At 34.2% G+C, this 57,671-nt stretch carries 52 protein-coding genes (2 of these 52 cut by a window edge); 23 read left to right on the forward strand and 29 right to left on the reverse strand.

The window, feature by feature from the left end; translation table 11 throughout:
• The 6 genes from hppD to FLAPXU55_RS00385 all read left to right on the forward strand — a co-directional run.
• On the forward strand, positions 1–841 hold the 3' portion of the coding sequence (gene hppD / locus FLAPXU55_RS00360; protein WP_142451496.1) for a 4-hydroxyphenylpyruvate dioxygenase. 320 nt of this gene lie to the left of the window's left edge; 841 of the gene's 1,161 nt are visible here — the last part of the coding sequence; its start codon lies beyond the left edge, outside the window; its stop codon occupies positions 839–841.
• Between the two features lie 298 nt (positions 842–1,139).
• Positions 1,140–1,910, forward strand: coding sequence for a DUF3108 domain-containing protein (locus tag FLAPXU55_RS00365; RefSeq protein ID WP_053473383.1), 771 nt, complete (start codon positions 1,140–1,142; stop codon positions 1,908–1,910).
• Positions 1,910–2,851 carry a tryptophan 2,3-dioxygenase family protein gene (locus tag FLAPXU55_RS00370; RefSeq protein WP_053473384.1) on the forward strand — a complete coding sequence of 314 codons (942 nt, stop codon included), beginning with the start codon at positions 1,910–1,912 and terminating at the stop codon, positions 2,849–2,851. Before FLAPXU55_RS00365 ends, FLAPXU55_RS00370 begins: the two co-directional genes overlap by 1 nt.
• A 24-nt stretch (positions 2,852–2,875) precedes the next feature.
• Complete coding sequence (locus FLAPXU55_RS00375) at positions 2,876–4,096, forward strand: M23 family metallopeptidase (protein ID WP_053473385.1); 1,221 nt, start codon at positions 2,876–2,878, stop codon at positions 4,094–4,096.
• Positions 4,097–4,117: 21 nt separating this feature from the next.
• On the forward strand, positions 4,118–4,738 hold the full coding sequence (locus FLAPXU55_RS00380) for a hypothetical protein (protein WP_180855930.1): 621 nt from the start codon (positions 4,118–4,120) through the stop codon (positions 4,736–4,738).
• Positions 4,739–4,785: 47 nt separating this feature from the next.
• Positions 4,786–5,232, forward strand: a complete 447-nt coding sequence (locus tag FLAPXU55_RS00385) for a hypothetical protein (RefSeq protein ID WP_180855932.1) — start codon at positions 4,786–4,788, stop codon at positions 5,230–5,232.
• A gap of 13 nt (positions 5,233–5,245) precedes the next feature.
• Here the strand turns inward: FLAPXU55_RS00385 and FLAPXU55_RS00390 are convergent, their stop codons facing one another.
• On the reverse strand, positions 5,246–6,091 hold the full coding sequence (locus tag FLAPXU55_RS00390) for an AraC family transcriptional regulator (RefSeq protein WP_180855934.1): 846 nt from the start codon (positions 6,089–6,091) through the stop codon (positions 5,246–5,248).
• A gap of 95 nt (positions 6,092–6,186) precedes the next feature.
• Between FLAPXU55_RS00390 and FLAPXU55_RS00395 the strand changes: the two genes are divergently transcribed.
• The 6 genes from FLAPXU55_RS00395 to FLAPXU55_RS00420 all read left to right on the forward strand — a co-directional run bounded on the left by FLAPXU55_RS00395 (position 6,187) and on the right by FLAPXU55_RS00420 (position 13,185).
• Positions 6,187–6,747: a short chain dehydrogenase gene (locus FLAPXU55_RS00395; protein ID WP_180855936.1), complete on the forward strand. Its 561-nt coding sequence runs from the start codon at positions 6,187–6,189 to the stop codon at positions 6,745–6,747.
• Between the two features lie 10 nt (positions 6,748–6,757).
• Positions 6,758–7,246 (forward strand): lipocalin-like domain-containing protein, encoded by a 489-nt coding sequence (locus FLAPXU55_RS00400; protein WP_180855938.1) that lies wholly within the window; start codon positions 6,758–6,760, stop codon positions 7,244–7,246.
• Between the two features lie 119 nt (positions 7,247–7,365).
• Entirely contained in the window at positions 7,366–9,009 is a 1,644-nt protein-coding gene (gene pgi / locus FLAPXU55_RS00405; RefSeq protein ID WP_180855939.1) for a glucose-6-phosphate isomerase, read from the forward strand.
• 322 nt (positions 9,010–9,331) lie between these two features.
• Positions 9,332–12,076 carry a TonB-dependent receptor gene (locus FLAPXU55_RS00410; protein WP_180855941.1) on the forward strand — a complete coding sequence of 915 codons (2,745 nt, stop codon included), beginning with the start codon at positions 9,332–9,334 and terminating at the stop codon, positions 12,074–12,076.
• A gap of 107 nt (positions 12,077–12,183) precedes the next feature.
• Positions 12,184–12,606: a hypothetical protein gene (locus FLAPXU55_RS00415; RefSeq protein WP_053473393.1), complete on the forward strand. Its 423-nt coding sequence runs from the start codon at positions 12,184–12,186 to the stop codon at positions 12,604–12,606.
• A gap of 90 nt (positions 12,607–12,696) precedes the next feature.
• A complete protein-coding gene (locus FLAPXU55_RS00420) occupies positions 12,697–13,185 on the forward strand; it encodes a septal ring lytic transglycosylase RlpA family protein (protein WP_180855942.1) in 489 nt (162 codons plus the stop codon).
• Positions 13,186–13,225: 40 nt separating this feature from the next.
• On the opposite strand, the gene FLAPXU55_RS00425 is transcribed toward FLAPXU55_RS00420, so the two are convergent.
• Positions 13,226–13,681 (reverse strand): DinB family protein, encoded by a 456-nt coding sequence (locus FLAPXU55_RS00425; RefSeq protein WP_180855944.1) that lies wholly within the window; start codon positions 13,679–13,681, stop codon positions 13,226–13,228.
• A 79-nt stretch (positions 13,682–13,760) separates the two neighbouring features.
• Between FLAPXU55_RS00425 and FLAPXU55_RS00430 the strand changes: the two genes are divergently transcribed.
• From FLAPXU55_RS00430 to nadD, 5 genes are all read left to right on the forward strand, one after another.
• Entirely contained in the window at positions 13,761–14,108 is a 348-nt protein-coding gene (locus FLAPXU55_RS00430) for an arsenate reductase family protein (RefSeq protein ID WP_180855946.1), read from the forward strand.
• A 201-nt stretch (positions 14,109–14,309) separates the two neighbouring features.
• Entirely contained in the window at positions 14,310–15,170 is an 861-nt protein-coding gene (locus FLAPXU55_RS00435; protein ID WP_180855948.1) for a YicC/YloC family endoribonuclease, read from the forward strand.
• Between the two features lie 55 nt (positions 15,171–15,225).
• Positions 15,226–15,609, forward strand: coding sequence for a hypothetical protein (locus FLAPXU55_RS00440; protein ID WP_180855949.1), 384 nt, complete (start codon positions 15,226–15,228; stop codon positions 15,607–15,609).
• A 76-nt stretch (positions 15,610–15,685) separates the two neighbouring features.
• Positions 15,686–16,258 (forward strand): guanylate kinase, encoded by a 573-nt coding sequence (gene gmk, locus FLAPXU55_RS00445; RefSeq protein WP_053473399.1) that lies wholly within the window; start codon positions 15,686–15,688, stop codon positions 16,256–16,258.
• Positions 16,259–16,368: 110 nt separating this feature from the next.
• Positions 16,369–16,950 (forward strand): nicotinate (nicotinamide) nucleotide adenylyltransferase, encoded by a 582-nt coding sequence (gene nadD, locus FLAPXU55_RS00450; RefSeq protein ID WP_180855951.1) that lies wholly within the window; start codon positions 16,369–16,371, stop codon positions 16,948–16,950.
• A 262-nt stretch (positions 16,951–17,212) separates the two neighbouring features.
• On the opposite strand, the gene FLAPXU55_RS00455 is transcribed toward nadD, so the two are convergent.
• The 13 genes from FLAPXU55_RS00455 to FLAPXU55_RS00515 all read right to left on the reverse strand — a co-directional run bounded on the left by FLAPXU55_RS00455 (position 17,213) and on the right by FLAPXU55_RS00515 (position 25,958).
• Positions 17,213–18,682 (reverse strand): nicotinate phosphoribosyltransferase, encoded by a 1,470-nt coding sequence (locus tag FLAPXU55_RS00455; RefSeq protein ID WP_180855953.1) that lies wholly within the window; start codon positions 18,680–18,682, stop codon positions 17,213–17,215.
• A complete protein-coding gene (locus FLAPXU55_RS00460; protein WP_053473402.1) occupies positions 18,679–19,140 on the reverse strand; it encodes a nucleoside 2-deoxyribosyltransferase domain-containing protein in 462 nt (153 codons plus the stop codon). The genes FLAPXU55_RS00455 and FLAPXU55_RS00460 overlap by 4 nt, the downstream gene beginning before the upstream one ends.
• Before the next feature lie 2 nt (positions 19,141–19,142).
• Positions 19,143–19,877, reverse strand: a complete 735-nt coding sequence (locus tag FLAPXU55_RS00465) for a metallophosphoesterase family protein (RefSeq protein ID WP_180855955.1) — start codon at positions 19,875–19,877, stop codon at positions 19,143–19,145.
• On the reverse strand, positions 19,874–20,422 hold the full coding sequence (locus FLAPXU55_RS00470; RefSeq protein WP_180855957.1) for an RNA 2'-phosphotransferase: 549 nt from the start codon (positions 20,420–20,422) through the stop codon (positions 19,874–19,876). Before FLAPXU55_RS00470 ends, FLAPXU55_RS00465 begins: the two co-directional genes overlap by 4 nt.
• Before the next feature lie 14 nt (positions 20,423–20,436).
• Entirely contained in the window at positions 20,437–20,907 is a 471-nt protein-coding gene (locus FLAPXU55_RS00475) for a macro domain-containing protein (RefSeq protein WP_180855958.1), read from the reverse strand.
• A gap of 132 nt (positions 20,908–21,039) precedes the next feature.
• Positions 21,040–21,504 carry an O-acetyl-ADP-ribose deacetylase gene (locus FLAPXU55_RS00480; RefSeq protein ID WP_180855960.1) on the reverse strand — a complete coding sequence of 155 codons (465 nt, stop codon included), beginning with the start codon at positions 21,502–21,504 and terminating at the stop codon, positions 21,040–21,042.
• 43 nt (positions 21,505–21,547) lie between these two features.
• A complete protein-coding gene (locus FLAPXU55_RS00485; RefSeq protein ID WP_180855962.1) occupies positions 21,548–21,913 on the reverse strand; it encodes an ADP-ribosylation/crystallin J1 in 366 nt (121 codons plus the stop codon).
• A gap of 3 nt (positions 21,914–21,916) precedes the next feature.
• The gene (locus FLAPXU55_RS00490; RefSeq protein ID WP_180855964.1) at positions 21,917–22,444 is read right to left on the reverse strand and encodes an NADAR family protein; all 528 of its coding nucleotides are present in this window, start codon (positions 22,442–22,444) and stop codon (positions 21,917–21,919) included.
• A complete protein-coding gene (gene prs / locus FLAPXU55_RS00495) occupies positions 22,441–23,274 on the reverse strand; it encodes a ribose-phosphate diphosphokinase (RefSeq protein WP_180855966.1) in 834 nt (277 codons plus the stop codon). The genes FLAPXU55_RS00490 and prs overlap by 4 nt, the downstream gene beginning before the upstream one ends.
• Before the next feature lie 74 nt (positions 23,275–23,348).
• Positions 23,349–24,041, reverse strand: coding sequence for an NUDIX hydrolase (locus FLAPXU55_RS00500; RefSeq protein ID WP_180855968.1), 693 nt, complete (start codon positions 24,039–24,041; stop codon positions 23,349–23,351).
• A gap of 121 nt (positions 24,042–24,162) precedes the next feature.
• Positions 24,163–24,519, reverse strand: a complete 357-nt coding sequence (locus FLAPXU55_RS00505) for a PKD domain-containing protein (RefSeq protein ID WP_180855970.1) — start codon at positions 24,517–24,519, stop codon at positions 24,163–24,165.
• Between the two features lie 130 nt (positions 24,520–24,649).
• On the reverse strand, positions 24,650–25,009 hold the full coding sequence (locus tag FLAPXU55_RS00510; protein ID WP_180855972.1) for a PKD domain-containing protein: 360 nt from the start codon (positions 25,007–25,009) through the stop codon (positions 24,650–24,652).
• Between the two features lie 43 nt (positions 25,010–25,052).
• A complete protein-coding gene (locus FLAPXU55_RS00515) occupies positions 25,053–25,958 on the reverse strand; it encodes a LysR family transcriptional regulator (protein ID WP_180855974.1) in 906 nt (301 codons plus the stop codon).
• 86 nt (positions 25,959–26,044) lie between these two features.
• Here FLAPXU55_RS00515 and FLAPXU55_RS00520 point away from each other — a divergent pair, with 86 nt between their 5' ends.
• From FLAPXU55_RS00520 to FLAPXU55_RS00530, 3 genes are all read left to right on the forward strand, one after another.
• Positions 26,045–26,806, forward strand: coding sequence for a type 1 glutamine amidotransferase domain-containing protein (locus tag FLAPXU55_RS00520; protein ID WP_180855976.1), 762 nt, complete (start codon positions 26,045–26,047; stop codon positions 26,804–26,806).
• Positions 26,807–26,959: 153 nt separating this feature from the next.
• Positions 26,960–28,114 (forward strand): iron-containing alcohol dehydrogenase, encoded by a 1,155-nt coding sequence (locus FLAPXU55_RS00525; protein ID WP_180855978.1) that lies wholly within the window; start codon positions 26,960–26,962, stop codon positions 28,112–28,114.
• Positions 28,115–28,533: 419 nt separating this feature from the next.
• Positions 28,534–29,529: an NAD(P)H-dependent glycerol-3-phosphate dehydrogenase gene (locus FLAPXU55_RS00530; RefSeq protein WP_180855980.1), complete on the forward strand. Its 996-nt coding sequence runs from the start codon at positions 28,534–28,536 to the stop codon at positions 29,527–29,529.
• Between the two features lie 196 nt (positions 29,530–29,725).
• Here FLAPXU55_RS00530 and FLAPXU55_RS00535 read toward each other — a convergent pair whose 3' ends face one another.
• The 3 genes from FLAPXU55_RS00535 to FLAPXU55_RS00545 all read right to left on the reverse strand — a co-directional run bounded on the left by FLAPXU55_RS00535 (position 29,726) and on the right by FLAPXU55_RS00545 (position 31,755).
• Positions 29,726–30,133 carry a hypothetical protein gene (locus FLAPXU55_RS00535; protein ID WP_053473414.1) on the reverse strand — a complete coding sequence of 136 codons (408 nt, stop codon included), beginning with the start codon at positions 30,131–30,133 and terminating at the stop codon, positions 29,726–29,728.
• A 123-nt stretch (positions 30,134–30,256) separates the two neighbouring features.
• Positions 30,257–31,276, reverse strand: a complete 1,020-nt coding sequence (gene pheS, locus FLAPXU55_RS00540) for a phenylalanine--tRNA ligase subunit alpha (protein ID WP_180855982.1) — start codon at positions 31,274–31,276, stop codon at positions 30,257–30,259.
• Positions 31,277–31,398: 122 nt separating this feature from the next.
• Complete coding sequence (locus FLAPXU55_RS00545) at positions 31,399–31,755, reverse strand: hypothetical protein (protein WP_053473416.1); 357 nt, start codon at positions 31,753–31,755, stop codon at positions 31,399–31,401.
• 267 nt (positions 31,756–32,022) lie between these two features.
• Between FLAPXU55_RS00545 and FLAPXU55_RS00550 the strand changes: the two genes are divergently transcribed.
• The gene (locus FLAPXU55_RS00550) at positions 32,023–32,571 is read left to right on the forward strand and encodes a CvpA family protein (RefSeq protein WP_180855983.1); all 549 of its coding nucleotides are present in this window, start codon (positions 32,023–32,025) and stop codon (positions 32,569–32,571) included.
• A 145-nt stretch (positions 32,572–32,716) separates the two neighbouring features.
• On the opposite strand, the gene FLAPXU55_RS00555 is transcribed toward FLAPXU55_RS00550, so the two are convergent.
• The 11 genes from FLAPXU55_RS00555 to FLAPXU55_RS00605 all read right to left on the reverse strand — a co-directional run bounded on the left by FLAPXU55_RS00555 (position 32,717) and on the right by FLAPXU55_RS00605 (position 55,973).
• Positions 32,717–35,122 (reverse strand): glycoside hydrolase family 95 protein, encoded by a 2,406-nt coding sequence (locus tag FLAPXU55_RS00555; protein WP_180855985.1) that lies wholly within the window; start codon positions 35,120–35,122, stop codon positions 32,717–32,719.
• A 213-nt stretch (positions 35,123–35,335) separates the two neighbouring features.
• Positions 35,336–37,285 carry a sialate O-acetylesterase gene (locus tag FLAPXU55_RS00560; RefSeq protein ID WP_180855987.1) on the reverse strand — a complete coding sequence of 650 codons (1,950 nt, stop codon included), beginning with the start codon at positions 37,283–37,285 and terminating at the stop codon, positions 35,336–35,338.
• A 113-nt stretch (positions 37,286–37,398) separates the two neighbouring features.
• A complete protein-coding gene (locus tag FLAPXU55_RS00565; protein ID WP_180855989.1) occupies positions 37,399–38,904 on the reverse strand; it encodes a cellulase family glycosylhydrolase in 1,506 nt (501 codons plus the stop codon).
• A 1-nt stretch (position 38,905) separates the two neighbouring features.
• Positions 38,906–41,140, reverse strand: coding sequence for a glycoside hydrolase family 3 C-terminal domain-containing protein (locus tag FLAPXU55_RS00570; RefSeq protein WP_180855991.1), 2,235 nt, complete (start codon positions 41,138–41,140; stop codon positions 38,906–38,908).
• A gap of 38 nt (positions 41,141–41,178) precedes the next feature.
• Entirely contained in the window at positions 41,179–42,750 is a 1,572-nt protein-coding gene (locus FLAPXU55_RS00575) for a GH39 family glycosyl hydrolase (RefSeq protein WP_180855993.1), read from the reverse strand.
• Between the two features lie 138 nt (positions 42,751–42,888).
• Positions 42,889–44,895 carry a glycoside hydrolase family 97 protein gene (locus FLAPXU55_RS00580; protein ID WP_180855994.1) on the reverse strand — a complete coding sequence of 669 codons (2,007 nt, stop codon included), beginning with the start codon at positions 44,893–44,895 and terminating at the stop codon, positions 42,889–42,891.
• 299 nt (positions 44,896–45,194) lie between these two features.
• Entirely contained in the window at positions 45,195–47,594 is a 2,400-nt protein-coding gene (locus FLAPXU55_RS00585) for a glycoside hydrolase family 31 protein (RefSeq protein WP_180855996.1), read from the reverse strand.
• 196 nt (positions 47,595–47,790) lie between these two features.
• On the reverse strand, positions 47,791–50,277 hold the full coding sequence (locus FLAPXU55_RS00590) for a glycoside hydrolase family 2 TIM barrel-domain containing protein (RefSeq protein WP_180855998.1): 2,487 nt from the start codon (positions 50,275–50,277) through the stop codon (positions 47,791–47,793).
• Positions 50,278–50,361: 84 nt separating this feature from the next.
• On the reverse strand, positions 50,362–51,225 hold the full coding sequence (locus tag FLAPXU55_RS00595) for a hypothetical protein (RefSeq protein WP_180856000.1): 864 nt from the start codon (positions 51,223–51,225) through the stop codon (positions 50,362–50,364).
• A 20-nt stretch (positions 51,226–51,245) separates the two neighbouring features.
• Positions 51,246–52,847 carry a RagB/SusD family nutrient uptake outer membrane protein gene (locus FLAPXU55_RS00600; protein ID WP_180856001.1) on the reverse strand — a complete coding sequence of 534 codons (1,602 nt, stop codon included), beginning with the start codon at positions 52,845–52,847 and terminating at the stop codon, positions 51,246–51,248.
• Between the two features lie 12 nt (positions 52,848–52,859).
• Positions 52,860–55,973 carry a SusC/RagA family TonB-linked outer membrane protein gene (locus tag FLAPXU55_RS00605; protein WP_180856003.1) on the reverse strand — a complete coding sequence of 1,038 codons (3,114 nt, stop codon included), beginning with the start codon at positions 55,971–55,973 and terminating at the stop codon, positions 52,860–52,862.
• Between the two features lie 463 nt (positions 55,974–56,436).
• On the opposite strand from FLAPXU55_RS00605, the gene FLAPXU55_RS00610 reads away from it, so the two are divergent.
• Both FLAPXU55_RS00610 and FLAPXU55_RS00615 read left to right on the forward strand, forming a co-directional pair.
• A complete protein-coding gene (locus FLAPXU55_RS00610; RefSeq protein ID WP_053473427.1) occupies positions 56,437–57,153 on the forward strand; it encodes an NUDIX hydrolase in 717 nt (238 codons plus the stop codon).
• 20 nt (positions 57,154–57,173) lie between these two features.
• On the forward strand, positions 57,174–57,671 hold the 5' portion of the coding sequence (locus tag FLAPXU55_RS00615; protein ID WP_053473428.1) for an NUDIX hydrolase. The gene runs 237 nt beyond the window's last position; only the first 498 of its 735 coding nucleotides appear in the window; the start codon lies at positions 57,174–57,176; its stop codon lies beyond the right edge, outside the window.

A 57,671-nucleotide genomic window follows, 5' to 3' on the forward strand; every position in this document is an offset into this window, starting at 1 on the left:
GGTTGAAGATGCTACAAAATCTTACGAAGAAACAATGAAACGCGGTGCACGTTCTTTCATGGAACCAACTGTTGAAGAAGATGAATTTGGACAAGTTATTCGTTCAGGAATTTACACTTACGGAGAAACGGTTCACATTTTTGTAGAAAGAAAAAACTACAACGGTGTTTTCTTACCAGGTTACAAAGAATGGAAATCTGACTATAATCCAGAACCAACGGGATTAAAATATATTGATCATATGGTTGGAAACGTGGGTTGGAATGAAATGAATACCTGGGTAAAATTTTACGAAGACGTAATGGGATTTGTAAATTTCCTTTCTTTTGATGACAAACAGATTACCACAGAATATTCTGCATTGATGAGTAAAGTAATGTCAAACGGAAACGGAAGAATTAAATTCCCTATCAACGAACCAGCCGAAGGAAAGAAAAAATCACAAATTGAAGAATATTTAGATTTCTATGGCGGGCCGGGAATTCAGCATATCGCTATTGCTACAGATGATATTATTAAAACAGTATCACAATTAAGAGCACGCGGTGTTGAATTTTTATCAGCTCCTCCTCATACCTATTACCAAGCGATTCCTGAAAGATTAGGCGTTCATATGGATATGATGAAAGAAGATATTAATGAAATTGAAAAGCTTGCGATCATGGTCGATGCTGATGAAGATGGCTACCTTTTACAAATTTTTACGAAGCCGGTTCAGGACCGTCCTACCCTTTTCTTCGAAATTATTCAAAGAATGGGTGCAAAAGGATTTGGTGCAGGTAATTTTAAAGCTCTTTTTGAGTCAATTGAAAGAGAACAGGAATTGAGAGGAACTCTATAAAAACGCATTATTTTTGCATTATGCAGAAAAATTCTCGGTAAAACGTTGATTTTTATGCAAATGTTATGTTAAACTTGACTTTTGCTATTTATTTTTTGAACTTTCTATCTATCTTTGCACTCGCAAATCAAGAAGGGGTGGTTTCCTTCTGAATTGATATAAATTTCATAATTTATAGTTTTTTGGTTAGTTAATAGCATAAAAACTCAGTCATCCTTGACTGAGTTTTTTTGTTTTGGTACATTTGGAATAGAATTTGCATTTATTTACCTTTATAATGAAATGTAAAAATTGTACTATGAAAAAGTTCATTCTCGCTATATTAATTCTCTCTACTCTGGCATTCGACACTCAAAAAGAAAATGCTTTTGATACCGGGGAGTATTTCAAATTTAGAATTCATTACGGAATCGTAAATGCCGGCTATGCAACTCTTGAAATTAAAGATGCCACAATAAACAATAAAAAAGTTCACCACGCTGTGGGTAAAGGATATACTACCGGAATGTCAAAATTTTTCTTCAAAGTTGAAGATTTATACGAAAGTTATTTTGACAAGGAAAATGGAGACCCTTACCGCTTTGTGAGAAAAATTGACGAAGGCGGCTACACTAAAAATCAGGAAGGTTTTTTTGACCAGAGCGGCAATAAAGTTTTAGTAAAAGATTACAAACGAAAGACTGAAAAAACGATTGTAATTACTAATAATGTGCAAGATATTGTATCTGCTTTTTACTACTTAAGAAACCATCCGAATATTGATAAATTAAAATCGGGCGAATCGATTACTATTGATATGTTTTTTGATGATGAAATCACAAAATTTAAGTTAAAATATGTAGGCCGTCAAGATATTACAACTAAATTTGGGACGGTTTCTACGATGGTTTTTAAACCACTTGTACAAACAGGAAGAGTTTTTAAAGAAAAAGAAAGTTTAACGCTCTGGATTACAGATGATGACAACAAAGTTCCGATTAGAATTAAAGCGGATTTGGCTGTTGGATCTCTAAAAGCAGATCTCGATGAATATAAAGGATTGAAAAATCCGTTTAAAGTTAAAAAATAATGAACCCTACTGATCATTCAGAATCAATTTTAAAAGAAATTGACCTTAAATTTCAAGCAATAAACCAAAAAACTGATGTTCAGTTAGAAGGATTACTTTGGTCAAAACCAATTACATATTGGGATTACATTCAAACAGACGCTCTTTTAAATTTACAAATACAACGCACAACACTTCCTGATGAAATGGTATTTATCATGTACCATCAGGTTAATGAACTGATTTTTAAAATGATTTTGTGGGAAATCGATCAAATTGCAGACACGCAAAATATTCAGGTTGATTTTTTCAGCGAAAGACTTTCCAGAATTACCCGCTATTTTGATATGCTGACAAATTCGTTCAGCATTATGGAAAACGGAATGGAAGTCGATCAATATATGAAATTTAGAAATACACTTACTCCTGCAAGTGGATTTCAAAGTGCACAATACAGACTAATTGAATTTGCTTCGACAGATGTTATCAATTTAACAGACCGCAGATACAAAGCAAACTTTGACGAAAATACAGATTTAGAAACTACTTTTGAACACCTTTACTGGCAGGCAGCCGGAAAAGATTATCATACGGGCGAAAAATCATATTTACTTCAGGAATTCGAAAACAAATATAAAGTTCAGTTTTTGAGACAAATGTCTACGTTTAAAACTAAAAACATTTGGCAGAAATTCACGCAATTACCTATTGAAGACCAGCAAAATCAAGAATTAATTCACGCAATGCGTCATTACGACAAAACGGTAAACATTACCTGGGTTATGCAGCACCTTAATACTGCAAGAAAATACATCTTAGAAAGCGGAAAAGGCAACGGCGAAGCAACCGGCGGAAGTGACTGGCAAAAATATATGCATCCAAAATACCAAAGACGCATCTTTTTTCCTAAATTGTGGACCGAAGAAGAATTGTCCAATTGGGGAAATGAAGACCTACTTTAATTTCCTGCAAAAAAAATTAAGAGTTTGAAAAAAGCATTCGTAATTATAATAGTATTATTTTCAATATTTTCGTGTACTAAAACAGAGGAAAAAGTTGAAATTAAAATTACAAAACCAAAAACCAAAAAAGTAGAGTTTGGTTTTAATTACGCTGATTTTAATGTTGTTAATGATACTATTTCCAAAGGAGATTCTTTTGGGTCTATTTTGCAGAGTCAAAATATTGGCGACAAAAAAGTATACGACATTGTTGAACAGGTTAAAGACACTTTTGATGTAAGAACTATTCGTTACAACAAACCTTTTACATTACTTCGTTCAAAAAATAAAACAAATAATCTTCAGGTTTTTATTTATCAGCCAGATGCTTTAACTTATTATGTAATCGATTTACGAGACAGCATTGCAAAAGCCTATAAAAAAATAAAACCGGTTACTTTAAAAAGAAAAATTATTGGCGGTGTTTTAAAAACTTCATTGTCTGAAACTTTAGGAGATGAAGATGTAGAAACTGCACTTGCCAGCAGAATTACAAAAGTGTTTTCCTGGTCAATTGACTTCTTCAAACTTAAAAAAGGTGATCGTTACGGTTTAATTTTTACAGAACGTTTTATAAACGGAAAAACATATGACGGAGTTGAAGATCTTGAAGCTGCTTTTTTTGAATATAAAGGAAAAATCGTTTATGCTTTTCCTTTCGAAAAAGATACTCTTTCGGGAAAAATTGAATATTATGATGATGAAGGAAAAACACTAAAAAACTTCTTCTTAAAAACTCCAATTAAATTCAGCCGAATCACTTCCAGATTTACTATGAACAGGTTTCACCCGGTTCAGCATACCTGGAAAGCACACAAAGGAACAGATTATGCGGCTCCAACCGGAACGCCAATTTCAACAACGGCATCTGGAGTGGTTGAAGCAACCGGATATACGGCAGGAAACGGAAACTTTGTAAAAGTAAAACACAACGGAACTTATTCAACTCAATATTTACACATGTCCAGAATTTTAGTGCGCCGCGGACAACGCGTTACGCAAGGACAAACAATTGGTTTAGTTGGAAGTACAGGTTTAGCTTCTGGCCCTCACGTTTGTTACCGTTTCTGGAAAAATGGTGTTCAGGTAGATGCGCTTCGATTGAATTTGCCAACCGGAGAATCTTTAACCGGAAATGATAAAACCCGTTTCTTTAAACAAATCGAACCTTTGAAAAGAGAGTTAGATAGTATTGGGAATTTGTAAATATCTGTAATCAAAAGCCGAATGAAAAATTCACGTCTAAAATCAATTTACAACGATACTTTTTCAGGCTTAAAATTATATTACAGAGATACTGATCTGCCTGATAATTTAATTTCAAATTATAAAATTGGGCAAATAATTCAGGAAAAAGGTTTTACCGATATGACTTCTATTGGCGGCGGACTTTCTGGCAATTTCAGGTACTTAATTGCAAGTGCTCATGCCAAAGATTTATCGAAATTCAATCCTGACTCGGCAAAAATTGGTCATTTTCTTTTAGACACGATTGCTTATTTTAAAGTATTGGATATTCAGAAAATTGGTAACCAAACACAAGTTTTTCTTTTAAACATTCCAGACAATTCAATTTTACTTTTAAAAAATTCATCATCAAATCTGGAAGATGAGATTATAGAAAAAGCAAGGAGAAAATTTGAATCTAAAATTCACTTAGCTTTAGTTCCGGAATTACAAACGGAAAGCTGGAAAGAAAGAACAAAATCTCCTCTCGGAATGAGTGATAACGGAGAATTCTTTTTTGACGATTCGAAGATTAAAGTTGAATCACCAAAAAGAATCGAAATCAATATCGAGAAAAAAACTATTGAAGTTAATAAAAAGCCTTGGTGGAAGATTTGGTAATCAAAATCAATAGAATCTCGTTAAATATAAAACCTCAAATATTCTAAATGGTTTCAATAAAAGATATACTAATCGAATTATGTATTGTATTCCTTTGGTTTTTTGGCAGTATTACAATTGGTGCTTTATTTGAACTTCCTTTTTTACTTCTTCCTTTTTTTATAGCTTTTGTAAGTTTAAAATTATTCTTAAAAAGAAGAAAAAAAATACTTGATTTTGTAAAAGATGATTTTCAAAAAATAGGCTATCAATTAAACTCGGAAAGACCTATCTCTTTTAATGAATATTTTAAAAAGACTGAATTAGAAGTTCTACCTGTCATTTTAGTAAATGATGTTCCTCTAAAAAGATTTAGATACGTGAGAGGTTTTAGAAGAATTTTTACTGCCAGATCTAAAAATGGAAAATTACATGAGTTAAATACTTTCGTAATGCACAAATGGAATGGCGAGAATAAAATTGAAATTATCAATATCAAAAACCTTCCAAATTAATTTTTACAAAAAATCACTTGCAAAACTTCTTCCTAAACTCAGACGGATTCATTCCTTTATGTTTTCTAAAAACTTTATTTAAATGACTTTCGTCGGAAAAATTTAATTCGTCTGCAATTTCGTTAATGCGCATATCGCTGTTTAAAAGTCTGGCTTCAATCAATCTTAATTTATAGTTTGCAATATATTCCTGCAGCGTTTCGCCAGTTTGTTTCTTAAAATATTTCCCTAAATAATTAAGAGAAATATTAAAATGCTCACTTACTCTTTCTGCTTTTAATTGTTTTGGATTGTAGATGTTTTCCTGAATATAATGTAGTATTTCCAAAACCATTTCTCCCGTTGTTTCTTTAATATTCTTCGGAAGTTTTAAGGCAATATTTCTCGCAACAATTGTAATTATAGTATTTACAATTTGCTCAATAATTTTTTGGTGATAAATCTGCTGATTGTTTAGTTCCTGAATTATACTTTCAATCAGCGAAGCAATTAAAGGTTTGTCAATTGTGTTTTTTAGAATACAGCCGGGACGATGGCTTGCATTTTGAAGAATATATTCCATTCGCAAAATAGTTTCACTTTGTCCATTTTGAGAATTTTCTTTGATATAATATTCATTAAACCGAAGAAAAAAGAATTTTGTTGGCGTTGTAATTTCATACGAATGAACATCTTGCGGCGTTACCAGAAATAGATTTCCTTTTCGATATTGAAATGTATTATCATTAATAACCTGAATTCCCGTTCCGTCAACCACATAAATCAATTCAAAGAAATTGTTCTTCCGAATTGTTTTCGGGAACTGTTCTAATTCTTTAAAATCAACTTCAAAAGGAAGATATAAATTCTTGTTTGTCATTAGGCTAAAATACAATTTTAGTACCAATTAGTACAATTTTCTGCGGAAGCTAACCTCTTAATTTTGTTTCAGATAACAAACTAAAATCTACAAAAATGAGAATACTTTTAATTGGAGCTAATGGAGAAATTGGCAAAATACTAAATCCGGCTCTGTCAAAAAATCATGAAATTATTTCGGCAGGAAGAAACAGCGGTGATTTTAAAATCGATTTATCAGATTCAAATTCGATAGAAAAATTATTCGAAGAAGTCAAAAATATTGATTCCTGTATTTGTGTTGCGGGCGATTGTTATACAGGAGATTTACATTCGCTTGACGAAGAAAAATTAAATATTGGTATCAAAAACAAATTATTGGGTCAGGTAAATCTGGTTTTAATTGGACAAAAATATTTAAACGATAACGGATCATTTATATTGACTTCGGGAAAGATGGGCGATAAACCTGTGAAGAATAATATTAGTAAAGCAATTGTAAATGGCGGAATTAACAGTTTTGTGCTTTCGGCTTCGCTGGAATTAGAAAGAGGAATTAGGATAAATGCCATTAGTCCGGCAAAGATTTCAGACATTCCGGCGGAAGATCTAATAAATGCTTATGCAAAAGGTATTGAAGAAAATATAAATGGAGAAATTATTAAAGTAAACTATTAAAATTTTAAAGATGAAAAACACAACTTTGCTATTATTACTATTCGTTTTAAATTCGGCAATTGCACAAAAAACGAAATCTGATTTTTTAGGCTCATGGACTTTGGTTTCGGTTGAAAACAAAAACTCTGACGGAACAAAAACCCTTCCGTACGATATAAATCCAAAGGGCACTTTATTTTTTGATGAAAAAGGAAATTATGCCATTCAGATATATAAAAATGAAAGGTCTAAAATAATTTCGGGCGATAAAAACAAATGCACTCCCGAAGAAAATGCGGCAATTGTGCAAGGAAGTAATTCGCATTTTGGCGAATTTGAAATTGACGAAGCAAATAAGATTATTACTTTTAAAATAAAAACGGCTTCATTTCCAAACTGGGAAGGAACAATTCAAAAGCGATCTTATACTTTGATAAATAACGAACTTAAATATGTTGTAACCAATACAACGCAAGGAGGAAAATCAGTCACGGCAGAAGTTGTCTGGAAAAAATTGTGATGCAGATCAAAAAACGTTTTCGCAACTTATTGTTATATAATCATGAAGCGTTACCCTTTTAAAAGTTATTTCAGTATTTTTGTGTTTCTAAAAAAAACAATCTCAATAATAAAATAAAAATGGCTTTAAACACAACAAACCCAACCGGGACTGAAGCGTGGAAAAATCTGCAAAACCACTATAACGCAATTCACGGAACTACGATACAAGAATTATTTCAGCAGGATAATGCGCGTGCTGAAAAATTCAACTTACAATGGAATGATTTTTTAGTTGATTATTCTAAAAACAATATTACACCAGAAACGCTTTCTCTTTTATTAGAATTAGCAAATTCAATTGGATTAAAAGATGCGATTGCTCAATATTTTGGAGGAGAATTAATCAATCAAACTGAAAACAGAGCCGTTTTACATACCGCTTTACGTGCTCCGGAATCAGCAATTATTAATGTTGATGGAGAAAACGTAATTCCAGAAGTTTATGAAGTAAAAAACAAAATCAAAAACTTCACTCACGAAGTTATTTCTGGAGAAAGAAAAGGTTTTACAGGAAAAGCTTTTACTGACATTGTAAATATTGGAATTGGAGGTTCTGATCTTGGTCCGGTTATGGCGGTTGAAGCTTTACAATTTTACAAAAATCACCTGAACACACATTTCGTTTCGAATGTTGATGGTGACCACGTAAACGAGATTATTAAAAAACTGAATCCTGAAACAACATTATTTTTAATTGTTTCTAAAACTTTTACAACACAGGAAACTTTATCAAATTCTGAAACTATCAGAGAATGGTTCTTGAAATCAGCTTCTCAGGAAGATGTTGCAAAACATTTTGTGGCGGTTTCAACTAATATCCAAAAAGTAACAGAATTCGGAATTAATCCGAACAACGTTTTCCCGATGTGGGACTGGGTTGGAGGAAGATTTTCTCTTTGGAGCGCTGTTGGTTTAAGCATAGCTTTGGCAATTGGTTTTGATAATTATAACCAATTATTAGTTGGAGCAAATGAAACTGACGAACATTTTAAATCGGCTGAATTTGACCAAAACATTCCGGTAATTTTAGCATTGTTAAGCGTTTGGTATAATAATTTCTTTGGTGCCGAAAGTGAAGCTTTGATTCCGTACACACAATATTTATCAAAATTAGCTCCGTATTTGCAGCAGGCAACTATGGAAAGTAACGGAAAAAGTGTTGGCCGCGACGGAAAACCTGTTAATTACCAAACCGGAACCATTATTTGGGGAGAGCCGGGAACAAATTCGCAACATGCATTCTTCCAATTAATTCATCAGGGAACAAAAATAATCCCAACAGATTTTATTGGATTTGTAAAACCTCTTTACGGAAACGAAGATCATCATAACAAATTGATGTCAAACTTTTTTGCTCAGACAGAAGCTTTATTAAACGGAAAAACTGAAGCACAAGTTCAGGCTGAATTTGACAAACAAGGTTTATCTGCAGACAAAGCTTCTTATTTACGACCATTTAAAGTTTTCACTGGAAACAAACCAACCAATACAATTTTGATTCAAAAATTGACTCCTAAATCTTTAGGTTCATTAATTGCTTTATATGAACATAAGATTTTTGTTCAGGGTGTTATCTGGAACATTTTTAGTTTTGACCAATGGGGAGTTGAATTAGGAAAACAATTGGCAAATTCAATTTTAGATGAGATCAATTCTAAAACAGTAAAAAGTCACGATAGTTCAACTTCATTTTTGTTAAACCACTTTTTGAAGAATAAATAAGAATAAATAGAAACATTTTTCTTAACAATCTGAAAACGCCTTGATTTATAAAAATTAAGGCGTTTTTTCGTATAAATTAGCCACATATGATCTTTTTTTTACGAATAATTGCAAGTATAGCGCTACAACACCCATTGAAATATTATTATTTTAACAAAATACGAATACTTAAATTCAATAAATCGTTATTTTGTTTAAAGAAAACAGAAATATTCATTTTAATGTGCAGCACAAACCGTAAAACTTATTTTTCTTAACATTTTGATAACATTATCTGATTTAATTGTTATAATTTTGCCAAAAACAATAAACTCAAGAACAAATGAAGAAAATGAAAAATTGGTTACTTACTGGACTATTTTTTATGATAGTTTCAACCGTATTTTCTCAAGGAAAAGTGACTGGTACTATTACAGATGGTACAGGTTCATTACCAGGCGCTAACGTTGTGATCAAAGGATCTAGCGCAGCGACTTCAACAGATTTTGATGGTAAATTCACTATCGAATCTGCAACAAGTACGGGAGAAATCGTTATCTCTTACTTAGGTTATCAAAGCCAAACTGTGAAATTCACAGTAAATGGTTCTACAAACTTAGGAACAATCGTTTTAGCTTCTAATTCAAACGAATTAAGTGAAATCGTTGTAAAAAGTACTACTGTAGATATTGCGAAAGACAGAAAAACACCTGTGGCAGTTTCTACAATTAAAGCAGCTGAAATTCAGGCAAAATTAGGAAATCAAGAGATTCCTGAAATGTTAAAAAGCACTCCATCTGTTTACGTAACTAAATCTGGTGGTGGTTTTGGAGATTCAAGAATTACAGTTCGTGGATTTAGCCAAAATAACGTTGCCGTAATGGTAAACGGTATGCCGGTTAACGATATGGAAAACGGAGCTGTATACTGGAGTAACTGGGCAGGTTTATCTGACGTTACTTCTTTCATCCAAGTACAAAGAGGTTTAGGATCTTCAAAATTAGCTATTGCTTCTGTTGGGGGTACTATGAACTACGTAACCAAAGCTTCAGATTTGAAACAAGGCGGTACTGTTGGTACTTCTTTTGGTAACGATAATTTCTTCAAATCTAACGTTTCTTACAATACAGGAAAATTAGACAGCGGATTCTCTGCTTCAGTTTTATATAGCCATACACAAGGTGATGGATACGTTGATGGAACTAAATTTAACGGAGATAACTACTATATAGCTCTTGGTTATACTACAAAAAATAACAAGCACGATTTCCAATTTACAGTTACTGGTGCTCCACAATGGCACGATCAAAGATCTACATTTATTACTATAGCTCAATACCAAAAATATGGTACAGAGTCTGATCCAAACATTAAATATAACTCTGATTGGGGTTATAAAAATGGAGAATCATTTAATATGGTAAGAAACTACTACCACAAGCCAGTTGTTTCATTAAATTATGATTGGAACATTAACGAAACTTCAAAATTATCTACTGTAGCTTACGTTTCTTTCGGACGTGGAGGAGGTTCTAGAGGAGCTGGTGGTATTAGAGGTTTTAACTATGCTAATAACGCATTCAGAACTGCGGACGGTTTAGTTGATTTTGACAAAATTGTTGCTTACAACTCAGGACAAACAGTAAACATTAATGGTACTAATTACACTCGTACAACTAACGGTACAAGCGGACAATTCCAAAACAGTTCTGCTACTGGAAGTTTAACAAACTCTACAACTGGTATTTCTCAAATTTCATCAGTTAACTCTCATAACTGGTACGGTGCAATCGTAAACTTCAACAAAAAATTCTCTGATCATTTAACTTGGGATTTAGGAGTTGACGTTAGAGGATACAAAGGTCTTCACTACCAAAACATAAACAACTTATTAGGGGCTAATTCTTACATTGATAACTTTGATGTAAACAATCCAAACAGAGTTTTAACAAATACATATTCTACATACGCTTCTTGGAATGTATTTAAAGATACTGACAAAGAAGAAAAAATCAACTTCAACAATGATGGTGATGTAAGATGGTATGGTGGATTTACTCAATTAGAGTATTCTACAGATAAATTTACTGCATTCGTGCAAGGTGCACTTTCTCAACAAGGATTCAAAAGAGTTGATTATTTCAAATATCAAGCTGGAACTCCGTTGGCAAGTACAGATTACGAGAACATCTTAGGTGGTAACGTAAAAGGTGGTGTTAACTACAACATCAACGAGCACCATAACGTTTTTGTTAACTCAGGATACTACTCAAAACAACCATTCTTTAATGCTGTTTACCCAAACAACGCTTCATTAGTAAATGGTAATTTAACAAATGAGAAAATCTTCGGTATTGAGGCTGGTTATGGTTTACGTACACAAATGTTTACTGCAAACTTAAACTTTTACCGTACTTCATGGAAAGACAGATACCAAAGACAAAATGACGGAGCTGCTGACAATCCTGGAGGTTACTTTGATTTCGCTGGAATTACAGAAATTCACTCAGGTATAGAGTTTGACGCTACTGCAAAAGTTCTTGACAAACTTACTCTTACTGGAATGTTTTCTATTGGAGATTGGAAATATGACGGAACAAGTACAAGTAATCGTTACGACTCAGGAAACAATCCTATCGGTGGAGGAACTCCTATAACATTATACCTTGACGGTGTAAGAGTTGGAGATGCTGCTCAAACAACTGCAGCGTTAGGAGCAATTTACGAAATCCTACCTCGTTTTACTGTTGATGCAAACTATTTCTACAATGATAAGTTATATGCTGCAATTTCTCCAGGAAACTTTACTTCTGCAACTAACAGAGGGTCATTACAATTGCCTTCTTATGGTACAGCTGATGCTGGATTATCTTACAAATGGTTAGTTGGTAAAAACAAAGACAACTCGGTAGGTTTCAGATTAAACGTTAACAACGTTTTTGATTACACTTACATTGCTGAAGCTAAAACAAATATATTTGCAGCTGATGTCCCTACTGTTCCAACATACAAAGGTATTGCTACTACAAACCAAGTATACTTCGGTTTCGGTAGAACTTGGAACTTTGCTTTACGTTACGATTTCTAATATTTAGAATCTAAATAAATACTATAAACGGCATTGACTTTTAAGTTTAATGCCGTTTTTTTTTGACCAATTTTGCTATATTTGTTTTTAACAAAAAAACACAGTTTATGTATCATTTTATTCAAAAGCTTCATTCGGGCTGGGCATATCTAGCTTTACTGCTTTTATTGTTTGCAGTAATAAACGCTGTTATCGGCTTGACTTCTAAAAAAGAATTTACAGCAAAAGACCGCAAAATATCTTTATTTGCCTTAATTGGAACCCATACACAATTATTGATTGGATTAATCCTTTATTTTGTGTCTCCATTAGGAAAAGATTCTTTTGGTCAAATGTCTAATGCCGCATTACGATTAACTTCATTAGAACATCCGCTTATTAACCTAATTGCTATAGTTTTAATTACTATTGGATGGTCAAAACATAAAAAACTAATTAATAGTGAGGCGAAACATAAAACCTTTGCTATTTATTACGGATTAGGATTAATACTTATTTTAAGTAGAATTCCGTGGAACCTTTGGTTCTAGAAAATACCAATTAAAGCCCTCCAAAAAAGGGCTTTTTTTATCTCGGCATATTATTTGTACAAACTCCCCAAGTCTGAAAAAAAATAAACCATGAGTAAAAAAAACTTTATACTTACCGCATTTGCAATAACTTTTTTGAGTTGTTTTACCTACGTAATAAGTCAAACAAAGCCAGTAATTGATCCCAAAGTACCTCAAGACACTGTAAAAAATGCCAGACCAAACATTATTGCAATCCCAACTGATTCTGTATTTACAGACAACGGTTTAAAATTAAAACTATACAAAAAAACGGCACATGCTTCCTACTATGCAGATCGTTTTAATGGTAGAAAAACAGCTGACGGCAGCAGATTTAACAACAACAAATATACCGCCGCACACAAAAAACTTCCCTTTGGAACAAGAGTTAAAGTAACGAATGAAGCAAACGGAAAATTTGTAATTGTAAAAATAACAGATCGCGGCCCATTTGTAAAAACCCGCGAAATAGATCTTTCAAAACGAGCGTTTATGGAAATTACAAAGCACAAGGGTGCCGGTGCGATGAAAGTAACAATCGAAAGAATAATAGAATAAAAAAATCCCGTTCTGAAATTTCAGAACGGGATTTTCATTTTTAGATAAATTTCTTAATACCCATTATGATTCCGGTATGAATTCCTTCGTGATAACTCACAAAATCTAATGCGTCCTGAACATTTTTGAGATCAAAACCCATACTGGTCGTGTATTGATTATAATTAGTAAAAACATTATCATTATAATCTCTTTCTGTTTGAAGGAGAGTTTGGGTAAGCAAATCTCTAATTTCATTCACTTCTTCCTGCGAAACATCTGCTTCCGGTTTTGTTCCTTTTGAATATTTGGCAATAAGTTCATCTGAAACCTGCAAAGGCAGACCTGATAATTTATAGACTAGAATTTGCTGCGAAGCGATACAATGTCCGATGTTCCAAATCAAATTATTTTTAAATCCGTCCGGGATTTTATTTAATTGTTCCAATGAATGATGGTCTAAAATTTTTACAAGGATTTCCCTAATAGTCTTTTGTGTTTCAAAAACTGAACTCATAATTTTATTTTTTTTCTAAAATTAGACAATTTTAAGTTTCAAATGAATTTTCTTTGTAGTCTAACAAATTTGAAAAAACATGAACAAAATATATTATTTAGCCTCTTGTGACACTTGTCGTAAAATCATCAAAAGTCTTCCGAAAAACAATTTGGTTTTTCACGATATCAAACAAGATCCAATTACTGAAGCTGAATTAGAAGAAATGTATAAACTTTCAGGAAGTTACGAAGCTTTATTCAGCAGAAAAGCACAGTTATACAAATCAATGGATTTAAAAAACAAATCATTGACCGAAGCTGATTTTAAAAATTACATCTTGGAACATTATACATTTCTAAGCCGTCCGGTTTTTATTATTGATGGTAAGATTTACATTGGCAACAGCCAGAAAAATGTAGCTGAAGTTATTCAGGCTTTGAGTTAGTTTTTTTTTCTGCCGCTAATTTCACGAATTTACACGAATTTTATTTAGGCTTGTTAAGTCTCAAACTGTGAAATTATATTAGTGTAAATTCGTGAAATTCGTGGCAAAAAAACTTTAAATACCTCTATACCTTACAGAATAGTATTTTACATCATAACACTGCAAACTTTTATTTATCTTTGCGCCTTTATACTCAATTATATGATACAATCTATGACAGGGTTTGGCAAAGCTTCTTTGCAATTGCCTACAAAAAAAATCACAGTCGAAGTAAAATCCTTAAACAGTAAAGGTTTAGATTTAAACGTAAGAATGCCATCGGTTTACCGTGAAATGGAATTAGGTTTAAGAACTCAAATCTCAACAAGACTGGAAAGAGGGAAAATTGATTTTGCAATCTATGTAGAAAGTACTGCAGAACAAACTTCGACGAAAGTAAATGTGCCTGTTGTGAAAAATTATATAGCACAATTGAGAGAGGTTTATGCTGATGCTGATGAAACGGAACTAATGAAAATGGCAGTTCGTATGCCTGACACATTAAAAACAGAACGCGAAGAAATCGATGAAAACGATTGGGAGCAGATTCAGGTTATCATAGATGAGGCTTTACAAAACATTTTAAGTTTTAGAAAAGACGAAGGCGAATCTCTTGAAAAAGAATTTAATCTTCGAATTGGTAATATTCGTCAATATATGAATGATGCTTTGGCACTTGATCCAGAACGCGTTCAGGCAATAAAAGATCGTTTACAAACCGCAATTGCAGAATTACAGGTTAATGTTGATGAAAATCGTTTCGAACAGGAATTAATCTATTATCTTGAAAAATTAGATATCACCGAAGAAAAAGTTCGCTTAACGAATCATTTAGACTATTTCATCGAAACCTTAGGAGGAAGCGAAGCAAATGGCCGAAAATTAGGTTTTATTACTCAGGAAATGGGTCGTGAAATTAATACCATGGGTTCAAAATCGAATCATGCGCAAATGCAGAAGCTGGTGGTGATGATGAAAGATGAATTAGAGAAAATTAAGGAACAGGTTTTAAATGTGTTATAACTTTTAGAAGTTATTTTAAAATCAACTTATTTGTAGTATTCATTCCTTAAAGTTTATGAAAAAATTAATTCTATTCTTAATCATAATAATTTCCACTACTAGTTGCAAATTTCAAAAAAAAGAATTCACCTTAATAGGAAAATGGAAAGCAATAGAATCAAGCGGCAGTGATGGAGCCAAAATGTATCGGACAGATATTGAGGATGGAAATGAACTTGTTTTTGAAAAAGGGAATATCATAAGTGATGATCTTAAAAATAAAGGGAAATATGAAATTTCAGAAAATAGATTACATATCATTTTCCCTAACGAAGAAATCTACTATATCTATCATCAAGACGAAAGCGATTCTGAGAAAATGTATTTACAACCCGTATCAGCTGATTATACAATTCTATGTGACGAAGGATGCTCGACAACTTATGAAAAAATAGAATAAATAACTACGGCCTAAAAACTAAACAACATACAAATTAAAGCTTAAAGCATATTGCCTAAAGCCTAAAGCATACATAATGAACAAAGGAAAATTAATTGTTTTTTCGGCACCTTCTGGATCGGGGAAAACAACTATAGTAAAACACTTATTAGGGCAAGAAGATTTAAATCTTGAATTTTCGATCTCTGCAGCTTCACGTGACCCACGCGGAGAAGAAGTCCACGGAAAAGATTATTATTTTATTTCGCTGGAAGAATTCAAAAAACATATTAAAGCTGAAGATTTTCTGGAATGGGAAGAAGTTTACCGCGATAACTTTTACGGTACATTAAAATCTGAAATTGAAAGAATCTGGGCTTTAGGGAAAAATGTAATTTTTGACATTGATGTTGCAGGTGGTTTACGTATTAAACATAAATTTCCGGAACAAACTTTAGCTGTTTTTGTAAAACCTCCAAGCGTAGACGAACTTAAACGCCGCTTAAAAGAGCGTTCTACAGAAAGCGACGATAAAATCAATATGCGTATTGCAAAAGCGTCTGTAGAATTAGCCACTGCGCCACAATTTGACGTGATTATCAAAAACTATGATTTACCAGTTGCTTTAGAAGAAGCGCATCAATTGGTTAAGGATTTTGTAAATAAGTAATTTTATTCCGCAGAGATTCACAAAGAAAAAATCACAGAGATTCGCAGAGTTCTAATTAAACTTTGCGAATCTTTGTGCTATCTTAGCGAATCTCTGAGAAACTTTAAAAAATGAAAATAGGTCTTTATTTCGGAACATATAATCCCATTCATGTTGGTCATTTGATCATTGCCAATCACATGGCTGAGTTTGCAGATTTAGATCAGATTTGGATGGTCGTTACGCCTCATAATCCGTTAAAAAAGAAAGCTACTCTGCTTGATGATCATCATCGTTTGCAAATGGTTTATCTGGCAACTGAGGATTATCCGAAAATCAAACCTTCGGATATTGAGTTTAAATTACCACAGCCAAATTATACCGTAATTACTTTAGCACATTTACAGGAAAAAAATCCCAATCATGAATTTTCTTTAATTATGGGAGAAGACAATCTGAAAACGCTTCATAAATGGAGAAACTACGAAGTGATTCTTGAAAATCATGATATTTATGTTTATCCGAGAATTTCTGATGAACCTGAAAATATAGAATTAAAATCGCATCCAAAAATTCATGTAATCGATGCACCAATTGTAGAAATCTCTTCCACTTTTATTCGAAACAGCATTAAAGAAGGCAAAAATATTCAGCCTTTGTTACCGCCGAAAGTTTGGGAATATATTGATCACAATAATTTTTATAAGAAGTAAAAAATTTGAATTTAAAAAATAATGAATAGCCTCCAGCTTTAGCTGGAGGTTTTTTAATTTAACAACTTAGGGCTTTAGCCAAAATTGAATATTTGGCTAAAGCCCTATTCCCAATCTATTCTCTAACCTCCAGTTAAAACTGGAGGCAATTGATTTCTCTGGAAAAGGAAAAACCTTTGTCAAAGTTTAAAACTTTGACAAAGGTCTCGCTTCATTAATAAATCCAATAAAAAAGCCTGAATTTAAATTCAGGCTTTTTTATTTATGCTTCAACGTTAACTTCACTTTTTACTCGGGTTCTGATTTCACTTAGAGATTGATCTACTAAAAGTTTTCCATCTCTGAAAACTTCTTTCAATTCGCCTTGTTTTTCTTCTTCCCAAGAAACATTATCAGTTAAATGATACTTCCCGTCGATTAAATCGATTTTCATCAATCCTTTAGCCGATTTTTTAGTTCCGTCATCCGTAATCGGATCTTTGAAGATGGCTCTTCCCTCACCTTTTACTTCCCCGTAAGTTGCTTTCATCGCAAATCCGAAAGTATCTCTGGTATTATATTGATACGTAAAAGAACCAATTCCTAAAACTACGTTTGTAGATGCAAATCCTTTTTCTTTTAATCTTTCGCAAATTTGAGTCGCTCTTGCTACGGTAATACTGTCGCCATAAATTGCCCCAATTTGAGGAACTAATTCTTTATAGCCTTTTTCATTAACAGAACCACCAAAAACATCCCAAAGCAATTCAATTACACCTTTCTTTTCCTGTTCTGTTTTTCCGTTTGGATTTCCGCAGATAATATCAACCGGATCACCACTATCAGGACGAATTACTACTTTGCCTTCTCTAGAAACAATATCTTCTCTTAGACGCGGTAAATAATCGGTTAAAACCTTCCATAAATCCCAGGTATCAGAAACAATAGAAACAATTCCTTTTGGATACACTTCTGTAATTAATCTTTTGAAGGTTTCATATTCGCCTTCTGTTGTTCCCATACACATTACAGAATGCTCTGTAGCGGCAACTGAACCTGCAACTAATTCTGAATCTGAATTGGCTTTGTAATATTCTTCTAAGAAATCAATTGCCGGAATTGTATCTGATCCTGTAAAACTTAATAAATGTCCGGCTGCAGAAGTTACTGCCGCTTCGATTCCACCCATACCACGCATAGAAAAATCGTGCGCCTGCCAATCTACAAATTCAGGAACAGAAGAAGTTTCATCGGCATATTTATCCAATACTTTTCTGTATTCTTTTGCAATTGTTGCAGAGTTACAAGGAAGCCAGATTACTGCTGAAAGCAATGTTTCAAAATAATTCGTCAACCAGAAAAACTCAGGAATTGTATTATACATCGTAAACATTGGAACTCGCAATGGAACGCTTGCTCCTTCTGGCAAAGCTTTAAAAACCATCGGAATATATCCTAAATCATGTAAATCTTCGATATGTTTTGTTCCAACTTGGTTTTCGCCTAAATAGTTATTAATTCTTCTAGAATATTTCTTAACTACTTCTTCTTTTGGCTGTTTGAAGAAATATTGTTCAAAATCGTGAATGATATATTTTTTAATAAAATACTGCAATCCAAAAAACACAACTTCATCAAGATCTTCAATTCTTGATTTACGAGGCGTCCAGTTAGAATAAACTAAAGTGGTATTATCTGGGTATTGTCTTCTGTGGTCAACTTTGTAACCGTCGGTTAATAGTAATGGGTTCATATATTTTTATTTAATAAATTTTGAATTAACTCTTCTAATGTTTTAAATTGTTCTACCGAATATCTTTCGCATACGATATCAATATTTCCTTTACGCCAAAAATTTTCTTCGACAACTACTTTCATTTTATGCGATTGTGCATAAAGTCCAAACTCCAGTAACGATATTGGTGACATTGTATCTCCTGCAAAATACATGATAATAATATCTGCTCTTTCAAGCGCCTGAAGTTCCCAACTTACTTGTTCCTTAAAATGAATATTTTCTATCGTTTGCGACCAGCTGCTGTCCCACTCGTTTCTTCTTGGATTAAAAATAACGAATTGATCTTGCAGCAATTCTTCACATCTTTTCTGCCAGTTAATAGCTTTATCCATCTCTATAGAACCTGCTAAGAAAACGGTTTTTAAATCAATTTGCAAAGGAATTTCTTCTGGTGCTTTATAAATTTTCTTCATGGCTATTTATTTCTTCCTTTTTCAGCTGGATAAAACGTTTGTACTGCATCACTCTGCCAAAATTCCTTTGTTTCAACATAAATACAGGTTAATTTTCCATAAAAACCAGCTCCGGTATCAATATTCCACACATTACAGCCTTGCATTGGCACTTCAATATTATAATGAAGCGTTGGTGTGTGACCGATATAAATTTCATTATAAAGTAATAATCTTTTTGGATACGAAAGTGAATCTTTTTTGATTCTCTTGTCCATTGTCAAAGCCATTTCCCAAAGTGTTCTGTCCCAAGAATAGTTTGTTTTGTAATGTTCTTTTTCTGGTCCGTGCATGGATGAAAAACCAGCGTGAATAAACAAATTATTATTTTCATCATCTACAAAGTAATCTTTCATAGAGTTGAAAAAATGAAGATGTTTTTCTTTTTCCGAAGACTCAATATCGGTATAACTTTCTATCGTCGATTTTCCTCCATGCAGAAACCAAATATCATTTATGATATCTTTTTCTAACCATTCCTGACACCAGGCATCATGATTTCCTTTTATAAAAATACATTCTTGTTTTTGGGATAAATCTATAAGAAAATCAATTAATTGTTTTGATTCGCTCCAGCCATCGACATAATCCCCCAGAAAAATAAATCTGTCATTTTGGGAATAATCAATTCTTTCTAATAACTGAATTAATGCTTTTAATCCGCCGTGAATATCTCCAAAAACTAAAGTTCTTTTCATGATTTAAATTCGATATACTTTGCCGGAACTTCATCTGTCAACCAAACGTTATTTTCAGACAAATAAAACTTGAATCCGTCTCTGTGCATTGCTCCGCTTCTAACGGTTAAAATTTGAGGAACTCCACGTCTGCTTCCTACTTTTATTGCCGTTTCTTTGTCTTTGGAAAGATGTACGTGCTGACGGCTCATTTTTTTCAAACCTTCTTTCTGGATGTTTTCCATAAACTTTCCAACGGTTCCGTGATATAAATATTCTGAAGGTTCTGTTTCTGCTAAATTCAATTCAACCGAAATAGAATGTCCCTGACTCGCACGGATTTTGGTTTCATCTTCGTTATAAGCGAAACGTTTTTTATCATTGTTTTCTACCACATAATCTAAAAGAACTTTATCTAATTTGTTTCCTTTTTGGGAACATTTCAAAATTAATTCTTCTACATCTGCCCAGCCGTTTTCATCTAGTTTTAATCCGATTTTTTCCGGTGAATGTCTAAGTACTAAACTTAGAAATTTACTTACTGTTTTTGCTGTATTTTCATTCATTATTATTATTTTTTCTAGAAGTCATATACAACGACTTCAATATCATTACTCGAAAGTGTTTTGAGAATAATTGGTTCAATCATTTCCCACTTTCCTCCAGCCAAACCACAACCAATTCTAGGCATGTGAGCAGAAGCATTATTTTTTTCTGCAAAATCAGAAACTGCTTTTAATCCTTCTTCAATGGCGTTGTATCGTATTGGAGCGCCTCCGTTTTCATCTTTATTTATTTTGTGCTGTCCAATTAGATTTGCTACCCATAAATCTTCTTCAACCTGAACAAACTGCACTTTTCCTAATTCAAAATTATCTTTTGATCTGAACCATTCTCTATATTGGGTTTCTGGTTCTTTCCATTTTTTTGAGATAGCCATAACAAATCCTTTTCCCCATCCGCCAATATCATTGCAAACATGTACAATTATCTTGTTTCCTAATGTTTGCGGCGATGTTGCATCTCCTTTTATATATTGAATATCTTTCATTTTATATCTATTTTAATCAAACGTTCCTACGGAACGTAAATACAACCTGATAACATCTTATTCTACCGATGAGATATTCCTATGGAACATCTATAAAATGTTTTTGTAAATCTGATAATTTTCATCATCGAATCAGACAAAAATTACCTTTTCTATTTCTGAAATTCTTTCAAAATCTTTTACCGTTCTTATTGCTATTTCTGCTGCTTTATCTTTCGGAAAATGATAAATCCCAGTACTAATATTCGGGAAAGCGATTGTTTTTATTCCGTTTTGAATAGCAAGGTTTAAACTATTTTTATAACAGTCGGCTAACAATTTTGATTTCTCTTCTTTATCGCCATTCCAAACCGGACCAACAGTATGAATAACATATTTAGAAGGCAGATTTCCTGCGGTTGTTATAACCGCTTCACCCGTTTTGCAGCCGCCTTGCTTATTTCGAATCTGAATACATTCATCCAAGATCACTTTTCCTCCTTTTCTGTGAATCGCGCCATCAACTCCGCCACCGCCAAGTAAAGAAGTGTTTGCAGCATTTACAATCGCATCAACCTGAATCTCTGTTATATCTGCTTTTAGAAGTTCTAAAATCATTTTTTAAATTCATTTAATTTGTTCCTTAGTCCGACATTTGAACTTATACTGAACGATCTGTGAAATCCACTTTTACTATTTCAATTTCTCCAATAATATTAGAATTGAAATCGTTTAAATCTTCTGACGGAATCCAAAGTTCGTTATGATTTTTATCGCCTACATTTTGAACTTCATATTTCTCCAAAAAAGAGGTTTTGACTTCAAAAGCGGTGACAATTGCAATAAAACCTGAAAATTCATCAACGGTATTCCATTCTAAAGCAATTTGTTCTGCGTATTGTTGATTCGTTACAGGATAAAAAATAGGTTGCCAATTTAATCTTGGAGGAAAAGCTTTGTACTCCAAATCTGCGATAAGTTCCATTTCTTTCAATCCAACCGGACGATATAATCTTGTTGTTTCCATAATTTATTTCAATTCATCCCTAACTTCCATCAAAGCAAAACCTAAAAGATTCAATCCCTGCCATTTTTCAGGATTTGAAGCATTTGTATGATCACTTGCCATTCCAATTCCCCAAATGGGATCGACCGGACTTGCTTCAACTAAAACCCGATCTTTTGTATTTAGTAAAAATGTTTTTAAATCTCGATTCTGACTGAACTTATGATAATTCCCTTGTTTTACAATCTCGTATCGGTTTTCTAACCAAAGTTTTTCGTCATAATTTCTAACTTCTCTTCCTAACTTTTTGGCTTCGGCCGGAGAATCTGCTTCTAGAATTTTTTCTAAGATTTCTTCATCCTGAAACAATTCTGCTTTTTTTGCCATCATCCAGTGTTCAGCCGTTTTATAGGTTACTTTTTCAACTTTAAAAGAACTTAACCACCATTGACTGAAACAGGTTTTGGTAATTTTTCCGTCTTTATTAGCCTGATGTCCCCAGAAAAATAAAAACTTACTTTCTGGAGCTATATCTTGAATATTGTATTTCATATTAATTGATCTAATTTGATTTGGAAAACTCTTTCATCATCAAAATCTTTGAAAGAATTTGTGGTAAAGATTTTGTCAAAGCAATCCAAAACTTCAAAACCTTTATTGAAAATTCCGTGGCTTACTGCTAAGTATAATTTTCCGGCATTTTTCTTTTTTAATTCTTCGGCAAGTCCAACAAAAGTTCCGCCGCCGTCACAAATGTCATCTACAATTAAACAGTCAATTCCGTTTAAATCGTCTTCATAAACTTTAAAACCAGATAGTTTTCCTGTTTTCACGTCACGGCTTTTGCTGCATTCTACAACATCAATTCCACCTAAAAATTCAGAAACTTTGTAGATTTTCTTTAAAGCACCGCCATCTGGAGAAATCAATTTCACGTTTTCACCAATAACTTTTAAAATCTGCTGAATAAAGGTATGGTTCGGAATTACGGTACAATTGTTTACCAAAGCCGGAGTAACTTCAGAATGTGCATCAAAAACAAAAACTTTATTCAACTGAAGTCCGTTTATAATATCAGCATACACTTTTACAGATAAAGGTTCGCCGGGAATCATAACACGATCTTGTCTTGCAGCCGGGAAATACGGAATAAACAAATCGATGATTTTAACGTCCATTCTGCGTAAAGCGTCAACCGTAATACACAACAAACCTAAATCATTGAAAGAGTTTAATCTGTGTGTGATTGTTATTTTTTGATTGCTATCAAAATCCGGATTAATTTTTATGTGTGGTTCTCCTCCAGAGAATGTAAAACTTTGAAATTTGATTTCTTCCTGATTTTGGAAAGGAGCGAATTTTGGGTCGAGATTTAGTATCATGGTCTTTTAGTTTGCGTTAATTATACGCAAATGTAGAATTAAATTTTAAATAAACAATTTATTTTGTGTAAAAATTACGCAAACTTTATTTCGAAGTGAAATCCTTTTTGAGTTAACTCGTTATATTTCTGCTTATTAAACTTAAAAAGTTTAGCTGGACGACCTGTTTTTATTGGTGAAAATTTTTCTGTTTCCTCTAAAATATCAAAGCTTAAGATTTTTTTTCTGAAGTTTCGTCGGTCAATTTCTTTTTCTAAAATAGTGCAGTAAAGATTTTCAAGATCTGAAAATAAGAATTCTTCAGGAAGTAAATCGAAACCAATTGGTTCGTATGTTAGTTTTGATTTTAATCTTGAAATTGCTTTTTCAAGAATTAAATTATGATCAAAAGCCAAAGCCGGAATTTCATCTATTTTACACCATTGTACTCTTTCGGCATCGGTATTGGCTTTGATATCTAAGTTTGAAGCATCGACCAAAGCATAATAAGCAACTGAAATTACACGATTTCGGGAATCTCTGTAAATATCATCTCCAAAAGTGTATAATTGTTCCATAAAAGTCAGCTGTACGTTTGTTTCTTCGTGCAGTTCACGAATAACAGCATCGCTTAACGATTCAGAATTTTGAACCAAACCGCCTGGTAAAGCCCAGTATTTTTCTGAAGTTCCAAATTGCTGTTCAATCAATAACACATATAAATCATTGTTTTTGTATCCAAAAACAATCGCATCGACAGCAATTCTAATATTTTGTAAATTTTCCATAATCCTAAATCATATCAAACAAATATAACGAATGAGAGCCAATTTTATAATCTAATGCACAAGCATAACTTATAAAATTGACTCTCAATATTTTTTATCTTACTCTTTTCTTTAACCTTTTCTAATTCACGGTAATACTTTTCTTTGGACTACTTGTACACGCAGAACTTCCCTCTTTTGTAGTAACATCTGCCTTTACCTCAAATGTACCGGCAGACGAATAAGTATGTGAAACATTCATTCCTTCACCAGAAGTTCCATCTCCAAAAGTCCATTTAACAGAACTTACTGTTTTTGTTCCGGTATATTCTATCGAATAATTAATTTTCTTGGAATTAGCTCCATCAACAGAATGTTTTAATTGAATTAAAATCGATTCTCCAAAACAATCTACTATTTCCTCGTCATCATGCTTACTGCAGGAAAAGACTAAAAAAGCTATAATAACAACTGCAAAAATTCTTTTCATCTTTTTCATAAGTTATTGATTTTAGTTTTGTTAAATCAAATTTATGGTTTTAAAAGGCAAGCTCAAACAAAAAAAAGAAGAATTTTCATATATTTTATACCCGTTTCGGTTTTTAAAGAAAGCTTTTTGAACATTTATATTAATTCACCTGTATATTTTTCTTTTCGATTACATTACAATTCTCTTGATCTTTTCTAACTGTAATATCCGCTTGAATTTCATAAGTTCCTACTGTTTCATAAGTGTGCGTTACTCTTAAACCTTCTACATTTGGTTTTCCATCACCAAATGTCCATTTTATAGAACTTAAGGATCCTGATCCTTCATATTTAACCGAATACGTAATTTTCTTAGCATTAAGCGGATCTAAAGAATATTGTATCTCAACCTTTGATGATTGTCCCCAGCAATTTGTTATAGAATCTATTTGTTCTTCAGTGCAGGAATCACTAATAAAAATTACTGTTAGTAATAATAAAATTTTCGCAGCTATTTTCATTTAAGGTTTAAAGGGATTTCGTTAAAGATATTCTTAGCATTAATTACAATCTGTTACCGTAAAACAATTTTAACTCTTTTGAAATAATTTCGAAAAACGAATTCAAATTATTGTTTTTTGGTGTCAGCAGATATACAAATTCTTCCGGAACGTGAAAACTGTTCCATACTAACTGCAATTTATTTTGTTTGATGTAATCTCTTGCATTACAATTCCAGGTAATGGCTACTCCTTCGTTTTTAGATAAAAGTCTAAGCATTTCAGATTCTGAAGGAATAATATAATTAGGAACCATTGACGGTCTTTTTTTATTAAAAGCATGCAGCCAGAACATTTTTATATGCGGAATTCTCGCATCATGACTGTACCATTTTTGTGCATTCAGCCATTGCTCTATTTCTGTAAAATTATCGGCTTTTAATCTTTGGCGGAATTCGGTTATGTCTAAACTTGTTGGCGCAACCATTATTAGTTTAATTTTTCCAACAATTTCATAAGTCGTATCAAACGTATCAAACCTTTTTGTCGTAATAGCAAAATCAAGTTTTTTAGAATTCACTAATTCAAAAAGTTCGTCGTTTTCTGCAAAAGTAAAATCGATTAAATCAAACTTAGCAATTAAAAGATTACCAATACAATCGAAAAGATTTTTTGAAACCCCAACAGAAATTAATCGGTTGGCATCTTCTGCTTTAGCTCTAAAACCTGTTTCAACACTTTCGAGTCTGTCGAGTGCGTCTATAATTAAATTATTCAGTAACTTAGCGTATTCGGTTGGCTCAACTCCTTTTGATTTCCGATTAAACAATTTATTCCCCACATGAGCCTCGAGCATAGAAATCTGCTGACTTACTGCAGGCTGGCTCATAAATAATTCCTTTGCGGCAACTGAAAAATTGCCGTTTTTGTAAACTGCTTTAAAAGTTCTGTACCATTCTAGATTTACCATGATATAAATTTGTTTATAGCAAACATAGTTTATTTTATTTTTACTAATATCACTTTCCGCGTAAATTTGTTAAAAATTTTAATCACATGAAAAAAATAGCATTACTCGCAATAATTGCATTTGCCGCTGCAGGTGTTTCTGCTGTCGCACAAAAATCAAATAAAAAAGGTATGAAAAAAGTATTATTTGTTGTTACCAGCAACGATAAGCTGGGCAATACAGGAGAAAAGACAGGATTTTGGTCTGAAGAATTTGCTGCTCCTTATTATGAATTATTAGATAAAGGAGTTGAAATTACAATTGCCTCTCCGCTTGGAGGACAGCCGCCAATTGATCCAAAAAGTGCAGATCCTTCATCGGCAACTGAAGACACAAAACGTTTTGACGCTGATAAAGTTTTACAGGAAAAATTAAAAAACACTTTAAAGCTATCAACAGTTAATCAAAAAGATTACGACGCAGTTTTTTATCCTGGTGGACACGGCCCGCTTTGGGATTTAGTGGAAGATAAAAGTTCTATTGCTTTAATCGAAGCTTTTTATACTAATAAAAAACCTGTAGCTTTTGTATGCCACGCTCCGGCTGTTTTAAAAAATGTAAAAGTAAAAGGTGAATATCTAGTAAAAGGCAAAAAAGTTACCGGATTTACAAATGACGAAGAAGAAGCCGTTGGATTAATTAAAGTTGTTCCATTTTTATTAGAAGATGCTTTGGCATCAAACGGAGCAATTTTTTCTAAAGGTGCAAACTGGCAGCCCTATGCTGTTGAAGACGGTCTTTTAATTACAGGCCAAAACCCGGCATCATCTAAATTGGTAGCTGGAAAATTATTAGAAAAATTGAAATAAAGATACTAAGATTCTAAGTTGCTAAGGTTCTAAGATTTTAGCAACTTGGTGATTAGTAATAATAATTGAGATGCTAGGCTACTAGAATATTAAGTTTTGAGAAAAAAACTTAGAATCTTAGAACCTTAGCATCTTAGAAACTCAAAAAAAATCATGCTAAACTTTGAATTATACAATCCGACGAATTTAATTTTCGGAAAAGGACAAATTGAAAAACTTTCGACTTTAGTTCCAAAAGATGCAAAAATCCTTTTGGCTTATGGCGGTGGAAGTATTTTTAAAAATGGTGTTTACGATCAGGTAATCGCAAACTTAAAAGGTTTTGAAATCGTAGAATTTGGAGGAATTGAGCCAAATCCGCATTTTGAAACTTTAATGAAAGCTGTTGAAGTTATCAAAGCAGAGAAAATTAATTTTATTCTTGCCGTGGGCGGAGGATCTGTAATTGATGGTGTGAAATTTATTTCAGCCGCCGTTAATTTCCAAGGAAATCCGATTGATATTTTACAAAAACGAATTCTGATTAAAGAAAACGCTGTACCATTTGGAACTGTTTTAACGCTGCCTGCAACGGGAAGTGAAATGAATTCAGGATCTGTGGTTACAATCGAAGCTACACAGGAAAAACTGGCTTTTGGCGGAAGCGCATTATTCCCAAAATTTTCTATCTGCGATCCAACCGTAATTGAATCTTTACCAAAAAGACAAATTCAAAATGGTGTTGTAGATGCTTTCACACACGTAATGGAACAATACTTAACTTATCCGCATGAAGGTTTTCTTCAAGACAGAATCGCCGAAGGAATTTTACAGACTTTAATTGAAGTTGGGCCAAAAGTGGTTGAAAATCCAAATGATTATGCTTTGGCTTCAAACTTTATGTGGAGTTGTACAATGGCTTTAAACGGATTAATTCAAAAAGGGGTTCCAAGTGATTGGGCAACGCATATGATTGGTCACGAATTAACGGCTCTTTACGGAATTGATCATGCGAGAACTTTGGCAATTATAGGCCCAAGTTTATACAACGTAATGTTCGAAACTAAAAAAGGTAAATTAGCACAATACGGAAGACGTATTTTTAATCTTTCTGGTTCTGATGACGAAGTGGCAAAAGAAGCAATCAATAAAACAGTTGAGTTTTTCCATACAATGGGAATGGACACTAAACTTTCTCAATATACAGATGATTATACCAAAACTGCAGATTTTATCGTAAATCGTTTCGACGAAAGAGGCTGGAAAGGTTTAGGCGAAAATCAATTGGTAACTTTAGATAAAGTAAAATCTATTGTTGAGCTTAGTTAATAAATAAATTCCAAATTTTTTAAATTCCAAATTCCAATAGCATACTTAAAAATTGGAATTTGGAATTTTTTATTTAAAATATAAATCTCATTATAATATCAACAACTTGGAATTTGGAATTTAAAAAATTGGAATTTATATTTAACTAAAAAAGGCGTTCTTAATAAGTTTAGGAACGCCTTTTCAAAATACTAAAACAAAACTAACTAACTCAATTCTTGATAAATTCATTAAATTCTAATTTACAATTAGTTATAACGCACGTTTTTATTCTTTATTGCATACTTGTTAAAAATATTATTTATTTTATCCAAACATGCTGAAAACCATTGAAATTAAAGACGTTCATCAAATTTCTTAAATCAGATTTTGTATTATTACTACATTATTAAGTACTTTTGTTTTAAATTATTAAAATAATGAGCGGAAAATTAAAATTTGCAGTAATTGGAGGAGGAAGCTGGGCAACGGCAATTACAAAGATGTTATGTGTGAATCTTTCAGAAATTGCCTGGTATATGCGTAATGAATCTGCAATCGAACATATCCAAAAATACAAACACAATCCAAATTATTTAAGTTCTGTTGAATTTGACACCAGCAAACTTAAATTAACAAGCAATATAAACGAAGCAATCGAATTTGCAGATTATATCATTTTTGCGATTCCATCTGCTTTTTTAGATGCCGAATTAAAAAACATGACGGTTTCATTAGCTGATAAAATCATTTTTTCGGCCATTAAAGGAATTGTTCCAGAAACAAGTTTAATCGTTGGTGAACACTTTCACATTCAATACGATATTCCATATTATAATATTGGTGTTATTACTGGTCCTTGCCACGCTGAGGAAGTTGCTCTTGAAAGACTTTCGTACTTAACAATTGCCTGTGGAGACCCCGAAAAAGCTCGTACGGTTGCAAAATCACTTTCTGGAAATTACATTAAAGCTAAAATTTCTGATGATATCATTGGTACCGAATATGCTGCAATGCTTAAAAACATTTACGCAATCGCTGCCGGAATTGCTCACGGTTTAGGTTATGGAGATAACTTCCAATCGGTTATGATGAGTAATGGAATTCGCGAAATGAAAAAATTCATTCGAAAAGTTCATAAAATGAAACGTAACATTAATGATTCTGCTTATTTAGGAGATTTATTGGTTACAGGATATTCGGTTTTCTCCAGAAACAGAATGTTCGGAAACATGATTGGAAAAGGATATACTGTAAAAAGTGCCATGATGGAAATGAGCATGGTTGCGGAAGGTTATTACGCAACAAAAAGTGCCTATAAACTAAATCAGGGTTATGGTGCAAAAACGCCTATTATAGACGCTGTTTATTCTGTTTTATATGAGGGGAAAGATGCGAAGTCTGTATTTAAGAAATTGACGGAGTCTTTAGATTAGTTTTTTTGAAGAATATAGAATAAAGAGTATAGAAAATAGACCTATACTTTGAGAATAAAAAAAGAGTCAAGACTTATTTAATTTCGTCTTGACTCTTTTTCTTTTCCTGCAAGGTTTTTAAAACCTTGTAGGTATTTATTATAGGTGGTGTTAAATTCTAAACCTACAAGGTTTTAAAAACCTTGCAGGAGAAATGCTACTTCACCATTATCCCCTCAACAAACAAAATAGGCACTTCTTCCGTATTATTTTCGTTGATTAAATTCGATTTGAATATGAACTTCTTATCGTACAAAGTATTTCCAATAAAGAATGTTACCATAAATTCATTATTCAAAACCAAAAGGCTTTTCTCTATCATTTCGATCTTAACCACAGAAACAGCCGGAACTTCAACAAAAGCATGACGTAAAACCGATGTTTTTTTCATTTCACCATCAATAGTTCCAAATGCTTTTGAAACCACCATAACGCTGTCTAAATTAAAGTCGCTGTCGTTTACAAGATAAGCGTACCACACTTTTTCCATAAAATCATCGCTCCATTCCTGCACCGCAGCAAGAAACACATTTTCAACTTCTGGAATTGTTATATCTTTTTTCATTTTTATTAAAAGCTTTAAAACCTTTGTCAAAGCCTAAACTTCAACAAAGGTTTATTATATTATTATAATAAATTAGACATTCGAATTAATCTAAAATCTACAGTCTAAAATCTAAATTGCAACTTATATATTTGCTTTAAATTGCTCTAAGAAACGAACATCATTTTCGTAGAACATACGGATATCGCCAATTTGGTATAAAAGCATGGCAATACGCTCTACTCCCATTCCAAATGCAAAACCGTTGTATTCGTCTGGATTAATATCACAGTTTTTCAAAACGTTTGGATCAACCATTCCGCAGCCACCAATTTCTAACCAGCCCGTTCCTTTAGTAATACGGTAATCTGTTTCCGTTTTTAATCCCCAATAAATATCAATTTCAGCACTTGGCTCTGTAAAAGGGAAATAAGACGGACGAAGACGGATTTTAGATTTTCCGAACATTTCTTTAGTGAAATAAAGTAACGTTTGCTTTAAATCTGCAAAAGAAACATCTTTGTCAATATACAATCCTTCTACCTGATGAAAAATACAGTGCGAACGCGATGAAATGGCTTCATTACGGAAAACACGTCCCGGAGAAATAGTACGAATTGGTGGTTTATGATTTTCCATATAACGCACCTGAACAGATGATGTATGCGTACGCAATAACACATCAGGATTTGTCTGAATGAAAAATGTATCCTGCATATCTCTTGCCGGATGGTATTCCGGAAGGTTTAATGCCGTAAAGTTATGCCAGTCGTCTTCGATTTCCGGACCTTCAGAAACGTTGAATCCAATATTGGCAAAAATATCTATAATCTGATTTTTTACGATAGAAATAGGATGACGAGAACCAATAATTACCGGTTCTGCAGCACGCGTTAAATCGCCAAAAACTCCTTTTATTTCTTCTTTGCTTTCAAGCTCTTCCTGAATAACTTTTACTTTTTCCTCAGCAACAGCTTTTAAGGTATTCATTACAACTCCAAAATCTTTTTTCTGGTCGTTCGGGATATTTCTAAACTCATTAAAAAGTTCTCTTACTAAACCTCTACTTCCTAAATATTTAATACGGAATTGTTCTAACGATTCTTTATTTTTCTCATTAAAGGCTTTAGCTTCCTCTATATGTTGTTTGATCTTATCTATCATTTTCCTTCGATAATTGAGAGTACAAATTTAGTGTTTTTAGTTTAAAGTACGCAGTCGCAGTCGCAGTTTTCAGTTTTCAGTTCAATCGACTGTAAACTGAGACTGCGACTGTAAACTAAAAACTACTCAATAACGTTTCTTTCTAAAAAATAATTTACAATTGCTTCTTTCATTAAAACAGATTGTTCTCCGGCTTTTAGCGCAGGCAATTGCTCTTTTACTTTGTAATGCGGCCAGCCTTCAGCATCAAAAAAATCAAATTCATAAAACCCATAAGGTTCAAGCAGTCTGCAGATTGCAATATGCATTAAGTTTAATTTTTCATCTTTTTTGAATTCACGGTGCACTTTTCCGAGTTCCTGAACTCCAATTAGGTAAATTATGGCATCTAAATCTAAATCTTCGCCTTGCGAAAATTGATTTGAAAGTATATCGACGAGCTTTTCCCAGCGCTCTTTTAATTGTGTATCTCTAGACATTTTTATTTATGATTTTTGATTGTAGAGTTTAGACTGCTGATTTAAAAAATCAATTCTGAAGGGGGCAGAATTGCAATCTGAACTCTAAATTTTGATTTGCAAAGATACACAGTTCAAATTCAAACACGTTAAAAAAATTAAACACATAAAAACATAGATTTTAAATATTAGATAAATCAAGATTAAAAACGGCTGAACCTTTGCAGCTCTGAGCCTTTAAACCTTAAAAAAAACATATATTTGCGCCTTCATTAAACATACCAAAACATGAGTTTTTTTGATATTATCGTTGCCGCACTTTTAGTTTACAGTTTATACAAAGGAATTAAAAACGGGCTTTTTGTAGAAGTTGCTTCTTTTATTTCACTTTTATTGGGAATTTATCTTGCGATTAAATTTTCTTCTTTAATAGCAGGCATGATTTTAAAACATGTTTCATGGAATCCTACTAATATTCAAATTACTGCTTTTATCTTAACTTTTATTATGGTTGTAATTGGTGTTTATTTCCTTGCTAAAATATTAACCGGAATTGCTGATTTTGCAATGCTTGGCTGGATGAATAAGTTAGGCGGAGGCTTTTTCAGAATCTTAAAAACAATCCTGATCTTAAGTATTTTTATTGCTTTGTTCGAGAAAATCAATTTCAATAATACTTTCGCTAAAAAAGAAACTCTAGATAAATCTATTTTCTATAATCCGGTTAAAAAAGTGGCTGCTTTTGTTTATCCTTCTATTGAAAAATGGTATGAGACTTTTAAAGAAAAACAAGCTGAGAAATCTGAAGAAGAAAAAGATCCTTCTAAAAAAGAATAATATTCTTTGCGCAAAGTAAACCCGACAGGTTTTTAAAACCTGTCGGGTTTGTTAATTAGTGTGTCAGGCTGAGCGAAGTCGAAGCCCTTTTATGTTAATCGAGCCTTCGACTTCGCTCAGGATGACAATAGGTTCAAAATAATATTTAGAAATTTATTTCTGTTTTCTCATCTTTCTTTAAAGTAATATCTTGTTTTTTATCTCCAAAAATTAAAGTTGTTTTCCCTCCTTTTTTAGAAGAAACAATCACTTTTTCGGGTTTCTTATTGTTCCAAATTATTTCTAATTCAAACCCGCCTCTTGCGCAAATTCCTTTTACAGAACCTTGCTCCCAGGCATCTGGTAAAGCAGGCAATAATCTAATTTCATTTTCATTAGACTGCACTAACATTTCGGCAACGGCTGCGGCTCCACCAAAATTTCCATCAATTTGAAATGGCGGATGCGCATCGAATAAATTCGGATAAGTTCCTCCGCCTCTTCTTGGTTTTTCCGTTTTCTTTCCGTCCGGATCAACATAACGCAGTAATTCGCGGAACATTTTATAAGCGCGATTTCCGTCCCAAAGTCTTGCCCAAAGATTAATTCTCCATCCTTTTGACCAGCCCGTAGTTTCATCGCCTTTTATTTCGAGTGTTTTTCTTGAAGCCTCGGCTAAATCTGGAGTTTTTAAAGGCGTAATATGATCGCCCGGAAAAAGTCCGAATAACTGCGATTGATGACGATGTTTCGGATCATTATCTTCCCAGTCAAAATACCATTCCTGCAGATTTCCTTTTTTACCAATTTGATACGGATAAAGTTTTGCCAATGCTGTTTCTAATTTTTTTCTGAAATCAGCATCAATATTAAGAACCTTTGAAGCCTTAATTGTTTTATCAAAACATTCGCGAATCATAGCTAAATCGGCAGTTCCACCATATAATGTAGCGCCGACAAAACCGTCCGATAGCTTATATTGATTTTCCGGTGATGTTGATGGCGATGTAATTAAATTTCCATTTTTATCTGTTACCAGCCAGCCCAAACAAAATTCGGCTGCACCTTTCATCAAAGGATACCCTTCTTTCCTTAAATAAGCTTCATCCTGCGTAAAAATATAATGTTCCCAAATATGTGTACTCAGCCATGCGCCCGCTATTGGCCAGCACGCCCACATTGGTTCTTCTTTTCCAAATTGTCCAACGGGATTTGTCATTGCCCAAATATCAGAATTGTGCGCTGCCGCCCAGCCTTCGTTAACACCATAAAAAGTCTTTGCCGTCACTTTTCCGGTTACCGAAAGATTTTTTATAAAACTCAAAAGCGGCAAATGCATTTCTGAAAGATTGGTGTTTTCTGCCAGCCAGTAATTTTCTTCGAGATTAATATTCATCGTATAATTACTGCTCCAGGGCGGATTCAAATACGGATTCCAAATTCCCTGCAAATTCGCAGGAACGCCCAATGTTCTTGAAGAACTTATCAATAAATACCGCCCGTAATTAAAATAGAGAATTTCGAGGTTTTTATCTTCTTTCCCGTCAGCGTAGCGCAGTAAACGTTCGTCTGTTTGTAAATCTGGTGCTGTGGTTTTGCCTAAATCTAACGTTACACGATTGTAGAATTTTTGATAATCGGCAATATGATTTTCTTTTAATTTGTCGAAAGGTTTTGCAAACGCCTTGTTCAAATTTTGCAATGCAATGTTTACATCATCAGGACCCTCTGTTGCTGGATTTTTGTCAAAACCATTAAAACTTGTGGCTACAGAAACATAAATAATCGCTTCCGTCGCATCTTTTAAAGTTAGTGTTTCTCTCGAACTTGTAATTTGTCCATCCGTTTTTTTGATTTGGACTAAAGTGGTAAATTTTGTTCCTCTGTCTTTTATCTCCAGATATTTTGGTAAAACAGCATATCCGGCATTTTCATGAATGGGTGCAGAACCTGTCATTACCAAAATATTATTTCTTACTTCAACATTTGACTGTAAAAGGCTTTTTAAATTGATATCAAAGTTTAAAGCTCCTTTTTGATCGGCTGTTAATTTGATTGCCATAATTTGATCTGGAGCTGAAACAAAATATTCACGTGTATATTTTATTCCGGCCATTTCGTAACTTACTTTTGAAATTGCATTCGAAATATCCAGTTCCCGATGATAATTTACCGCTTTTCCTTTTTCAGCATTGTTGATTTCTAATGTTCCTAAAGGTGCATACGATTCGGAGTTTTTCCCTTGAATTTTCTTGTTTAATTCTTCGGCTAGTTTATAATTTTCGTTTTTTAATGCTTCGCGAATTTCGGGAATGTTTTTATACGCTTCCGGATTCATTTTTGTATTCACAGGTTCTCCCGACCAAAGTGTGGCATCATTCAAATAAATTTTATCTGAATTTGCACCTCCAAAAACCGTTGCACCCATTTTTCCGTTCCCTAAAACCAAACTTTCTTCAAAGAAATCAGCAGGCTTATCGTACCATAAAACATTTTTCGATTGTGCAGAAATGTTTGTGTAGTAAGAGGCGAAAAGTAAAATGAGAAATGTTTTTATGAGGCTTGGATTCATTTTGCTGCGTTTTAAATATTACCGATCAGATGTTCCTACGGAACATTATTGCAATGTTGTTTTTTTGATCAACGGATTTCATCCGTTGCTACCGACGAGTTGTTCCTAACGGAACATTTTTATTTATTTTCATTCAAACAAGTTTCAAAAAACCGTTCAAAAGACTTTTTACTTCTCACTAATTACTATTTACTAATCACTAAGAACTAAAAACTATTTACTCACTTTGTAAACTTCATTCGCCGTAATCATTTCCCAATTATCAGTTCTAAATGGCGATGCCGGGAATTTTTCTTTGTTGAAAAGATTGATTTCGGTATCGTCATCTGCCCAGCCATAATGAACTGCAACGGGATTTTGAACCTGATCGCTTGATACAATTACTTTGTTGTCTTTTATTATCGCTTTCGCGGAATGAAAAACTTTGTCTGCACCTGCAATTTCGAATCCTTTTAGGTTTTCTGAATTATCTGAAGCCGTTAATCCCGAACCAATATTATCGAAAGTCAAAATAATTTGATTTCCTTTTATTTCCTGCGATTTATAAGTTGGTCCGCTGTGAACTTGTTTTTTGCCATAAATATTATTTAAAGCAACTGCCGCCAAACGCAATCCAATATCTTGTTTGTTTGTTGGATGAATGTCTTTTGCATTTCCAATATCCGTCGTAACCGCCATTCCTGTATTTGGCAGTTTTAAAGTTTCAGACTGTGCTTCGCGAAGTTCTGCCCAACGGCTTCCTGTTTTACTGTTTCCGTTGAACTCATTGAAAGTTGATAATTGAACGAAATAAAAAGGAAAATCACCTTGTTTAAACTTTGTTCGCCAGTCTGTAATCATTAACGGAAATGCTTTTTTGTACTGCTTCGCTCTCCAAACATTGGCTTCGCCCTGATACCATAAAACGCCTTCAATAGCGTACGGAACCAGCGGATTTACCATGGCATTGTATAACAACGACGGATAACTGTTTGGTGATAATGCTGTTTTTACAGTAATAACTTTAAATTTCCATTTTCCGTCAAGCGGAATATTTTTACTGCCGAGACTTAGTTTTAAATCGGCTGCATCGCCGTAGATTCCACCGCCGCCGCCATTATCTACAATTCTAACCGAAATTACATTTTTTCCTTCTTTCAAAACATTTGATGGGATTTCGTAAACACGTTTTAAATCGTATTGTGAGTTTTTACCAACTTCAATTCCGTTTACGTATGTAATGTCTTCATCATCAATTTTTGAAAGATAAAGTGTTGCTTTGTTTTTTATATCTTCTGCAGAAAGTGTAATCGTTTTTCGCATCCAAACAATTCCGTCTAAATCACCTAAAGGTTGGTTTTCCCATAAACTCGGCGTATTTAATTCGCCCCAAGATGAATCGTTGAAATCAAATTCTTTAAAAGTATTTTCATTATCTGTACTTACCGGAGTTCCCTGAATTTTCTCGACTCTTTCTTTCATTTTTTTGGCGTACAATTTCGAAATAGAATCGACATTTAGCGAAGGAACTTCAGCAATCATAGATTTGAAATCATCACTTTTTTGAAATGCTTCGCGGCTTGTCCAGGTTTCTACATTCGTTCCGCCCCAAGAAGTATTAATGATTCCAATTGGGATTTTTAATTCGGCATATAATTTTCTGGCGAAGTAATATCCAACTGCTGTAAAATTACCAACAGTTTCTTTATTTGCTATTTCCCATTTTCCGGCTTTTAAATCGTCTTTTGGTTTTCCGCTTAAATCTTGTGCAACTCCAAAATGACGAATCATTGGATAATCAGAATTGGCAATTTCTTTTTCGGCATTTATCGTTTTTGAAACCTGAAATTCCATATTCGATTGTCCGCTGCAAATCCAGACTTCACCAACCAAAACATTTTTGATTGTGATTTTATTTTTTCCAATAATTATTAATTCAAAAGGTCCGCCGGCTTTTTCAGAATTCAGATTTAAAGTCCATTTTCCGTTTTTATCGGCAGTTGTTTTTTGTATTTGTTTGTTAAAATGAACTTCAATTTTTTCATTAGCATCGGCAAAACCCCAAATCGGGATTTTTTTATCTCTTTGCAACACCATTCCGTCAGAAAACAGCAAAGGCATTTTGACATTAGCATTAGCTAAAACATTTATTATCAGAAAAATAAATACAATACATTTTTTCATTTCTTCTAAATTTAAATTGTTTAAACCATATAAGTGATATAAGATAATTTAAGCTCAATGCTGACAAAAACTTAATTTTACTTATATCACTTATATGGTTTATAAAAACTTTTTTACTGTAATCCTTCTTTTAAAGCGGTTAAGGCCTGAGTATCGAAAACGGAATTATCGCTTCTTTTAAAAATTCCAAAACCATTATTTCCTATGCTTCCTTCGTCCCAATAAAAAGGTAATAATCCATTTGCTTTTGCTGTTTTTATCACCGTTTTTAAATAATACGCTCTCGAAGCTAAATGTAAAGTTAAGGCATCTCCGGTTAAAGTCGTTCTGCGAATTGCTCCAAATTCTCCTAACAAAACTGGAATTCCTTTATCGACAAACTGAGTTTTCATTAATTTGAAATTTTTCTCTAAATCTGCTTCTTCTCCATAAGTTGCATTTCGTTCTGTATCTGTTGTGGAATGATAATTTGCTCCCCAATAATAGAACATTTTTCCCCAGGTTTCATCTTTAGTTAATCCGCCAAAATTCCACGGAGCATAATAATGAACCTCAACCATCATTCTGTTTGCTGCAGAATCTGTTGGCAAAGTAGTCATTAATTTGTTTGTTTTTTCAATATCTGTCGTTGGTCCCTGAACGACTAAAGTACGATAGGCATTTTTTCCTCCGGTTGAACGAACTGCATTAATGAAAGTTTGATGATACGAAGTTAAAACTGCCATTTGTGAGGCATCTTCAACCGCTGGTTCATTGGCACTTGCAAAAAGTAAATGTTCATCAAATCCTCGTAAATGTGTTGCAATTTGTTCCCAAAAAGCTTTTTGTTTTGCATTGTTTTCGACTTTTTTAGCTTCGGTGATATTATTTTCCAGCCAGCCGCCGTCCCAGTGAATATTCACTACAACGTACATATCATTGTCAACACAATACTGAACTACTTCTTTTACTCTGTCGAGCCATTCTGTTTTGATTTTTGCTGTTGAAGCATTTTCCAAATATTGATTCCACGAACATGGAATTCTTATCGCATTAAATCCGTTTGCTTTTACAGCATCGATCAATGCTTTCGTTACTTTTGGATTTCCCCAAGCTGTTTCTCCCCCAGTTGCTTCTAAAGTATTCCCAATATTCCAGCCTAATTTTATTTTCGCTGCTAATTGAACAGCTGTACTTGACATTCCGGATTGGTCTGCCGTAATTGGGTTTGTATTGTAACTTGGATATAAACTAGTAACAACCGCTGCGCCTGCCTGAGTAACTGCAATTTGTACAGATGAAGTTTCACCTGAATTAATTGTAATTGTTGCCGTTCTTGCTTCGGTACTTGTATTTTCTGAAGCTGTTATTTTAACGGTAATAGTTCCCGAAGTTCCTCCCGCCTGACTTAACTGAAGCCAGCTTGAATTTGGGTTACTAATCGTCCATGCCGTAACATTTGTATTTATTTTTATGCTGGCTTCACTTCCTTTGCTTACAAAATCAATTTTACTAGTGTCGACTGTAAGTGTTTTTGCAGCTGCTTTTTCTTCTTCTTTATCAGAGCTACAAGCCCAAATACTTAAAAATGAAAAGCATAAAAGCGTACTTAAGAAATAAGTTTTAATTGTGTTTTTCATCTTATTTGATTGTTACAGGAATTTCTTTTTTAATATCTCTTGAAGAATTCCCCACTTTTAAAGTGTATTTTCCTGGCTCAACTGTCCATTTTTTGGCAGTAACATCATAATAAGCTAATTCTTTTACCGGAACTTTAATTGTAACTGTTTGCGAAGATCCTGCTTTTACTAAAACTTTTGAGAATCCTTTTAGTTCTTGTGCTGCGCGGGTAATTTTAGAACCTGATTTTGAAGCGTATAATTGAACTACTTCTTTTCCATCCTCTTTTCCTGTGTTTTTTACTTCAACAGAAACTGAGATTGTTTCATTTTGCGCATAATCAGTTTTATCTGCTTTCGCATTTTCAAAACCAAAAGTAGTATATGATAATCCGTAACCAAAAGGATATAAAGGCGCAATATTTTTTGTATCAAACCAACGGTATCCAATTAAAATTCCCTCAGCATAATTTACTGTTTTTCCTCCAGGGAAACTGTTTGTGGCATGCGCCGGAGAATCCATAATTGCTTTAGGCATTGTCCAAGGTAATTTTCCTGACGGATTTACTTTTCCTAATAAAACATCGGCTAATGCATTTCCTCCTTCAGAACCGTTAAACCAAGACCAAACTACAGCTTGCGATTTTTTGCTGATATTTTCAATTTCAAAAGGCGCTCCGGCAACAAAAACTACAATTGTTTTTGGATTTACTGCCAATACTTTCTGAATTAATTCTTCTTGTCCAAAAGGCAAATGCAAATCTCTACGGTCTGAAGCTTCAGTTTCGTAATCACGGTTTGAGCCTGCAAAAATGATCGCAACATCAGAATTTTTAGCAGCTTCAACTGCTTCCTGAACTTTTGCCGGATCTAATTGATCAATTGTTACCGGACCGTTTGATGTTATGTTTCCTAGATTTCCTTTATTTTTTTCGTCGTAACGCTCTAAATAACCTTCGGCATAATTGATTTTTATTGAAGATGGAAGCCTATTTTTTAAACCTTCAAGAGGCGTAATTTCTCTTTTTGTTTTTACTCCCGCACCAAATCCGCCAAGAGCATTTTTCTTTGTGGCATTGTTTCCAATTACAGCGATAGATTTAACTCCGTCTAATTTTAATGGCAATGCGTTGTTTTCATTTTTCAATAAAACAACTGCTTCTGCAGCAATTTTATAAGCATCTTGGTAATGTGCTTCGGTTGCGATACTTCCTTTTGTACGTTCGCCGCCGCCCATTGCTTTAACTTGGAATAAAACTCTTAAAATACGTTTTACATGAAGATCAATTTCTTTTTCTGAAACTTCACCAGATTTTACCGCAGCAATTAATTTATCGGCTAAGAAAAATTCGTTGAAAGGTTTTGGTGTCCCCATTTCAATATCTAAACCGTTTTTTAATGATTTTGCTGTAGAATGCACCGCAGCCCAGTCTGAAACTACTATACCTTTAAATCCCCATTCGTCACGAAGGATTTTATTTAGCATATAATCGTTCTCACATAAATATTCTCCTCTAAATTTATTGTAAGCGCCCATTATGCTGTATGCTTTTGCTTCTTTTACCGAAGCTTCAAAAGCAGGAAGATAAATTTCACGAAGTGTACGCTCGTCAATTTGTACATCGACATAATCACGATTGGTTTCCTGATTGTTTGCTGCAAAATGTTTTACGCACGCCATTACATCTTTTTCCTGTAAACCTACAATTAAAGGCACGGCGATTTTTTTATTCAAAAACGGATCTTCACTCATGTATTCATAAGTTCTTCCTCCAAGCGGCGTTCTTACCATGTTGATGGCCGGCGAAAGCAGCATGTCTTTATCTCTTGCACGTAATTCTTCTCCTAAACTAGTTCCGAAAGTATGCGCCATTTCTGCATTCCAAGTTGCTGCTAAAGCGCCGCCTGCCGGATAATAAGTTGCAAAATCGTTTGTCCATCCCGCCGGAGCCCAATTGTCACGTGAAATTTCTTCACGAACTCCAAGCGGTCCGTCGGCCATTTTTAATTCCGGAATTCCTAAACGTTTTACACCTGCATTGGCAAACATACTGTTACCATGAAGCATTCCAATTTTTTCCTCAAGTGTCATTTGAGAAATTAATTTATCTATTTCGGCATCATGATCCGTACCTATTTCTTTTCCTATATATTCTTTTTGAGCTGATTCAGCATCTGAATTTTGTACTTCATTTTTGCACGAAACAAACAGCATCACTGCCAGTGCCGCCGAGAAGTATATAAATTTGTTTTTCATTGATTGTGGTTTTTTAGTTTTTAGATTTTATAGTTAGTTTACTGTTTCACAAATCTAAACATATAAACGTCATTTTCGTTAATTGCAATTTCTCTATTGAATGCTCCTTTTGAATCTATTTTTATTTTTTCTGTAGAAAGCAGACAATCGTTATTTTTTTCTTTGAGCAATTTTACCTGTTCTTTACTCAATTGTTTTGGGCTTTTCATGGCCAGATAATCGGCATAAACATCGTGTGTCTTATAACCAACTTTATAGATTTCCAGATTATATTTTCCTTTTACCAGATTGTCTAATTCGATTTTTACAACTCCTTTTGATTTCGAAGGTAAATCCTGAAGATAATAAGTTTGGTTTAAAACTTTATCGCCCGGATGTGTGTTCGTAAAATCCCAAAACAAAAGCTGTACATCACCTTTTTCATTTTTAGTTATCCATGAATTTTTATCTGCATTCTGAAGTTCTGTTTCTCCTAATTTATTCATTAAATAATACGAGAAATAGGCTGGTTTTTTAATTCCCTGCGTATTCAATAATCCGAAACCACCGTGAAAAGGTGTAAATCTTGGTCCGGCTTCTTCAAAAATATCAGTAAAAACCCAATAAGACATTGAATTTGCGGCATTACCAACTTGTTTTATTTTTTGCAGAATATACGCTGCAGAATGATAACTGTCGTGAATTGGATCTGCCGGAGTGTAAGAAGCACTCCATTCGGTATAATGCAATTCCAGATTTGGTTTTGCCGAAGCTGCGATTTGTTTTCTTGAATTTAAAATATCTCCACTTACGCTGAATTCATCCTGACTCAAAATAGTCCCCGAAGTCCCGAATTCATCCAGGTATCCGTGTTTTACGCCGTAAGTATGTGTTGAAATAAAATCTATTGGAACGTTGTTCTTCGCACAAAAATCAATTGTTTCAGGAACCCACGCCGCTCCTGCTGTCGCTGGCCCGCCGACTTTGTACTCTTTATTTACATTTTTTACTGCACGTGCCGCATATTCATATAATTTGAAATAATCGGCTTGTGTTCCTGTCCAGAAACCTGGTGATAAATTAGGTTCGTTCCAAACTTCAAAATACCATGTTTTTACTTCTTCTGCTCCGTATCGTTCTGTAAAATGCTGGGTTAAATTTTGAATTAAATCTTCCCATTTTTTATAATCTTTTGGTGGCGTTACATTTCCTTTCCACCAAAAAATAGTTTCTTTTCCGCTTGCCAATGCATTCGGCATAAAACCTAATTCTACAAAAGGTTTCATTTTTAAGCTTACTATATAATCGAACAAAACATCGACGTATTGATAATTGTATTCAGGATTTCCTTTTTCGTCTTCTCGATAAACGGCCATGTCATCGGTCAATAAACCGTGCATTCGGATGTACTTAAAATCACATTCTTTTTTAACCAATGCTAATTGTTCCTGCCAGTCGGCACGTAAACCTTCGTTTGCTCTTCCGGCCCCGATGCATTCTTTAAACATGGTGTTTAATTTTCCTGCTTCTTTATTGTAATCGATTTTTATGATTCGGTTTTCAGCATTGTTATTTTGTCCAATAATTTGGATTGAATGAATTAAAACCAGTAGTATAAAAATTCTTTTCATATCTGTTCGGAATTACGTTGTGTTAGACGCACTGCTGTGCGTCTCTACGAATTGCGTTTCTACAAATTGTTTGTAATCGTTTTGTTGAGTAAACCCGACAGGTTTTAAAAAACTTGTCGGGTTTGAATATCTGTGTAATTACAATTTTTTAAATCTAATTGCTGTTCCTCCCGCTCCGCCTAATTTTAATTTTAGCGAATCGGAAGCTTTTACGGTTGTCTTCGAAATGGCTACTGCTTCGGGATTGTGTTTTTGGTCTGTTCCTTCGGCATCAGCATAAATCTGTGCTTCATAAGTTGCGTTTTTATCTAAAAAAGAAAGTGAAATTTCAAGTTCTCTTGGGTTTTCATTTGTTATACTTCCTAAAAACCAGTCGGCACTGTTTCTGTCTTTACGAGCCGTTGTGATGTATTGACCAATTTCTCCGTTTAGCACTTTTGTGTCTTCCCAATCTGTTGGAACATCTTTTAGGAATTGTAAAGCTGGTTTCCCTTCATAATTTTCAGGAAGATCAGCCAACATTTGAATTGGAGAATATGTCGTTACATAAATTGCCAATTGCTGCCCAACAGTTCCCTGAATTCTTTTTCCCGGATAACCTTGTTTTACCTCAACATCAAAAATTCCCGGAGTAAAATCCATCGGTCCTGAAAGTAATCTTGTAAACGGAATTATACTTAAATGATTCGGCGGATTTCCTTCGCTCCAAGCGTTGTATTCTTGTCCACGCGCTGCTTCTCTCGAAACCATGTTTGGAAAAGTTCTGCGCTCTCCAGTATCTTTTATGGATTCGTGATATAAAACAGCTAAATCATATTGTGCTGCTTTTTCTAAAATGTATCTGAAATAATTTACTCCAAACTGCCCGAAGTGCATTTGTTTCATATTCAATTTAGAGCCAACATGACCAATTTTCACGGTATGAATTCCGAGTTTTTTGTATAAAGCAAAACCTTCGTCAACTTGTTTTAAATAATTAATCAGGTTTGAACCTGTTTCGTGATAACCAATTAATTCGATATCCTTTTTCTTTCCGTACTCAACCACTTTTTCTAAATCGAAATTGTCGGCGTTTTGAGTAAAACTGAACATGTGCATACGGTTTTCATACCAGCCCGGCGTCCAGCCTTTGTTCCAGCCTTCGATCAACAAATGATGAAAACCTTCTTTTGCTGTAAAATCAATATATTCTTCGGCGTGTTTTGTGGTTGCGCCTTGTTTGTCGCTTTCCCAAAAAGTATATTTTCCAATGTGCATTCCCCACCAAATTCCTAAGTATTTATAGGGTTTGAAATAGCTGTTTGTGTTTTTTAATTTGTTTGGTTCGTTCAGATTTAAAATCAAATAAGACATAATTAAATCTGCTGGTTTTTCACCAATTTGAATGGTTCTCCAAGAAGAAGTGAATGTATCTTTTACACGAACTTTTACGCCGTCTGCCCAAGGAACCAAATCTGTTTTTAATTGTGTGCCAACATTATTTACCAAAGTTGTACTGGCGTAATCAATTAGGTTTGCTTCATGAAAACTTAAGGCTAATCCGCTTTTACTTTCTATAGTTAATGGAGTCAAAACGGTGTCCAGTTTACTAACCGGAGCCGCTTCAAATAAATATTCGTCACGATTTTCTCTGTTTGCCGGAATCCACCATGCTTTTCCATCTTCTTTTAAATTAAAAGTCGTTTTTTCATCCATAATGAAAATACTGTCTTTTACATTTTGTTTTGGATATACATATCTAAAAGCAACTCCGTCATCAAAAGCTCTAAACTGAATTTGCAGTTTACGTTTGTTTCCGGTTTTTTGCTGCAACTCTACAGATAACTGATTGTAATGATTTCTGATATTTTTCTTTTCTCCCCAAACTTGTTCCCAAGTTTCGTCAAAAGTGGATTTTTTGACATTTTTGATTTCGAAGTTGGTACTGAAATCTTCATTTCCTTTCAATAAAAATCCTAAATCTGATGGTGTAATAATCTCGGTTTTTCCGTGTGAAACGGCGTATTTCGGAGCATTTTTTACGAGTTCAAATTTGATTTTATTTTGTCCGTTTGGCGAAGCGAGTTCGTACGCATTTTTATTTTTCTGACTGTATCCAATCGAAACTGAAAGTAATAAAGCGGGAAGAATCAGGTGTTTTTTCATGATATTTTTCTTAATTCATTTTTAATAAATCGGGCGTTGGCAAGGCTTTCGCCCGATTTAGAAACTCAACAAAAACTTATTTTTATCCGTAGTTGGGATTATTTTTTTAGGCCACAGATTTCACAGATTAAAATGATTTTTTTTAATACTTTGTGTTTATTTTTTCACGCAGATTCTGCAGATTTAAACAGATTTTTTAATTTTTAATTTTTCTAATCTGTGACTTTTTTTTGCCACGAATTACACAAATTATCACAAATTTAATTCGTGGAAATTCGTGCAATTCGTGGCAAACTTTTTTATTTTATCCACTCTGTTTTAAAAGTGGTTTTTCCGTTTAATGGGTTTGTTGTTACATCGAAATTGTTTCCGTTTTTGGTCACTTTTATTTCCTGAACGGCAGTGTCATTTGGTAAAAATACTTTGGCTGTCGCCGAAGTTGTTTTATCGCTTGCATAAACTTTCAACGTTAATTTACTCCAATCCATATCTTTTGTCGATTGTGCTAAACCGATGTGAGGCAATGCTGTTCCGTCTTTTACCAAAACTACAATTGGTACTTCTCCGGCTTTGATTTTATGCCAGCCCGATTGGTATACTTTTTTAGTTTGGTAATCAATCCAGATTCCTTCCGGAAGATAAACGTCTCTTTCTGTTACTTCTTCAAAAAGCGGTGCAACCAAAATACTTGATCCAAATAAATATTCATTATCCACTAACCAGGCTCCCGGATCATTTGGATATTCTACAAATAAAGCACGCATCATTGGCAACCCTTTTTGTGAACTTTCTTTTGCCTGAGCGTAGATATAGGGCATTAATTCATAACGCATATTATCTGCTTTTCTAAATCCTTCCAGAAAATCTTTGCTGTATAACCAAGGTTCGCGCGGAGGTTCTCCGTGGCTTCTTACATGTGAAGTAAACATCCCGAATGGTGCCCATCTTCTGTATAAATTCTCTGGTGATTTTGTAGCAAATCCTCCCACATCGTGACTCCAGAAACTGAATCCGCTTAGACCTAATGAAAGTCCGCCGCGTAATTCTGCCGACATTGCTCCGTTTGAAGTTTCCGCGTCTCCTCCCCAATGTAACGGATAACGCTGCGATCCTGCCCAAGTGCTTCTTGCCCAGATTAAAGTATATCCTTTTTCTTTTTGAGTAATTTCGGCAACAGCTTTATTATATCGTAACGGATATAAATTGTGTTCGTAAAATCCTGTTCTTCCCGAATGGTAAATTCCGTCTGGCGGAGCAGCTTCTCCAAAATCAACTTTGAAAACAGAAACGCCTTCGTCGAATAGTTTCTTCAATTTTGCCTGATACCAAGTAACGGTTTCCGGATTTGAGAAATCTAAAACGGCATCTTCATAAGGAAGGTTTCCTTTTCTATCTCTTACGGCTAAGTTTTTGTCCATGATTTCAGGGAACAAAGTATTCTTTGGTGTGAAATAAGGCAATTGCCATAGACACACATGAAAACCATCTTCTTTTAAATCAGACATCATTTTTGTTGCATTTGGGAAACGTGCTTTTGCAAACTCGTAATTGTTTCTCCAGTCTACATCAAACCAACCTGTATCAAAATGAATTACATCGGTTGGGATTTTGTATTTACGCAAATCTTTAGCAACTTCTCTTCCTTCTTTTTCAGAGAAATAAGTAATTCGGCTCATCCAAAATCCGAATGACCAAAGCGGAGGCATTGCAGCTTTTCCGGTTAAATTGGTGTATTGATCTAAAACGTCTTTTGGTTCTCCGATGAAGAAAAACAAATCAGCTTCGTCATCGCCAATGTACATTTCGTTGGCACTTCCAAAATATTTACCAAAGTCAACGGTTATTGGTGTTGAGTGATGCATGAAAACTCCGTAACCGCGGCTGCTCATATAAAACGGAATTGGTTTATACATCGTTTCATTTTGGATTCCGTTAGCATCATCTGTCCATAAAACTACTTTTTGACCGCGTTTGTTGAATTGCGTAAACGATTCTCCACAGCCAAATATTTTTTCGTCTGGTTCTAAGCTAAAAGCCGCGCCCATACTTCTTGAATAATCGCTGTTTCTTCGAACGTAAGAGAATGGAAGTGTTGGTGTATAAGAATTTTTAAAATCGGTATCGTGAAGTGTACTGGTCAGCAGTTTTCCATTTTCATCGTAGATTTTTACGTGCCAAGGTTTGGTCAAAATTTCGACTCTTCCGTGTTTACTTGTGTAACTATGTCCTCCTTCGATTTTAGAATATTTCCATAATTCCGGATGATTTGGCGCAACGCCGTCAACCAACATTAAAGATTCTTTTTGTGGATGAAATTGTGGTCCTGAGGTTGTTTTTATTCGGATCGTTCTATCTGAAACAAACTGAATTTCGAATGGCAAAACAGGAGATTCTTCATATTCTGTTGTTGGAAATTCGTTAGCCTTTTCAACATCAGGTTTCATCATCATGTTGTTGAAAGCCTGACGCGTTTTGTAATTGTATCTCAAATATTTTATAGTTCCTTTTCCGGTTGCCGGATCGAAAGAAGCTAGTTCATCGGCAAAATAAAACGTGTTCAGGTAATTCTGAAAATCTTTGCTGATGTCTATTGGAGCGTTTAACACATCTGCATTTTGGATTTGTGCCGATGCTTTTGGCGTAAGCAGCAATCCAAACATACAGATTGAAAACAAAGTGCTTAGTTGTGCGTTTTTCATTGGTAATATTCTAGATGTTAGTTCTCCTGCAAGGTTTTCAAAACCTTGTAGGTTTGTATTTTTTCTTCTATTTAAAATTTCATTTTATTCATCCTGCAAGGTTTTTCAAACCTTGTAGGTTTTGTGTTGACTTATTTAAAACTTAATTATACCTACAAGGTTTTGGAAACCTTGCAGGAACGTTTACGTTGTATTATTATTCTGTTGTGATTACAATTGTTGCGGGTTTTAATCCTTTTGCTTTTGCGGTTAATTCCACTCTTCCTGTTTTATCTCCAGATTGTACAATAACCAGACATTTTCCAGCCAAAGCAGTATGTTTATTTCCTTTATACGATTCGTGACTTACGGGATCTCCGCTGCAAACGCCTACAATTTTTCCATTTCCTGTTAATGAGAAATTGATTTCGTTATTGGCATTTGGAACCAAAGTTTCTTTATCGTCTAAAATATCAACGGTTACAAATGATAAATCATTTTTGTCGGCTTTAATTGTACTTCTGTCTGCGGTTAATTTTAGTTGCGAAGGATTTCCGGCTGTTTTGATTTCTTTTTCTAAAACTGTTTTTCCGTTTTTACGAGAAATGGCTTTTAGCGTTCCGGCCTGAAAAGGGATTCTCCACATTACGTGTAAATCGTCTCCTTTTTTGCTTCTTTTTCCAACTGATTTTCCGTTTACGAAAAGTTCGACTTCATCGGCATTATTATAATAGGCCCAAACGTCGACGGTTTGTCCGGCTTTCCAGTTCCAATGTGGGAAAATATGAAGAACCGTTTTATCCGTCCATTCGCTTTGGTACATATAATAAACGTCTTTTGGAAAACCGGCTAAATCCACGATTCCGAAATAGGAACTTACAGATGGCCATTCGTAAGGAGTTGGTTCTCCGATATAATCGAAACCTGTCCAAATGTACATTCCCGAAAGAAAATCGTGTTTTTTAATGACTTTCCAGGTTGCTTCATGCGTTGAACCCCAAGGCGCCTGAACCTGATCGTAAGCTGAAACGGTGTTTCCGGGATTTCCTTCTGTAAATTTAAGATCCCATCTTACAGGCCATTTTTTTATAGTATCTGAAACGGTATCATAATAACCTCTTGTTTCTAAACCTGAAGTTGTTTCGGTTGCTATAAATGGTGTGTTTGGGAAATTCTTTTGATGATATTCATAGGTTTGATGCGCATAATTATATCCGATAAGATCTAAAATACCTGATTTTGCAATGGCATTAAACTGAACATTCTTCTTTTCAAATTGCAGTGTTACGGCGTCAATATTCATATTTACCGGCGGATTCATGGCTGCTGTAAGCGGGCGGGTTTTATCGTTTATGCGAACGATTTCTGCCAATTCTTTTGCAATTTCAACACCTGTTTCATTCCATTGTTCCGGAATTTCATTTCCTATACTCCATATAAAAATACTTGGGTGATTTCGGTCACGGCGCAACTGATCGCCTAAATCTATTCTGTGCCATTTGTCCCAGTCATTTGCATAATCGTATTTGGTTTTGTTTTGTTTCCACATGTCAAAAGCTTCATCCATGACAATGAAACCCATTTTATCACATAGATCTAAAAGTTCCGGAGCGGGTGGATTATGAGAAGTTCTGATTCCGTTTACGCCCATTTCTTTCAGAATTTCTAACTGACGTTCGATTGCGCGCGTATTGATGGCAGAACCTAATGGACCTAAATCGTGGTGCATACAAACTCCTTTGATTTTGACTTGTTTTCCATTCAGAATAAAACCTTTGTTCAAATCAAATTTAAATTCTCTGATTCCGAAATTCGTTTTGTATTGATCAACAATTTTATCATCAACCAAAATCTCCGTAATAGCTGTATACAATTCTGGTTTTTCAACTGACCATAAAACTGGCGATTCTACTTCTGCTTTTACATTTAGCAATGTGCCGCTTTTTGGAGTAAGCGTTATATATGTAGTGGAGCCTGAGGTAACTTTTTTATCTTCCTTATAAATGGTAGTTACTAATGTTAACTTTTTTGATTCTAAATGATCGTTCTGAATTCTAGTTTCAATATTTACAGAAGCTTTTTCGGCAGTAACTTTTGGAGTTGTAACATAAGTTCCCCAATGTTCAACGTGTAATTTATCTGTGGTTTCTAACCAGACATTTCTAAAAATTCCTGATCCTGAATACCAGCGTGAATTTGGTTGTTTTGAATTGTCAACCTTTACAATTATTTCGTTGGTTTTTTCTCCGTAATTTAAGTATGGTGAAAGTTCATATTGAAAGCCAATATATCCGTTTGGACGTTTTCCTAAATAATGTCCGTTTATCCAGACTTCACTGTTTTTATAAACGCCATCGAAAGTTATTGATATTATTTTATTTATATCTTCTTTTGCTATTTTAAAAGTTTTTTTATACCAACCTAAGCCTCCATTTAGTGATCCACCCCCATATCCAGCTGAGCTTTTCTCATCAAATTTGCCTTCGATGCTCCAATCATGCGGAAGATCTAAGGTTCTCCATTTGGTTGAAGTTCCAATGGTATCTTTATTTGTTAAACTATCATTTAAATGAAAACTCCAGTCTGCATTAAAAGAGATTTTTCGGTTTGAAAAAGTATTTTCTTTACTGCAGGAACTTAATAAAAACATCGCAGAAAAAATCAAAACTGAAAGTCTGCTCAGATATTTAAATGTGGTTTTCATAGATAGTCGTTTTTGTGGTTTGTATAACAAATATAAACATACCGATAGGTGTCTGTATCGATCCCCTACCGGTAGTTTTCTTTTTTATAATGTATTATGGTTAGGCTTGTAATGAAAAACGATTAAACAAACGCCTTCTCCGGTTCTGCTTTGGTTACGAATAACAGCCAGACGCAATGAATTATCTTTAAGTTCAACCACTTTTACACTGTACCAAATAGCACAATCTGCATAATAATCTCCACCATACAGCATTTCTACGCCTCCATTAAAAATTAATTTATTATTGGCGATTTCAAAACTATAAGTTCCTTTTTTGGTTGTCTGCACATTACTGCTAATTGCTGTTTGTTTTACGGTAGTATTATAACCTCCGTTCAAATCAAAATACATTTCTCCCCAGTCTTTGCTTGGCATGATCCATGAGTTACTTGCATAATCCGGAAACCAGTTCCAGTTGTCTCCAGATGCGGCAGGATAGTCTAAACCTGCCCAGCCAACCGGATCAATAAAATCCAGAACCCAAGTTTTACCTGCTACGCCATTAGTTAGCATGGCCCATTTTGGATCGCTGAAATACGTTTCGTCATTTTCTTCCACATTTACTTCTACCGGGGCTGCATCTACAGAACCTCCTCTTGTATAAGCCGTAAAATAAACGGTATATTTTCCAGCAAAAGGAAATGTAATTTGATCCTCGCCTTTATTAGAATGCCCTAATTCATTACCATTTCCGTCTACATATCTCCAATATGGAATTACTTCCGGATCTTGATTTTTTAAGATTACAATATTCTTATTTGCGGCATTCTGTGTTACCGAAAACTTAAGTGTTGACGATGTTAAAGTCACTGCTGGCAAACTCTCGCGATCTTCTACCGGCTCGCATGAAAACAGTAGTGAGCTTAGTGTTATTGCAGCTATTAAAATATATAATATACGTTTCATAATAGTTTGTTTTTAGTTAATTACCAACCTGGATTTTGTGAAATAGTACCGTTAGAAAGAACTATTTGAGATTGCGGTAATGGAAACCAGCCTTGCGTTTCTGTTCTAAATGTTACATTAAATTGAGAATCAACGTTTGCATTATCAATTTCAGCTTTAGCTACAGCAACTCCTTGTCTGATTAAATCGAAATAACGTAACCCTTCCAGAGCTAATTCTAATTGGCGTTCTTTCATGATGGCAGCTTTATTAAAATTAGCCACTGTTAATCTGTGATTTGTATCTTTAAACGCTCTGTCACGAACTCTGTTTATATCTGCTAATGCCAAAGCACTGTTAGTTTCTAAATTTAATTCGGCAGCCATTAACAATACATCAGAAAAGCGTATAACAGCAAAATCCTGATAGTTATCAATTTGGAAATTTCCTCCGTTTGCTTCTACAATACTTGTTCCTGCATCATTGTTAATTGGGCAGTATTTTTTCCATGAATATCCTGTGTATTGACGCTGCTCTCTTGCTACCGCATCAAAATTTAAAGGGTTTCCTTTATAACTTTCATTTTTATAATCAATGATTGTTGCATCTCTGCGGGTATCTCCAGGTTCGTAAGCATTATACAATTTAGGAGTAACAGTTGCTCCTCCCCATCCTGTTGCATAAGGGCCAATTGCTCCGCCTCGGGGTGCGATATTAACCTGAAAACGGTTTCCTTCATTCAAATTCCAGTCTCCTTTTCCTGAACCATTAAAACGAACAGCCCAAACCATTTCTGTATTGTCTTCTCCGGCAAATTTATCGAAAGATGCTGCTAACCAAAGATTAGCAAAATCAGCAACCAGTCCATGTCCGCTGTTATTTACTACATCATTAATATAAGTAACGGCTTGTGCTTTAGTTATAACTCCTGCTAAATCCGTTTTTTTGTAATAATCCGTGTAGAATAAAAATGTTCTTGCCAAGTAAGCTTCTGCAGCCCATTTTGTAATGCGTCCATAATTAGCATTTCCTGCCTGAGAATAATTATCATTGTTTAAATTATCTGAAGCAAATTTTAAATCATTTGCTATCAAAGCGTATGTTACCTCAGCCGGTTGTCTTGGCAATAAAAATTCGCTTGCCTTAATGGTATGGTCTAATGGCACAATATCTCCAAACATTTTAGCTGCCATAAAGTGAAAATGTGCTCTTAAAAAACGAGCTTCTGCTTCGTATCTAGTTTTTAAAGCTGTATCAGATCCCCAGTTTACTCTATCCAGATTTTCTAATAAAATGTTGGCTCTGTAAATTCCTAAATAGGCATATTTCCATACATCGGCATTCATTTCTTTATTCGAAACAAATAAAAATCTATCCCATTCGATATCTGTCTGTGCATCGGCAATACCGTATCCTCCAAAACAATCATCAGAAGCCTGTTCACTTATCAATAAAGGTCCGCCGTAAGCTTCGCGTTGTAATACATCATAAACAGCAATCAATCCTGAATAAGCATCGGCTGGTGTTCTATAAAAATTCTCTTCAACTTTGGTTGTAGAAGGCTCCGTATCTAGAAAATCATTTGAACAAGCCCCTAAAACGAACAAGCTTGAGACAGCTAATAATTTTATATATTTTTTCATCGTTTTCATAATTTAAAAGTTAACATTTAGACCCATCATGTACGTGCGAGGCTGTGGGTAATATCCAACATCAATTCCTTTTGCCCACGGTTGTGTTAAGTTACCGTTGCTGTCTCTTGCAGTATTCCCAAATCCAATTTCAGGATCCATTCCTTTATATTTTGTAAAAGTGAATAGGTTATTGGCCGCAACATACAATCTGAATTTGCTGAAGAAGTTCAATTTGTTTGTCAATTTTGTTAAATCACAACCAAAAGTTGCATTCTTAATTCTGAAGAAATCAGCATTTTGAACATATAAATCAGAAAACTTCGTGTAATTCCCATTTGAATCTGTTCCGTAAGTAACTCTTGGAACTCTGTTAGAACTTCCTTCTGTAGTCCATCTGTTTAAAACATCTGTAGTATAGTTTGTGTAACCGCGTGTTGGATCGTGAATGCCGAAAACATTTTGGTTTCCTGCAACACCATAAGTATTAACTGTTAAGTCAAATGCTTTGTATGATAAGTCAAAATTTAAACCGTAAGTAAAATCAGGGTTTGGATCTCCAACTTTGGTTTTATCATTAGCATCAATTTTTCCATCTCCATTTAAATCTACAAAACGAACATCTCCAGGCGCTGCACCCGGTTGTGCGCTTGCTGCAACTTCTGCCGCATTCTGAAAAATTCCTGCTGTTTTTAATCCGTAGAAATAACCTATTGGCTGTCCAACCTCAACACGGTTCAACTCATCTGTTCCTTGGAATAATAAATTTGGATCTCCATGAATAATGCCTTCGCTGTTTGCAACTCTAAGTACTTTGTTTTCATTGTGCGAAAGATTTGCGTTTACAGCAAAATTCCAATTTTCATTAAACTTAGTATGATAGGCTAAAGCAATTTCAAATCCTTTATTTTGAATATCTCCTCCATTAATATAAGGAGCTGTAGCACCTGCATACACTGGAATAGATGCTAAAACCAGCCAGTCTTTTGTTTTTTTATCGTAGTAATCAAATGTTAATGAGAAGTTTTTAAACAAAACAGCATCAAATCCAAGATCTAATTGCTCTGACGTTTCCCATTTTAAATCAGGGTTTGAAAGCTGATCCGGGCTTGCACCTGTTTGCAGCGTTTCTGTTCCTGTTCCGAAATGATAGTTTTTATTGTACGAACTAATCGTTGACATATAAGAAAAAGCAGGAATTTGATCGTTACCATTTTGTCCCCAGCTTGCTCTGATTTTCAATGAATTTAAAACTTTATTTTCCTGGAAGAAAGCCTCTTTATCAACATTCCAACCTGCAGAAACTGATGGGAAATATCCATATCTGTTTGAAGCTGCAAAGTTTGATGAACCGTCTCTTCTTAAAGTTGCTGTAAATAAATATCGGTTATTGAAATCATACAATAAACGTCCAAAATAAGACTGAATTCCATAATCTCCACGATTTCCTTTTACTGTATTTGATGTCTGATCTGTAGCATTACTCAAATAAGCATGAGCAAAATCATCAAAAGTTAAGTTTTTACCCGTTGCTTCCATGAAATCGGAAGTGTTTTTTTTGGCAGAAGTACCAACTAATACATCAAAATTGTGGACTCCGTTTAAAGTTCCTTTGTACTGAATCGTGTTTTCAAAAATCCATCCTAGAGATTTAGTTGCATTTTGAGTAACGCTCGAAACCGTATTATTATCATTTGAAGAAAGAGAATAAACCGGTTTGAAAGAACGGTAATTGCTATCCGTCATATCAACACCAAAACTTGTTCTGTAGGTGAAATTTTTAAAGAATTTTAATTCTGCAAAAATGTTTCCTACGTAACGGTTTGATTTTGTTTCATTGAAGTTATTATAATACAATGATCCAAGCGGATTGCTGATATCTGCTGAAATAGAAGAATGAGCAAAACCTCCATTGGCATCATAAGCCGCATCAATTGGCGCTGCATTCAAAAAGCTTCTGATGGCATTACTGTAAATTCCCTGATCTGCAACTCCTGAGCTTTTAATATTGGCAAAAGAGAAGTTTTCTCCAATTTTTAAATAGTTTTCAATTACTTCTGAAGTTGAATTTACATTGAATGTAATACGATCATATTGTGATTGATTTGTTGAACCGCCAATCATACCTTCTTGCCCGTAATAGGATAATCCGGTTGCAATTGTAGATTTTTTATCACCTCCGCTAATTGTAAGCGAATGGTTTTGTTTTATTGCGCCTTCGTTAAACAAATCGTCCTGCCAGTCATGATTTGGAAACGCCGCGATTTGTGCTTGCGTATATAATGGTGTTAAACCAGAATTTACACGCGCTTCATTCATGATAGTAGTATATTCCTGTGTATTTAATAAATCCAGTTTTTTAGCTACTTGCTGAAAACCTGTATAAGAATTAAAAGACACATTCATTTTACCATCTTTTCCTTTTTTTGTTGTTACCAAAATAACCCCATTTGCCGCTCTGGCTCCGTAGATAGATCCTGCAGAAGCATCTTTTAGAACGTCAACCCTTTCTATAGAAGAAGGATCAAGATATCCAATTCCGTTATCTACAACAACCCCATCAACTACATAAAGAGGTGTATTATTTCCTGCTGTTCCAACTCCACGAATGTTTACTGCCATTCCCGCTCCCGGCTGCCCAGAAGTTGAAGTGACATTTACACCCGCAGCCTGACCTTGCAAAGCATTTGTAACATCTAGGGTTGCTACCTGCTGAATGTCTTTTCCTGAAACTAATGAAGTTGCGGTAGTATTGACCTTTTTCTTTTGTGTACCGTACCCGATAACTACAATTTCTTTCAGTTCTGCAGTTTCTTCCTGCATGGTAACATTGATAGTTTTTTGAGTTCCTACTGTTACTTTCTGAGTTTTAAATCCAATAAAAGTAAAAACAAGAACGTCTCCTGCTTTTGCCTCTATTTTATAATTTCCATCAAAATCGGTTGCGGCACCAATTTTAGTTCCCTCTACAGAGACAGATGCTCCGGGAACGCCCATTCCGTCAACAGCCGATGTTACAATTCCATTCACAGATCGGGATTGTGCCTGAGCAAAAGCCGACTGCATCATAAATAAGCTAAACAACAGCATCGTGCAAAACGAGAGCATTGTTGTTTTAATACAATATTTGCTTTTCATAGTAAATAAGAGTTGGTTTAAATTAAGTTAGTTACGTTTATTGTGATCAAAGTGTAAGTTCTTTTTCTCTATAATTTACCTTCTCCTTCTAATTCAAAAGTTAGTTTTTTAAAACTTATAGTCATTTTGAATTTATCTTATGGTAAATTTGACTACAAGTGTAAAACTTTTTTTCTATTTTAGCAAAATATTAAGGTTATTTTTTTTCTATTCTGATTTATGGGGATTCATTTTTGTCAATCCGATAAGATTAAAGATTAAAACGAAATAAAAAACATCAAAAAAATAACGCTATAGCGTTTTGACAATCAATCATTTAAAAGATTTTTATTTGTAATTTAATTTTTCATCGTAATTTCAATCAGCTGATTATCAATTTTTTGATCTGTTAAAAAAATATTAAGTAATCAAAAAAGACAGTTATGCATTTTATTTGTTTAATTTGTCAAAATTTATTTCGCATATGGATAAAAAAGTAGATGCCGACTCTGTTGCAAAAAGCGAACAAAATGCAATGAATGCAATCACAATTGACTGCGTTGTTTTTGGTTTTGATGAAGGAAGTCTGGAAGTACTTTTAGTCCAGCACGCAGAAGGTATCAGTAAAGGAAAATGGGGTTTACCCGGTGGATGGATTTATAAAAAAGAAAGTACGGATGATGCTGCACATCGTTTATTAAACGAACTTACTGGTTTGGATAATATTTATCTGGAGCAGTTAAAGGCTTTTGGAGATCCGGATCGTTTCCCGCTTCGCCGTGTTATTACTATTGGTTACTATGCGCTTGTAAAAAGAGAAGATTATAATATTAAAGCAGGTTTTACAGCTTCTGATGCTAAATGGTATAAAATCAACAGTATTCCTGATTTGATTTACGATCACAACGAAATTTTATCTTATAGTATACAAAATCTTCGTAACCGCGTTCGTCAGGCGCCTATTGGATTTAATCTTTTGCCGGAAAAATTTACTTTGCTGCAGTTGATGCATCTTTATGAAGAAATCCTGGGAATTGAAATGGATAAATCTAATTTCCGCCGAAAAATTCTGCATATGAAATTATTAGTTGCTTTAGACGAAAAACAACAGGATGTTTCACACAGGGCTGCAAAATTGTATAAGTTTGATCCTGATATTTACAAAAAACTGACTGAAAAAGGTTTCAATTTTGAATTTTAAAAAACAAGCATAAAGGCTAAATGGCAACAGTATCTTCTACAAAAACTTCTAAAACCGAAAGCAAATCTGCTTTAAATAATGCGACAGCAATTGACGGAATTTCAATTGACTGTGTCATTTTTGGTTTTAAAAAAGAAAGTCTTGAAGTGCTATTGGTTCAGCATGCCGGCGGAGAAAGCGAAGGAAGCTGGGGCGTATTAGGAGGCTGGCTGAAAAGGGAAGAAAGTGCCGATGATGCTGCACAGCGAATTTTATATGAACTTACGAGTCTGGATAATATTTATCTGGAGCAGTTAAAAGCTTTTACAAATCCGGGTCGTGTTCACGATCGCCGCATTGTAACTATTGGTTATTATACACTTGTAAATCAAGAAGATTATAATGTTAGGGCAAGTATAGCGGTTCGTGAAGCAAAATGGTGTAAGATTAATGAGGTTCCCAATTTAATTTTTGACCATAATGAGATTTTAAATTTCAGTTTACTGCAGCTTCGAAACCGCGTGCGTCAGGCGCCAATT

The sequence above is a fragment of the Flavobacterium panici genome, assembly GCF_903819335.1.
Lineage (GTDB): Bacteria > Bacteroidota > Bacteroidia > Flavobacteriales > Flavobacteriaceae > Flavobacterium > Flavobacterium panici.

Excerpts from the sequence above, each read along its gene's own strand:
- FLAPXU55_RS00365 (WP_053473383.1), top strand. The coding sequence starts at position 1,140 with ATGAAAAAGTTCATTCTCGCTATATTAATTCTCTCTACTCTGGCATTC.
- FLAPXU55_RS00370 (WP_053473384.1), top strand. The coding sequence starts at position 1,910 with ATGAACCCTACTGATCATTCAGAATCAATTTTAAAAGAAATTGACCTT.
- FLAPXU55_RS00380 (WP_180855930.1), top strand. The coding sequence starts at position 4,118 with ATGAAAAATTCACGTCTAAAATCAATTTACAACGATACTTTTTCAGGC.
- FLAPXU55_RS00385 (WP_180855932.1), top strand. The coding sequence starts at position 4,786 with ATGGTTTCAATAAAAGATATACTAATCGAATTATGTATTGTATTCCTT.
- FLAPXU55_RS00390 (WP_180855934.1), bottom strand. The coding sequence starts at position 6,091 with ATGACAAACAAGAATTTATATCTTCCTTTTGAAGTTGATTTTAAAGAA.
- FLAPXU55_RS00395 (WP_180855936.1), top strand. The coding sequence starts at position 6,187 with ATGAGAATACTTTTAATTGGAGCTAATGGAGAAATTGGCAAAATACTA.
- FLAPXU55_RS00400 (WP_180855938.1), top strand. The coding sequence starts at position 6,758 with ATGAAAAACACAACTTTGCTATTATTACTATTCGTTTTAAATTCGGCA.
- pgi (WP_180855939.1), top strand. The coding sequence starts at position 7,366 with ATGGCTTTAAACACAACAAACCCAACCGGGACTGAAGCGTGGAAAAAT.
- FLAPXU55_RS00410 (WP_180855941.1), top strand. The coding sequence starts at position 9,332 with ATGAAGAAAATGAAAAATTGGTTACTTACTGGACTATTTTTTATGATA.
- FLAPXU55_RS00415 (WP_053473393.1), top strand. The coding sequence starts at position 12,184 with ATGTATCATTTTATTCAAAAGCTTCATTCGGGCTGGGCATATCTAGCT.
- FLAPXU55_RS00420 (WP_180855942.1), top strand. The coding sequence starts at position 12,697 with ATGAGTAAAAAAAACTTTATACTTACCGCATTTGCAATAACTTTTTTG.
- FLAPXU55_RS00425 (WP_180855944.1), bottom strand. The coding sequence starts at position 13,681 with ATGAGTTCAGTTTTTGAAACACAAAAGACTATTAGGGAAATCCTTGTA.
- FLAPXU55_RS00430 (WP_180855946.1), top strand. The coding sequence starts at position 13,761 with ATGAACAAAATATATTATTTAGCCTCTTGTGACACTTGTCGTAAAATC.
- FLAPXU55_RS00435 (WP_180855948.1), top strand. The coding sequence starts at position 14,310 with ATGATACAATCTATGACAGGGTTTGGCAAAGCTTCTTTGCAATTGCCT.
- FLAPXU55_RS00440 (WP_180855949.1), top strand. The coding sequence starts at position 15,226 with ATGAAAAAATTAATTCTATTCTTAATCATAATAATTTCCACTACTAGT.
- gmk (WP_053473399.1), top strand. The coding sequence starts at position 15,686 with ATGAACAAAGGAAAATTAATTGTTTTTTCGGCACCTTCTGGATCGGGG.
- nadD (WP_180855951.1), top strand. The coding sequence starts at position 16,369 with ATGAAAATAGGTCTTTATTTCGGAACATATAATCCCATTCATGTTGGT.
- FLAPXU55_RS00455 (WP_180855953.1), bottom strand. The coding sequence starts at position 18,682 with ATGAACCCATTACTATTAACCGACGGTTACAAAGTTGACCACAGAAGA.
- FLAPXU55_RS00460 (WP_053473402.1), bottom strand. The coding sequence starts at position 19,140 with ATGAAGAAAATTTATAAAGCACCAGAAGAAATTCCTTTGCAAATTGAT.
- FLAPXU55_RS00465 (WP_180855955.1), bottom strand. The coding sequence starts at position 19,877 with ATGAAAAGAACTTTAGTTTTTGGAGATATTCACGGCGGATTAAAAGCA.
- FLAPXU55_RS00470 (WP_180855957.1), bottom strand. The coding sequence starts at position 20,422 with ATGAATGAAAATACAGCAAAAACAGTAAGTAAATTTCTAAGTTTAGTA.
- FLAPXU55_RS00475 (WP_180855958.1), bottom strand. The coding sequence starts at position 20,907 with ATGAAAGATATTCAATATATAAAAGGAGATGCAACATCGCCGCAAACA.
- FLAPXU55_RS00480 (WP_180855960.1), bottom strand. The coding sequence starts at position 21,504 with ATGATTTTAGAACTTCTAAAAGCAGATATAACAGAGATTCAGGTTGAT.
- FLAPXU55_RS00485 (WP_180855962.1), bottom strand. The coding sequence starts at position 21,913 with ATGGAAACAACAAGATTATATCGTCCGGTTGGATTGAAAGAAATGGAA.
- FLAPXU55_RS00490 (WP_180855964.1), bottom strand. The coding sequence starts at position 22,444 with ATGAAATACAATATTCAAGATATAGCTCCAGAAAGTAAGTTTTTATTT.
- prs (WP_180855966.1), bottom strand. The coding sequence starts at position 23,274 with ATGATACTAAATCTCGACCCAAAATTCGCTCCTTTCCAAAATCAGGAA.
- FLAPXU55_RS00500 (WP_180855968.1), bottom strand. The coding sequence starts at position 24,041 with ATGGAAAATTTACAAAATATTAGAATTGCTGTCGATGCGATTGTTTTT.
- FLAPXU55_RS00505 (WP_180855970.1), bottom strand. The coding sequence starts at position 24,519 with ATGAAAAAGATGAAAAGAATTTTTGCAGTTGTTATTATAGCTTTTTTA.
- FLAPXU55_RS00510 (WP_180855972.1), bottom strand. The coding sequence starts at position 25,009 with ATGAAAATAGCTGCGAAAATTTTATTATTACTAACAGTAATTTTTATT.
- FLAPXU55_RS00515 (WP_180855974.1), bottom strand. The coding sequence starts at position 25,958 with ATGGTAAATCTAGAATGGTACAGAACTTTTAAAGCAGTTTACAAAAAC.
- FLAPXU55_RS00520 (WP_180855976.1), top strand. The coding sequence starts at position 26,045 with ATGAAAAAAATAGCATTACTCGCAATAATTGCATTTGCCGCTGCAGGT.
- FLAPXU55_RS00525 (WP_180855978.1), top strand. The coding sequence starts at position 26,960 with ATGCTAAACTTTGAATTATACAATCCGACGAATTTAATTTTCGGAAAA.
- FLAPXU55_RS00530 (WP_180855980.1), top strand. The coding sequence starts at position 28,534 with ATGAGCGGAAAATTAAAATTTGCAGTAATTGGAGGAGGAAGCTGGGCA.
- FLAPXU55_RS00535 (WP_053473414.1), bottom strand. The coding sequence starts at position 30,133 with ATGAAAAAAGATATAACAATTCCAGAAGTTGAAAATGTGTTTCTTGCT.
- pheS (WP_180855982.1), bottom strand. The coding sequence starts at position 31,276 with ATGATAGATAAGATCAAACAACATATAGAGGAAGCTAAAGCCTTTAAT.
- FLAPXU55_RS00545 (WP_053473416.1), bottom strand. The coding sequence starts at position 31,755 with ATGTCTAGAGATACACAATTAAAAGAGCGCTGGGAAAAGCTCGTCGAT.
- FLAPXU55_RS00550 (WP_180855983.1), top strand. The coding sequence starts at position 32,023 with ATGAGTTTTTTTGATATTATCGTTGCCGCACTTTTAGTTTACAGTTTA.
- FLAPXU55_RS00555 (WP_180855985.1), bottom strand. The coding sequence starts at position 35,122 with ATGAATCCAAGCCTCATAAAAACATTTCTCATTTTACTTTTCGCCTCT.
- FLAPXU55_RS00560 (WP_180855987.1), bottom strand. The coding sequence starts at position 37,285 with ATGAAAAAATGTATTGTATTTATTTTTCTGATAATAAATGTTTTAGCT.
- FLAPXU55_RS00565 (WP_180855989.1), bottom strand. The coding sequence starts at position 38,904 with ATGAAAAACACAATTAAAACTTATTTCTTAAGTACGCTTTTATGCTTT.
- FLAPXU55_RS00570 (WP_180855991.1), bottom strand. The coding sequence starts at position 41,140 with ATGAAAAACAAATTTATATACTTCTCGGCGGCACTGGCAGTGATGCTG.
- FLAPXU55_RS00575 (WP_180855993.1), bottom strand. The coding sequence starts at position 42,750 with ATGAAAAGAATTTTTATACTACTGGTTTTAATTCATTCAATCCAAATT.
- FLAPXU55_RS00580 (WP_180855994.1), bottom strand. The coding sequence starts at position 44,895 with ATGAAAAAACACCTGATTCTTCCCGCTTTATTACTTTCAGTTTCGATT.
- FLAPXU55_RS00585 (WP_180855996.1), bottom strand. The coding sequence starts at position 47,594 with ATGAAAAACGCACAACTAAGCACTTTGTTTTCAATCTGTATGTTTGGA.
- FLAPXU55_RS00590 (WP_180855998.1), bottom strand. The coding sequence starts at position 50,277 with ATGAAAACCACATTTAAATATCTGAGCAGACTTTCAGTTTTGATTTTT.
- FLAPXU55_RS00595 (WP_180856000.1), bottom strand. The coding sequence starts at position 51,225 with ATGAAACGTATATTATATATTTTAATAGCTGCAATAACACTAAGCTCA.
- FLAPXU55_RS00600 (WP_180856001.1), bottom strand. The coding sequence starts at position 52,847 with ATGAAAAAATATATAAAATTATTAGCTGTCTCAAGCTTGTTCGTTTTA.
- FLAPXU55_RS00605 (WP_180856003.1), bottom strand. The coding sequence starts at position 55,973 with ATGAAAAGCAAATATTGTATTAAAACAACAATGCTCTCGTTTTGCACG.
- FLAPXU55_RS00610 (WP_053473427.1), top strand. The coding sequence starts at position 56,437 with ATGGATAAAAAAGTAGATGCCGACTCTGTTGCAAAAAGCGAACAAAAT.